The sequence below is a fragment of the Kocuria sp. CPCC 205297 genome (assembly GCF_040981035.1).
Taxonomy (GTDB): Bacteria; Actinomycetota; Actinomycetes; order Actinomycetales; family Micrococcaceae; genus Kocuria; species Kocuria marina.
In genome coordinates, this window is the sequence record NZ_JAVKPY010000007.1 from 56,108 (window position 1) to 112,934 (window position 56,827).

The window sequence follows — 56,827 nt, forward strand, 5'->3', positions numbered from 1 at the left end:
TGCTCGGTGCCACGGGGGACGTGTCCCCCGCGCCGCTCCCGGAGCCGCTCGAGCCCGAACCGCTTCCGGATCCGGCAGCGCCCGCACTTCCGGTTCCGGAGGCGCGGGGACCGGAACCCCCGGGAGCGATCTCCACCGCATTGCGGACGAACGTGCCCGGGGCGGTCACCGGAACGTCGTGGGACGCGGCGATCGCCGCCTGGTCCGGCACCACGGCGAACAGGGAGGCCTGAGCCGGCCGCGCGGCGTCGTCGTCGGGAGCGGGAACGCCCGAGCGCTGGGGGCCTTGCGCGTCGTGAGCCATGGCGGGCTGCCAGGGGGCGGTTTCGGTGCCATTGCTGAGCGCAACGCTCACGGCCACGAGCATGGAGAAGGACGTGAAGGCAGTCAGCGCCATGGACGGCTTCCTGGCCGCCGCGGCACGTGAGCGTGAACGAGTCATGAGGCGATCGTGTCTCCCGGGATGGACTTCGGCACCGTTAGCCCGCGGCCCGATAGTCAGTACAGCCAGTGTAGGTGAACCGGTGGTGTCCATGTAGTTGCATGAAGACTAAGATCCCCGCGTGTTCAGTACTTCCCGGACCAGCCGTGCTCGACCAGCCCGCGGACGTAGGCGGCCTGCCCCACGTGCTGGGCGGCGTCGTCGATCGCGGACACGATCCGCACACCCCGTGTGACGGGCGGATCCCAGGAATCGTCGATGACCTCGTCCAGCTCTGCCTCCGAGAGTGAACGGACGTACTCGGCCGTGGTATTCGTGACGGCTTCGAGGTAGCCCAGCAGCAACTCGGGATCGTCCACGCGCACGCTCGCCACGGCCTGCGGATCGTCCCCGAATCCGAAGTCCTCACACGGGCGGTCCAGCCCGAACCTCTCGCACCACCCGCCGGAACGCCACACCTGCTCCGCTCCGCGCAGCTCCGCGACCTGGGCGTCCTGCTGCCGCGCCGCATGCCACACGATCCAGGACATGGAGTTCAGTTCACCGCGGGGCATCTCGTTGAGGGTGTCCGCGGAGGCCCCCTCCACGGCGGCCCGCGCCGCCTCCAGGGGCCGCTGCGCGGCGTCCGTGATCAGTTCCAGTGCGCTCATGCCCGCGCCTCACTTCCTTGTGCCGACGATCCACGTCGCCCGCCCGGTCCGGTCCGGTCCGACGACGCCGCTCCCTGTCACTCTACGGGTGCCCCGTCGGATCCGGGAGGGGTTCGCCGAGCAACAGGACGGTCCAGACAAGGGTCAGGAGCGGTTGCATCAGCTGCAGTTGACTCGCCCTGGCGATGCCCATCAGCGCCATGCCGCGATACCAGACCACGAATCCCAGGAACTGGGAAGCCGCCGCGATGTACAGCACCCCCGCGACACCGCGCGCGGAGAGGTGGACGGGTTCCATGGGCACAGCAACGATCGTCACGACCAGGTTCGCGGGAGCGACCAGAAGCACACCCCATGCGATCAGCTGCCAGCCGGGGATGCGGGAGGACAATCTCCCGCCCTCCGCGTAGCCCGCGGCACACACCACGAGGGCAGCCACGCGATAGAGATCCCCGATGCCGGGTGCCCCATTGCTCTGCAACAGGGCGAATCCCACGACCCCCGCCCCTCACGTGGCGGCCGCACACCAGAACGCCCACGAGGGCCGATTCCCGGTGCGCAGCGTGGAGATGACGGCGGTAGCCATGGGTAGGGCACCGATGACCACCGCGGAGTGCGAAGCGGACGTGGTCTGCAGCGCCAGAATGGTCAGCAAGGGGAAGCGCAGGGCGCAGCCGAGTGCCACCACGGTGATCCCCGCCCATTCGTGACGGGCGGGCACGGGCGGGCGGGCACGGGCGTGCGGGCCCACAGGAGGGCGGTCCCGACCAGTGCCGCTGCGATGGTGCCTCCTAGTCCGGTGGCCGTCCAGGGTTCGAACCGGCCCAGGGCGAAGACCGTGCCCGGGAAGCTCAGGGAGAAGGCAACGACGCCCAGGGACGCGAGGAGGGGGCCACTGCCCCATACGCCGTCGACCCGTCCCGGGCCCCGAATTGATACTGCTGTGGGAACAGTAGCGCTATGACAAGCTTTCATGATCGAAGTAGCAGTTCCGAGGACATCGCCCGGGAACTGACGCGGGACATCACATCACGTGCCACGGGAACGCGGCTACCGTCCCACCGGGCTCTCGTGACCCGCTTCGGCGCGAGCGCCTCCCCCGTGTCCCGGGCACGCGCGCTACTCGCACAGCGCGGCCTGGTGGTCTCCCGCCCCGGGGCGGGGCTGGGGCGGGAGGACGTGTTGGTCGCGGGTCGGCGGACAAGCCGCCCTGTCCACCGCGATGCGGGCAGTGGCCGGTCCCTGGCACGATTGCAGACGGCGCTCACGCAGCGCAGGCGGCTGGCAGTCCGCACGGTCGTCGAGACCCTGGGAGCAGACGTCCTCCCCGATCACCCCCCGCGGGGGTTATCACCTGTGGCTGCGCCTTCCCCGGGGCACCGACGAGAGCGAGTTCCTCTCGGCACCCCTCGCGCGCGGCACCGCGCTGGCCCCCGGCACCTACTTCCACGCCGACCAGCCCGACGTCCCGCGCGTTCGCCTGAGCTACGCAGCAGCGCCCACGACAGCGGACCTGGTCACGGGCATCCATCGACTCGAAGGACTCGTGTGAGGAGGACCGCTACAGCACCGCGGTCCGGTCAGTGGGTGCGGGGCATGCGACGGTCCGCGCGGAGCACGCGCACCAGGACCACGGCCACGGCCAGCACCATGAGACCGCCCACGAGCGAGCTCCACTGCATGCCGGAGGAGAAGGCGGCCGTGGCGGCGTCGACGATCGAAGCCTGCAACGGCGACTGAGCGGCCACGTCCAGGGCGCCACCCAGCGTCTCGTGCGCGGCCTGCGCGCTCGCGGGATCCAGGGCCGCGGGCAGGTCCAAGTGGGCCTGGTAGAACGCGGTGGTCACACCACCCAGCACGGCGGTGCCGAGCACGGCGCCCACCTCGTACCCGGTTTCGGACACGGCCGACGCCGCTCCGGCCTTGCGTTCCGGCACGGACGAGACCACGAGGTCGGTGGACAGTGTGGTCGCGATACCCACACCCGCGCTCATCACGGTGAACCCGCCCAGGACCGGCAGCGCCGAGGCCTGTTGATCGGTGAAGAACACCAGGAGGAAGCCCAGGGCAACGAGCAACAGACCCAGCACCACGGCGTTGCGCAATCCGATCGTGTAGGCCAGCTTCGCGGCGGTGAGCCCGGCGACGATCGCCAGCAGCAGCCCGGGGACCATGAACAGACCGGAGGTCATGGGGTCCATGCCACTGACCAGCTGCAGGTGCTGGGTGAGGAAGAACAGGAACCCGAACATCGCCACGTTGGACACCACGTTCACGGACAACCCGCCCGAGAACCGGGGGCTGCGGAAGAAGCGCAGGTCCAGCATGGGGTAGTCCTTGACCACCTGGCGGCGCGCGAACAACAACCCGGACAGCGCACCCACCGCGATGAACAGCACACCGTGCAGAACGGAGCCACCCGTGGCCATGGTCTTGATGCCGTACACGATCGGGGCCATGGTCAGGATCGCGAGCACGATGGACGCGGGGTCCACCGGTCCCGGGTGGGGGTCACGGGACTCGGGCAGCAGCAACGGGGCCGCGATCAGGAACGCGATCAGCACCGGGACAGCCAGCAAGAATACCGAGCCCCACCAGAAGTGGTTGAGCAGGAAGCCCCCGGCGATGGGACCCAGGGCGGCGCCGGCGCTGAACCCGGCCGTCCAGATCGCGATGGCAAGGCTGCGCTGGCGATCGTCCTGGAACACGGTGCGCAACAGGGACAGCGTGGTGGGCAAGAGCATGGAACCGAACACGGCGATCCCCACGCGGGCGGCCAACAGCCATTCGGCGCTCGGGGCGAAGGCCGCGCCCAAGGAGACCAGGCCGAAGCCCGAGGAACCGATGATGAGCATCTTCCGCCGCCCGATCCGGTCCCCCAGGCTCCCCATGGGGATCAGCAGGGCAGCCAGGACCAGGGGGTAGATGTCCACGATCCACAGCAGCTGCGCTGCGGTGGGACGCAGCCCTGCGGAGATCGCGGGCAGGGCGAAGCTCAGGGCGGTGTTGTTCACGGAGACCAGGAGCACCGGGAACATGAGGGCGCCCAGGGCGGCCCAGCCACGGGCATCGGCCTTGCGGTGTTGATCGACCATCACGGACACGTGGAACCTCCTGGGAGAAGAGCTGCGGATTCGGGTGTGCGAGCCGTACACGGTTGTACCGAGCTCCTTCACAGGAGCCTCTCGCCAAGTCTGTACCGTCTAGACGGTACAGTTAACATGGTTAGACTGGCAATAATTCCCACCCCGTGAGGTTCATTACACCCATGCCCCGCAAACCCGTGGCCCGCGAGAAACTACTCACCGCGTTCGAACACCTCGTGCTGTCGGAGGGCGAACGCGCCGCAACCCTGGACGCCGTCGCCGCCCGGGCGGGGGTGTCCAAGGGCGGGTTGCTCTACCACTTCCCCCACCGGCAAGCGCTCGTGGACGCCGCCCTGGCCCGGTGCGAGGAGATGGCCCGCGAGGACCTGACCCGCCTCACGCAATCCCCCCGGGGTGCCGCACGGGAGTTCCTGGCCACGTCCCTCTACGAGGACAGCCCCCTGGACCGCAGCCTCATGGTGGCCTTCCGCATGGTGCAGTCCGGCGAGCCCGGCGCCCGCGAGACGTGCGAGCGCGTGACCCGGGAGTGGTACCGCGTGGTCCTCGAGGACGTGGGGGACCCGATGATCGCCACGGCCGTGCAGTGCATGGGGGACGGGCTCTACCAACGGGCGTCCATGGGTCTGCTGCCGGAGGACCCGGAGGAGAAGCAGCAGATCCTGCAGCACCTGCTGGACACCGCGGACCGGTTGACGCGGAACGCCTGAGCCGACCCCAGGGGGTGCGGTCAAGATGGCCAAAACGTGTCGCGCCCCGGCGAGCGCCCCACAGGTGGCTCGCACGTGACGAAGCCCCGGCCGAGCACCTCGCAGTACTCGGCCGGGGCTTCGTGGCGGGGCCGTTCAGGGCGCCGCCGTGCCGGAGCGATCACGTCAGTCCACCCGCGCCAACCCTTCCACCGGGTTGAGCTTCGTGGCCCGGCGCACCGGCAGCGCGGAGGCGATCACCGCCACCACCACGGCACCGGCCAGGATGAGCAGGAAACCACCCCACGGCACCACGGGCCGGACGGTCATCCCCTCCACGACCAGGGACATCACCCCCAGCATCCCGAAGAGCCAGCCCACCACCAGCCCCACCACGGTGGCCACGAGTGAGATCACCAGGGCTTCCCGCCGGATGAGCGCCCCGAGTTGCCGCTTGGACAACCCCAGCGCCCGCAGCAGGGAGTTCTCCCGGGAGCGTTCCAACACCGACAGGGACGTGGTGGACGCGATCCCCAGGACGGAGACCACCACGGCCACCGCGAGCAGGGCCAGCACCACCGCGAGCAGGATGTCCAGGAGGTTCACGTAGCCGGCCTTCTCGAGCAAAGCACCACCCAGCTGATCCGTGCCCACGTGCAGGATCTTCGCGACGGACTCCTCCAACTTGGTGGCTTCCTGCACGTCGAGGCGCTGAGCGGCGTCGACCGTCGCGCTCACCCCGTACGGCAGGTCCCCGGACGTCTGGACACCCAGGACGTCCGGGAGGGCCCGCAGCTCGGTGAGTTGCTGCTCGCTGAGGGGTCCGGCCGTCATGGGAACGGCGATGTCCACAGGACGCTCCCGGTCCAGCTGGTCCAACAGGTTGACCCGGGCCACGTGCTGGCCCGTGAGCACCGTGGCCACGAGCAGCACCCCGATCAGCAGGGCCGTGGCGGTCGTGCTCGTGCGCCCCGGGTACCGGGCCGCGTTGGTCGCGGCCAGCCGTGAGGCGATCCCACCGGGCAGCACGCTGCCCGCACCGCGCACGAGCGCCGGGACGTACGCCCGCGACGTCATGACCACGCCCAGGAAGGACGCGAGTCCGCCCGCGATACCCAGTCCCGGGTTGTGGGTCAGCGCACCGAACACGAGGGTCCCAGCACCGACCACGAGGATCACGGCGCCGGAGATCACGCGCAGCATCGGAATGCCGTCGGCGGAGCGGGAGCCGCGCAGACCGTCGAGTGCCGCCGCGCCGCGAGCGCGGCGCGCCGGGCCCAGGGAGGCCACGAGGGTCAGGAGCACGCCGGTGACCAGTCCCGCGATCACGTCCCGCGGGGCCAGCGTCGGCGAGACCGAGCCCAGGGACACCACGGCCTGTAGCAACACCACGAGGCCCACCACGCCCGCGACCCCCAAAGCGGAGGCGACGATGCCGATCACCAGGCCCTCGAGCATGACCGCGCGGCGCAATTGCGTCCCGGTGGCCCCCACGCAGCGCAACAGCGCGAGCTCGCGGGCCCGTTGCGTGGTCAGCACGGACAGGGTGTTGGTCACCACGAGCAGCGCGACCAGGACGGAGAGTCCCGCGAACAGCCCCAGGAACACCGCGAGCACGTTGGTCCCCTGCGCGATGTTCTTGACGTTCTGGGTGGCCACGTCCTCCGGGGTCTGCACCGTCAGAGCGGGTGTCCCGCCGGCGCCCGTCTTGAGGATCCGGTTCACCTCGGGCGCCAGCGAGTCCAGGCGGCCCTGATCGGGCGTCCCGTTCATCCGCAGCAGCACGGCCGAGCCCTGGAACGTGGACGGGATGGAGGTCCCGCCCACGCGCTCGAGGCCCTGCGCCGTCGCGTACACGTGGGGCAGCCCGGGGGGCGTGTCCCGCGCGGTGATCCCGCTGACGGTGTACTGCGCCGATCCGCCCGAGGGGTTGTCCGGCTGCGCCAGGCGCAGCGTGTCCCCGACCCCCACGCCGAGTTTCTCGGCGGTGGCACCCGAGACGAGGACCTGGGTGGGCGACGTCGGGAACGCGCCCTGCTCCGGGGCCACCGGCGCGAGGGACGTGTCCCCGGGCAGGTCCCCGAGCCACGTGGTCCCGGCGCCGTCCGGTCCGGCCTTGGTGCCCGCGGGCACCGTGGCCTTAATGTGCGGGGCCCACGCGTGCTCCACCCCGGGCAGGTTCTCGATCTCTCGTAACTGCTGCGGGGACGCCTCGGCCCGCGCCTGTTCCTCGTTGGGGCTGAGCACGACGGCGTCCGCGTTGCGGAACGGTGCCGCCGCGGTCGCGGCCATGCTCGCCGAGAGCGTGCTCGCGAGCCCGAGGGCCGCGGTCACGAACGCCGCGGACACCGCCACGCACACGACCACGAGCGCGTAACGAGTCCACTGCAGCCGCAGTCGTGAGGTCACCACCCGCAGCATCAGTGCTCACCCGCCGGGGCGTCGTCGGCCACGATCCGGCCGTCCCGCACACGCACCACGCGGTCCGCGGCCTCGGCCACGGTGGCGTCGTGGGTGACGACGACGACGGTCTGGTGCAGTTGGTCCACGCAGCGACGCAGCAGGGCGAGCACCTCGGCGGACGTGGCGGAGTCCAGGGCCCCGGTGGGTTCGTCCGCGATCACGACGTCCGGCTGGGACAGCAACGCCCGCGCGATCGCCACGCGCTGTTGCTGACCGCCGGACATCTCGTCCGGGCGGTGCCCGAGACGATCGGTGATCCCGAGGGTCTCGCACAGTGCCCGCAGCATCTCGGGGTCCGCATCCTTGCCGGCGAGGGACAGCGGCAGTTCGATGTTCTGCCGCGCGGTGAGGGTCGGGACCAGGTTGAACGCCTGGAACACGAATCCCACGTGGTCGCGCCGGAAGCGGGTCAACTGGTCGTCGGACAGCCCCGTGATGTCCTGGCCGCCCACCACGATCGAGGTCTCGGGGTTGCTGTCGGGGACGTCCAGCCCGGCCAGGCAGTGCACGAGCGTGGACTTGCCGGATCCGGACGGGCCCATGACCGCGACGAACGTGCCCACCGGGATCTGCAGGCTCACGTCCCGCAGCGCGGACACCCGCGCACCACCGGAACCGTACGTGCGGGACACATGAGCCGCGTTCACGGCCAACGGCGCGGTGCGGACCCCCACGGAGGACTCGCCGCGCACACCACCGACCGTGGCCACGCCACCCCACGGGGCGTCGGACGAGGAAACGCCGCCCGCGTGCTGCGCACCGGACGAGGGGATGCCCATGGAGGAGCTCATGGCCATGAGACCGGGCGCGGCCCGCCGGGGCGGTTCCACCCACGGCGGGGCGTTGAAACGTTCGAGGGACGAGTGTGAAGAGGTCATGCTCCCACTGTGCTCGGATCCGGTTCCGGACACATCGGGCCGGGGTAGGAACCCGGTGCCGCCCCGTCTCAGACCCGGGTGTGACCCCGATCCGCCGGGACCCGCGGGTCATCCCACGGTGTGAGGCTCAACCGGGCAGGACCACGCCCGTCTCGTACGCGATGACGACCGCCTGCACCCGGTCCCGCGCGCCGAGCTTGGCCAGGATGTGGGACACGTGCGTCTTGACGGTGGGTTCGGACAGGAACAGCTCCGCCATGATCTCCCCGTTGGACAGGCCGTTGCCGATCAGCTCGAACACCTCCCTCTCGCGCGCGGTGAGGGTGCGCAACCGGGGGTCCCGCCACGGGTCCCGGGGGCAGGTGTGGGGCACCTCCGGAACGGGCCCGGCCGCACCGGCCGCACCGACCGCCGCGTTCCGAGCGGGGTCGATCCGGGGGACATCGCTCCGGAGGGCGTCGACCCGGGAGGCATCCGCCCGAGGGGCACCGGCTTGGGCGACACCGGCCCGGGCGACACCCGTCACGGCGGGGTCGTCACGCACCGCATCGGCTCCCGCGGCACCGGCCACGAGATGCGACAGCAACCTGCGCGTGGTGGACGGCGCGATCACGGCGTCCCCGCGCGCAACCGTGCGGATCGCCTCCAGGAGCTCCTCGGGTCGGGCGTCCTTGAGCAGGAAGCCACTGGCCCCGGCGTGGATGCCCTCAAGGGCGTATTCATCGAGGTCGAACGTGGTCAGCACGATGACCCGCACTCGCGGGTCCAGGTGCAGGACGGACCGGGTCGCATCGATCCCGTTCGTGCCGGGCATCCGCACGTCCATGAGGACCACGTCCGGGGCCAGGGCCGAACCCGCGTGGGTGCGCACGAAGTCGACGGCCGCGGCGCCGTCGTCCGCTTCCCCCACGACCGCGAGGTCCGGCTGGGAGTCCACGAGCATGCGGAACCCGCCGCGCACGAGGGGTTGGTCGTCCGCGATCAGGACACGGACGGCGTCGGAAGCGGTTGCTGTCATCGTTCCTCCGTGGGAAGGGTCGCTCGGACCATGAACACGTCCTGCCGGTCGGGGTGCGGGCCGGCCGTGAGGCGACCGCCGTAGAGGCTCACGCGTTCGCGCAACCCCTGCAGGCCCTGCCCCGCACCGGGCGCCCGGCACGCGCCCTTCACGCCGTTGTTGGTGATCTCGACCCACGAGAACTCGGGCCGGTGCTCGATCACGATCCGCACGGACGAGGCCTGCCACGCGTGTTTGAGTACGTTGGTCAGGGCCTCCTGCACCACGCGGTAGAGCGTCAGTTCGGCCCCCGTGCTCAACCGGGCCTCCCCGCTCACGTGGTACTCCACGGGCAGCCCCGCCCCGCGCACCGATTCCACGAGGTGACCGATCTGTCCGAGTTGCGGGATCGGCGCGGTGCCCGTCCCGTCCTCGGTGCGCAGCACGCCCAGCAGTTTGCGCATCTCCGTCAGGGACCCGCGGGCGGTGTCCGCGATGGTGCCCAGGGTCTTCGTGGCGACCTTCGGGTCCGACGCCGCCGCGTAGCGCGCGCCGTCCGCCTGCGCGATCACCACGGACAGCGAGTGCGCCACGACGTCGTGCATCTCGCGCGCGATCCGCGCCCGCTCGTCCTGCGCGGCCAGGCGGACCTCCTGCTCGCGTTCGATCTGCAGCCGTCGCGCCCGGTCCTCGAGCTGTTCCCGACGACGACGCCGCTCGCGCGCCAGGTCTCCCATCAGGAACGAGACCATGACGAACGCCGCGGCGATGAGCGCGAACATGGTGCCCGCCGCGATCCACTGGGGGGTCGTGTACTCCCCCAGCACGCCCAGGAACCAGTCCCGGCTGGTGAACCCGAAGACCGCGCTGCCCACGAGGGCCGCGACGAGCACGCTGCGGCGCGCTCCCGTGGGGGAGCGCATGGCCACGGTGTACATCACGCACGGGACGGCCCAGATGCACAGCGCGATCGTCGCCACGTTGAACGCGAGCAGGGACACGACGGCCAGCGCACCCAGCGCATATGCCGTGGCCACGGGCGCGGCGCGGCGGAAGTACAGCGGCACGGCGCACGCCAGCGTGGACCACCACGAGAAGGGGTCGTTCAGCGCGATCAGGAACAAGAACACCGTGAGCATGAGCCCCATGGTCATGAGCACGGCGTTGCTCGTGTGGGGGTGGTCCTCCGCCCAGCGGGCCAACCGGATGTGTGCAGCCATTACCGCAGCACACTATCCGCGGGGCCTGCGGTGTGCATCATGCGAGGGGATGAGCGGGCCACCGTGGGGCTCCCCTCAGGAGAACCACTCGGTGGGCGGGCCCGCGGTGAGCAGCACCGAGAACAGCGCCACCACGAACACCAGCAGGGCCAGGGCGGAGAGCACGGGCCACCGCAGGATGACCGCGAGCAGCCGCTCCGCGGGAGTGCGGGCGGGCTCAGGCAGCCCGCTCGGGACCCCGCCGGGGGTGGTGGAGGTGGCGCGGGCGTCGTCGTCCCCCGCAACCCGCCCGTCCGACGTGGTGCTGGCCCCGGTGCGCGCGTGACCCGCGGGGGCCACGCGCCACTCGTCCGCGAGCAGGCCCTTGCGCTCCACGTGCCGTTCGAACGGCACCGTGGCGAACGGAACCACGGAGAGCACGAGGCCCAGCACGCCCGTGGCGGCCGGCCAGCGCCGGTCCGTCCAGACCACCACGGTGGAGACGCAGTAGCTCAGGAACACGAACCCGTGGATCCCCCCGGCCAGGCGGACGGGGAGGTCACCGGCACCGAATCCGTACTTGGCGATCATGCCCAGGATCAGCAGCGCCCACGTGACGGCCTCGGCGGTCGCAGCGATCCGGTACAGCTTCCGCGGGCTCATGCGGCAGAGTCCTGATCGGCCTTGGATGTGGCGTCGCGGACCTCGCCCACAAGCTCCTCCAGCACGTCCTCGAGCGCCACGATGTACACGGACTCGTCCGTGGTGCGCGAGTCCCGGGCCACCTGGCCCAGCAGCGCGAAGTGCGCGCCGTTGGCCTGCATGGTGCGGGTGACCTTGCGCAGCTTGTCCTCCGGGGCCACGCGCGCGAAGCGGCGGATGATGGCCGCGGGGATCGGTTGCTCCCGAGCGGTCTCCGGCAACCCCAGCACGTCCTTCGTGTGGACGTAGCCCATGAGCCGCTCGTTCACGTCCCGCACGGGGAAGCGCGAGAAGCCCGTCTCCGCACACAACTGCTCGACCCCGGCCACGGTGATGTCGGACGGGACGGTGCGCATGCCCGCGAGGGGCAGGGCGACGTCGCCGGCCGTCTTGTTCTCGAAGTTCAGCGCGCCCGTGAGCAATCGGATCTCGTCGGTGTCGAGCAGGCCCTCACGGCCGGACTCGGCCACGAAACCGCGGACGTCATCGGACGTAAAGGCCGAGGCGACCTCGTCCTTGGGCTCCACCTTGAACAGCCAGCGCACCAGGTGGTTGGCCGTCTCGTTCATGACCCAGATGGTGGGGCGGAAGACCACCACGAAGCCGTGCAGCACGGGGCCGAGCACCTGGGCCACGCGGCTGGGGACCGCGATGGCGATGTTCTTGGGCACCATCTCGCCCAGGACCATGTGCAGGAAGGTCACGATCAGCAGCGCGATCGCCAGGGCGATCGGGTGCAGCAGAGCGGACGGCACGCCCGCGGCCTCGAAGGGCACCTCAATAAGGTGTGCGATCGCGGGTTCACCCACGGCACCGATCAGCAGGGAGCACGCGGTGATCCCCAGCTGGGTGGCGGCCAGGGACACGGACACGTTCTCAATGCCCTTGAGGGCGTACTTCGCGGACTTGGATCCGTCCGAGGCGCGGGGTTCGAGCTGGTCGCGGCGGGCCGATACCATCGCGAACTCGCTGGCCACGAAGAAGGCGTTGCCCGCCAGAAGCAGGACCAGGACGATGATGGCGGTACTCGTGGTCATCGCTGCTGCTCCTCACGCGGGTCCTCCACGGACACGTCCTCGTCCCGGTGGAAACCGGCGGCGCCCACACGGTCGCCGTGCGAGACCCGGAATTCCTCCGCGGTCTCGGGGTCGCGGTTCTCACCGCCCAGCGGGTCCGGTCGCCCGGGTGGGCGCCAGGACGTGGACGACGTCGAACCGCCCCGTTCGTCCGGATTGCCGCCCTCGCGGTGCACCATGATGCGGTCCACGCGGTGCTGGTCCATGCGCACCACGGCCAGGTGGATCTGCGCTTTGGTGGGCAGGTCGTCGTCGTCGCGGTGGATGTGGTCGATCGCTTCCAGGGTGAGCTTGTCGCCCACGCTGGGCAGCCGGTCCAGTTCCTCGGCGATGAGACCGCCCAGGGTGTCGGACTCCTCGCCCTCGGGCATGTCCACGCGCAGCACGTCGCCCAATTCGTCCGGGCGCAGCAGTCCGGAGACCACCAAGCCACCGTCGCGGGCGCGGCGGAAGCGCTGCACCCGGGTGTCCTGCTCGTCGTCGATCTCCCCCACGATCTCCTCGATGAGATCTTCCAGGGTCACGATGCCCGCGGTGCCGCCGTACTCGTCCACGACCACGGCCAGTTGCAGACCCTTGTTGCGCAGTTGACGCATGAGCGGATCCAGGGTCATGGATTCGGAGACCACGTCCGCGGGGACGCACACGTCCGCGACGCGTAGCACCGCGCGTTCCTCGAACGGAACCGCGAGCGCGTGGGTGTAGTGCACCACGCCCACGATGTCGTCCACCGATTCCCCTGTGACGGGGAACCGGGAGTGACCGGACTCGGACGCGGTGAGCAGCATGTGCTCCACGGTGTCGTCCGCGTCCAGGAAGGTGACCCGGGGGCGGGGACGCATCACGTCCGCGGCCGTGCGGTCACCGAACTCGATGGACCGGGCCACGAGTTCCGCGGTGCCCGCGTCCAGCGTGCCCTCACGCCCGGAGCGGCTCACCACGGACGCGAGTTCCTCCGCGGTGCGCGCGTTGGCCACTTCCTCCGTGGGCGTGAAACCGAGCATGCGCAGCACCGCGTTCGCGGAGCTGTTGAGCATGGTCACGAGCCAGCCGAAGACCACCATGAAGATCTTCTGCGGCAGCACGACCACGTGGGTGACCCGCAGGGGGTCCGCGATGGCCCAGTTCTTGGGGACGAGTTCACCGAACACCATCTGCGTGAAGGTCGCGACGATGAACGCGGCGGTGGTCGCGATACCCACCGCAGCGGCGTCGGGCACGCCGGTCCACCCGAGACCCTCGCTGAACAGGGTGCCCAGACTGGGACCGGTGAGGAAGCCTGCCAGGAGGCTCGTGACGGTGATGCCCAATTGGGCACCGGAAAGGTTGGTGGAGGTCTTCTTGAGGCTCTGCTCGATGGTCTTGGCGCGCTTGTCGCCTTCGGCCTCCGCGCGTTGGACCGCTTGGCGGTCCACGGTGAGGAACGAGAACTCGACCGCCACGAACAGGGCGTTGGCGAGGACCAGCAGGAGGAAGACGAGGAGGAGCAGCCAGGCAGTCAGCACCAGCTCACCTCAATGCACACCGCAGCGGCGCGGGAAGGGAACGGGGAACCGAACGAGCGGATGTCAGGGGAGCAGCGGCGCTGCCCGGGACTGTCCGACTCCTTGTCATCGGCCGAGGGGAGCGCACCGAAGTACGCTGCGGGCCGGTTGTGTTGAGATGTCACGGGAAAAGGATACCGAATCCGCTCCCGGGGAGGAGAGGGACACCGCCCGACCGGTGGAGCTCTGCCCCCGCGGTGTTCCGCGTTCACACCTGAGCGGCGGGCTCAGCCTCAGCGGGTGCGCCCCAGGATGTGCTCGGCGCAGCTGCGCAGGTCCTCGTTGCGGAACCGGTACCCGCTGGCCAGGAGCTTGCCGACGTCCACCCGGTGGCTCGCCGCCACGAGTTCCTCGGTGGCCTGCGCCCCCAGAACGGCCTTGGGACCGGCCAGGGGTGTGGGGACCACCGCGGGGCGGTGCAACACACCGGCCACGGTCTTGGCGAACTCCTTTTGCCGCACGGGTTCGGGGGCGGCCACGTTGAACGGGCCCTCGGCGTCGTCGCTCAGCGCAAGGTGGGCCACGGCGCCGGCCATGTCGTCCAGGCCGATCCAGCTCTGCCACTGCTTCCCGCCGCCCATGGGCCCGGACAGACCGGCCTCCATGAGGGGCAGTTGCGGTTTCAGCAGGCCACCCGTGGGTGAGAGCACCAGACCGGTGCGGACGTTGACCACGCGCATGCCGTACACGGCGGCCCCGTGCGCGGCACGTTCCCACTCCCGGCACACCTCCGCGAGGAAACCGTCCCCGGACGCGGAGTCCTCCGTGAGGATCTCGTCCCCCCGCCCGGTGCCGTAGTAACCGATCGCGGAGGCGACCACCAGCGCGCGCGGGCGCTTCTCGGCCGACACCTGGCCCAGCGCTCGCACGAGCAGGTTGGTGCTGTCCACGCGCGAGCGCATGATCTCGTGCTTCTTCGCGGGCGTGAAACGCGTAGCGATACTTTCGCCGCCCAGGTGGACGACGACGTCGACCCCCTCCAGATCGTGCGGGTTCAGCACCCCTTCGTCCGGGTCCCAGCCGATGACACCCTCACCGGTGGCGCCGCCGCGCTTGAGGCGGAGCACCGTGTGCCCGCCCGTTTCGAGTAGCGCGCACACCTGGGTGCCCACGAGCCCGGAGGAACCGGCCACCGCGATGGTGAGCCGGGGCCCGTCGTGCTGGTCGTGGAAGTCCAGGTCGGCACGCAGTTGGCGTTCCCGGTAGGCGAAGATCCGCTCGAGCTGCGGCGTCATCACGCGCTCACCCAGGTCGTTGAGCTTGCCCGCCCACTCCGGCAGTGGGCGCACCGTGACCTGGTCCCGGACCAGGGTCCCGCCGTTCTCCGTCTCCTCGAAGACGTGCCGGTGCTCCCACTCCCCCAACGGCCCGCTGACCATGCGATCCGTGAAGTACCGCGGCGGATCCCACTCACCGTGTTCGGCTGTCCAGGGCAGGTGCACCATGCCGAACGTCCCGGGCACGGAGATCCCCAGCTTGGCTTCCGAGCCCGGTTCGATCCCGTCCGACGGCGCTTGGCGCACCTGGTCGGGGCCCCCACCGAACGGCGGGGTCAGGCGGGGCAGGGCTCCGGGGCGCTCGTGCCACGCGAAGACCCGCTCCCGGGGTTGGGACAACCGTGTCTCATGGATGTACTGGTGTGTCATGGCAGTGCTGTCCGTTCGTCGAGGGGCCCGAGATGCGGGAGATCAGCCGTTCTGGGGAACCTGGTCCACGAGCTCGTCGTCCTCCGGTTCGTCCGCGGGGGTGACGCGACGGACCTGCTCGGAGGTCACCGTCCGTTCCCGCTGATAGGGCTCGAGCGTGACGGGGCGGCCGGTCTCGAGCGATTCGAGGACGGCCTCGTTCACTCGCACGTCCAGCATGCCCTCTTCGCCGTCCGGTTCCGGGGCCTCGCCCCGGCGCAGGCAGTCCACGAAGTACTGGGTCTGGCCACCGAACTGTTCCACGGGGTCGTGGGCGAAGCTCTCGGAGGAGCCCTCCTGGGTGAGCGTGTACTCGATGCCCACGCCCGGACCGAAACCGAAGCACGGCTGCGCGCTGATCTCGCCCTTGGTCCCTGCCACGGTGAACTGCTCGGCGGACTCGGAGGCGTAGCTGATGGTGAACTGCGCCACCCGTTCACCCGGGAAGGTGAGGGTCACGGCCACGGTGTCGTCGAAGTTGAACTCGCGGCCCGAGGTGCGGACTCCCTTGGCGTAGACCTCCACGGGTTCATCGTGGAAGAGGTTGCGGACCATGTTCTGCGGGTAGGTGCCCATGTCGGGGATGGGCCCACCCCAGAAGCCCGAGTGACCGCGGTGGTTCTCCTCCGTGATGTCCTGGGAGAAGGTCGCGGTGAAGAACCGCGGGTCACCGATGACCTGCTGGTCACGGACCTTCTCGATCATCTCCACGGTCGCGGGTTCCTGGTGCAGGCGGTAGGCGACCATGAGGGTGGCCCCGCTCTGCTTCGCGGCATCGGTGATGGCCTGGCAGTCCTCCACGGAGGTGGCCATGGGCTTCTCGAGCAGGGTGTGGATCCCGGCCTTCAGCGCGGGTTCCGCGAACTCGCGGTGGCGGAAGACGGGAGTGGCCACGTACACGGCGTCGATGTCACCGGACTCCAGCAGCGCCGGGTACTCCTCGTAGGAGTAGGTGGCCACGCCGAATTCCTGACCCAGCGCCTCCGCCTTCTCCGGGCTCGAGGTCACCAGGGCCGCGAGCTCCGCGTCCTCGATCCGGGAGAGCCCGGGGATGAATGCCTGCTGGGAGATCTGTCCCACGCCCACGACGGCGAAGCGGACGGGGTGGTTGTTCTGAGTGGCATCAGCCATGATTCTGACCTCCGGACTGCTCGAGTATGACGGTCCACGCCCACAAGTCAGGGGCTTATGACGTGCTACTGCCCACTGTAGGCACGGGCCGCGAGCCCTGTCAGCGCTCGTTCACCCACCGCGCACAGCTTCCCGGGTCTCAGAGTTCGCGCGCGTTGCGCAGCACCGGGATGGCCTTGCGCGTCCGCTCCACGAGCTCCGGGTCCAAGCCCACGACCGTGTAGTCCGGGGCGTCTCCCAGCCGCGCCACCACGGAACCGTCCGGCGCGGCCACCAGGCTGTGCCCCACACCGCGCGGCGCCTTGTCCGGGTTCTCCTCCCCCACCGACTCGGGGTTCGCCTGTCCCACGGCCACCACGTACGACGTCGTGTCCAGGGCTCGCGCGCGTGCCAGAAGTTCCCACTGCGCGACCTTGCCCGGCCCGTCCCCCCAGGACGCGCCGAGAACGGTGACCACGGCGCCGTCGTGCGCCAAACGCGTGAACAGACGCGGGAAGCGGATGTCGTAGCACGTGGCGACCCCCACCGTGAGGCCGCCCGCGGAGAAGGTGACCGGTTCGTCGCCGGGGTCCACGGTGTCCGACTCCAGGAAGCCGAAGGCGTCGTACAAGTGGATCTTGGCGTAGCCGCGCACGGTGCCGTCCGGGAGGGCGATCACCGCGGTGTTGCGCACGCGATCACCGTCGCCGGGGGTGAACATGCCGGCGACGATCGCGACCGAGTGCTCACGCGCGAGCTCGGAGACCGCCGTGGCCCATGGGCCATCGAGAGGTTCGGCGACGTCCTTGAGGCTGCGACCGAACGCAAACATCGTGGCCTCGGGCAGCACGAGGAGATCCGCGCGGTCCTCCCCCGCGCGGCGCGCGAGCTGGCGGACGCGCTCGAGGTTGTGTTGCGAGTCGTGGGTGCTAAGCAACTGGCCGAGTGCGATACGCATATCAGTCACGGTAGCCGGGCGGCGCAGGGGTCCGGAAGCGCTGCCGGGGCGCAGGGGCCGTCTCCGCGCGGATGTCGACGGCGCGTCTCACGCGGAACCACCCGGCCACCCGCGGGTGCGGGGCGGCCCCGGGAGCTATGCGTTCTTGGCGATCTTGACCGCGCTCATGATCATGGGGATCTGCAGCGGGAGGCGGCCGAGGGAGATCGCCTGCTTCGCGGCGGACGCGTGGCGCCAGTCCCACGCCATCTTGAAGTTGCCGGGCCACACACCCACGAACAGGGCGGCCGCGGCCACCCCGCCGGCCTTGCGTGTGGCGGGGATGAGCAGCAGCGCGGCGGTCCCGAGTTCCGCGAATCCTGAGCCGATGGACCACTGCCGGGCGGTGCCGGGCAGCTGTTCGGGGATCAGGTGGTCGAACGGTTCCGGTTTCACGAGGTGCAGGGTCCCCATCCCCGTGAGTGCCAATCCGGTGAACAGCGCGGCGCGGTGGGCCCTGCGGCGGGCGGTCATCAGTTTTTTGGTCATGCTCCACGGTACCCGGGAGTAGCCGGGGCCCTCGTCGGTGTGCCTTGGACCCGTTGTGCCACGCGAGCAACAGCAGGTTGGGGTAGTCCACCGTGTGGTCCGACTGGTGGGTGATGAACACGGCCTTGATCGTGTCGATCCCGTGCTCCAACCCGGGAGGGGACTCCCCGGAGCGGCGGTAGGACGGGCCCCACCCCTCACCGCAGTCGATGAGGTACTGCGAACCGTGCACGGTGAGCAGCGTGGAGATGCCCACCCGGTCGGAGCCGCCCCGCGCGCAGCGTCTCGGTCAGCATGGCCGCGGGATCCTCGACCATCCCGTGCGAACGGTAGGCCACGTGGTTGTCGGGGCGCACGAGCACCATGCCGCCGTCCGCGACCACGGCGGAGGACTCACAGGACTGCCCGAGCTCCACGCCGTGCGCGTTGAACTCGTAGTTCTTCAGCTCCAGGGCGTCGCGCAGCGCCTGACGACGCCGCTCCCCCTCCTCCGAGGCCTCCTTGCGTGTGGCGATCTGCCGGTTCATGGACTCGGCGTCATCGCGCGGGTCCACACCGAGCGCATCCAGCACGGCGCCGAGCTGACCGAGCGACGTGTTGGCGCGCTTCACGATCTGCTCACCCACGGGAACGCGCTCGTCCTGGTAGGAGCCCAGCAGTTCGGGACCCGCGAAGCCCTTGAACACGTACGCGAGCTTCCACGCCAGGTTGTAGGCGTCCCCGATGGACGTGTTGGACCCCAGCCCGTTGCTCGGCGGGTGCCGGTGGGTCGCGTCACCCATGGCGAAGACCCTGCCCTCCATGTTGCGCGTGGCCCGCATCTCGTTGACGGTCCACAGCGAGAAGGACTCGACCTCGATGTCCAAGTTCGGGTCCCCGATCAGGTTGCGCACGATCTCCCGCGTGGACTCCTTGGCCAGCTCCGGGGGCGGCTGTTCGATGTCGTAGCCCCACGTGATGAGCCACTTGTTCCACGGACGCACCATGCGCACGAGACCCAGACCGATCCCACCGATCGCGGCGCCGGGCTGGAGCGCCCAGTACAGGACGGACTCGCGGTTCTCGCAGTAGGGCGAGAGGTCCATGTCGCACACGATGTTCATGGACCCGGACTTGCCCATGAGGCCCTCCATGGGCAGCCCCAGCTGCTCGACCACGCGGGAACGACCGCCATCGGCACCCACCAGGTACTTGGCGTGGACCGTGTAGGACGCCCCGGTGAGCCGGTCGTGCACGAGGGCGTGCACGGCGCCGTCGTCCTGCTGCAGCGTGACGAACTCGGTCTTCCAGCGATACTTGGCGCCGCGCGCCTGGGCGTTGCGCACCAGGATCGGCTCCAGGTGGGTCTGCGGGAGGTCGCAGTTCAGGGACGGCGACGCCGCCACATAGTCCGCGTGCCGGTCCGGGCGGTTGCCCCACGAGCGGACTCGGCCGAGTTCCTCGCCCGCGATGGTCGTGCAGATGACCGCCTCACCGATCTGCTCGTGCGGAGCTGCCTCCGCGAGGATCTGGTCCTCAATGCCCAGGTCACGCATGATCTCGACCGTGCGCTGATTGGTGATGTGGGCTCGGGGGGTGTCCGCCGTGGTCGAGTACTTGCTGACCACCAGGACGTCCACCCCCAGCGAGGCCAGGAACAGGGCGGAGGACGATCCGGCGGCGCCGTGACGGCACGGCGCTCGCGGTGGAGGGGAAAGGGGTGGGCTCAGACGTCCTCGGGGGCGAGCACCACGTCGAAGCGGGTGCTGGCCCAGCTCTCGTCCAGGCGGCGGCCGTCCGGGGTGGGCTCGTTCGCGTCATGGGTCTCGAACGTCTTGATCAGGGAGTCCTTGACGCCGAACACCGAGTCGCCGGCCTCGAGTTGCGGATCCCCCTCCACGAAGATGTGGGTCACGAGCGTGCGCCGCCCCGGGGCCGAGACCATGAAGTGCAGGTGCGCGGCGCGGTACGGCGAGCGCCCGGTGCTCTGCAGCATCTTGCCCACGGGCCCGTCGTGCGGGATGGGGTACGGGGTGGGTGTGAGGCCCCAGAAGCGGAACGTCCCATCGTTGTCGGATTCGAGCCATGCGCGGCCGTAGACCCGGCCGTCGGTGTGCTGGACGTCGTACAGACCCTCGTCGTCCGCCTCCCACACCTCGATGCGCGCACCCGCCACGGGGTTGCCGTCCGTGTCCTTGACGGTTCCCTCGACCCAGCACGGCTGGCCCGGGGCACCCCCGGCGATGTCTTCGCCCTGGTCGATACGCGGGGCGTCCTGGGTGAAGAACGGGCCGAACACGGTGGCTTCCGTGGCGTCCTCGTAGGCCTGGTTGTTCACGGCGATGGTCTGCATGGAGATGCCCAGCACGTCCGAGAGCAGCACGACTTCCTGACGGGTGTCCGTGGTGATGTTCCCCGCGTCCGTGAGGAACTTGATCGCGGCGTTCCACTCGTCCTCGGTCAGCCGGGTCTCGCGCACGACGGCGTGGGCGTGGGTCACGACGCTGCGCAGCACCTCCGCGAGGCGCTGGTCGGGGGACTCGTCGAAGGACGCCAGGACCTGTTCGGTGAGTTGCGCTTCGCGCTGGCACTGCTCCTCACTCTCGGTGCTGTCGGACGCGTCACCGGTCGCGGCCGTGACCACCGAGGGGTTCTCCCCCTGCAGGGCCGCGCGCAACAGCACGGTGAGGTTCTCGGTCGTGGGCGTGACCGGGTTGGACTCCGGGATGGCCTGGAGCGAGCGCTCCACGGCCTCGGTAACGTCCTCCTCGGTGAAGCCGACGTCGGACAGCGCCCGGGGTGCGTCCAGGTCCTTCCGCAGTGCGGCCAGTGCGTCGTTGGCGGCCCGGGCCTCCCCACCGGCCACGGTGCCCTCGTACCCGAGCGCGGCGGCGAGACGGCCGGCGAGTTCCGGGACGGCCGGGGCGTTGAACGCCAGGACGTACGGCAGCACGGTCGCGTGGGTCTCGGCGTGGGGCAGGTTGAACGTCCCCCCGAGCACGTGCGCGATCTTGTGGTGGATCCCCGAGCCCGCGGACGCGAACGACAGCGCGGAGAGGTAGCAGCCGTAGAGCGCCTGCTCACGGGCGCGCATGTCCTCGGGGTCCTTGACGATCCCCCGCAGGGCGATCGCGAGTGCCCGCGCACCCTCGAGCGCATGCGCTTGGTTGATGGGATCGGCCTTGGGCGCCCACAGCGAGTCCACGCAGTGCGCGAGTCCGTTGAGCCCGGACGCGACCGACAAGCCCACGGGCAGGGAACGCGAGAGTTCGGCGTCGTAGATCACAGCCTCGGGCAGCACCTTGGGGTCCAGGCCGGTGGACTTGGTGCGGTCCTCCGTCATACCCCACATGCTCGTGGCCTCGGAGCCCGCGTAGGTCGTGGGCACGGCCAGGAGGGGCAGCCCGGAGGTCAGTGCGATGGCCTTGCCCAGCCCCGTGGTGGAGCCGCCGCCCACGGTGACGAGCGCGTCCACGTCCGCCTCGCGTGCGGCGTCCCGCGCGCGCTCGGCGAGTTCCACGGGGACGTGCTGGACGACGTCGTTCCACGTCAGGGCGGGCTGCGCACGCTCGGCTACCTGCCGGACCAGCTCGGCTTCGTGCTCCCCCGCGATGATCATGGGGCGCGTGGCGCCGAGGCGGTCGAGTTCGGCCACGAGGTGTTCGGCGGCCTTGCCCGAGCCGAACAGGACACGTTGTCCCAGGGTCGTGTGCTCGAAGACCATCGGCCGGGGCGCTGAGTCGGAACGCTGGATGGACATGGGAAACCTGCCTTGACTGGACGATCCTGATGTCCTTGCAGTGTGGTGCACACCATATTCATAGATCCAATACAATTTTTTCTCGGCAGACATAAGGACACATTATGGATACGCGCCAGCTCACGTACTTCCTCGCGGTCGTGGACCACCAGGGCTTCACTGCCGCGTCCGCGGCCCTGCGGATCACGCAACCGGCTCTGAGCAACACCGTGAAGCAACTCGAGAAGGAATGCGGCGTGCCGCTGCTGCACCGCGGCGCACGCGGCACCCGGCCCACCGAGGCCGGCAAACAACTCGCCACGGACGCCCGGCGCATCCTGCACGACCTCGCGTCCACCACAGCGCGCATGCGGTCGATCGCCCAGGGTCGGCGAGGTCAGGTCACGCTGTCCGTGGCACCCGCGTTCGAGTGGTGGCACCTGCCGCACGCGCTGAACATCTTGGAGAGCGCGGCCCCGGACATCGACATCGACCTGCGGGACCCCTCCCCGGACATCACACTGCGCACGTTGCACGAGGGCGTGATCGATCTGGGGGTCGTCCTGACCTCGGACGTCTCCGCCCTGCGGCGGATCCACGGCGCGGACCTCTCCCTGGAACCCCTGCTGACCATGCCGCTCGTGGTGCTGTTACCGCGCAGCATGGACACCCTGCCGCCTTATGTCTCCTTGGCGGACCTGGCGTCCGAGACGTGGCTCGTGCCCGCCCGCTACCCGGGACTGTCCGGGTTGCCGGAGTTACTGGCCAACGTGTGGCGCGAACGCCCCACGACCCGCCCGGCGGCCGTCACGGAGGTGTCCACGCTGCAAACATGTGTCCCGCTCGTGGCGGCCGGGCGCGGGGTGGCGCTCGTGCCCGAGCAGGTGCGGGAGATCATGGGCGCCAAATGCGTGATCCGGAAGGTGCGGGAGAGCGTGGCGCAACAAACCGCCGTCGTCGGCTGGCGCACGCAGCAACCGCTGTCCCCCGCCGCCCTGCGCGTCAAGGACGTCCTGTTGGACCCCGCCACGTGGGCGCGACCCGGGGACGCCGTGGGTCCGGATCCCGCGCTCGAGCAGGAACAGAGCTGATGACCACCTCCTGCCATAACCGGCGCTTATCGGTCATCCCGCGTTCCTCGTGAAGCGACGCACGTACCGGGCTTAGGCTGGGAGACAGCACGCGGCGTCGTCGTCGGAGGACGTCGTCGCAGGAAGTGGGGGAGACGGTCATGGACCCGTTCGTATCACCCGATTGGCTCGCCGAGCACCGCGAGGACGTGGTGCTCGCGGACGCCCGCATGTACCTGGACGGACGCAGCGCGGAGGCCGCCTACCTGCAGGGACACCTGCCCGGCGCGGTATTCGTGGACGTGGCCACCGCGCTCGCGGCCCCGGCCTCCCCGGAGAAGGGTCGGCACCCGCTGCCCACCCCCGAGGATTTCGCCGCGGCGATGTCCCGGGCGGGCATCGGCGACGACACCACGGTGGTCGCGTACGACGACGCCGGCAACGTCATGGCCGCGCGCCTCATCTGGATGCTGCGCACCACGGGCCACCGCGCCGCGCTGCTCGACGGCGGCCTGTCTGCCGCAGGCTCCGGCGAGCTGGAACGACGCCGCACGGTCCTCCCCGAGGCACGTTTCACCCCGGTGCCGTGGCCGCGCGACGCGCTCGCGAGCATCGACGAGGCGGTCCACGGCCCGCTGGTCGTGGACGCGCGCGACCGCACACGGTTCGCGGGCAACACCCCCGATCCCGTGGATCCGCGCTCCGGCCACATCCCGGGCGCCGTGAACGTCCCGTGCCGTGAGCACCTGACCGAGCGACAGACCCTGCAACCGGTGGAGCAGTTGCGGGAGCGATTCGAGCGCGCGGGGGTCACGGACGCGCACCACATGATCTCCTATTGCGGCTCCGGTGTGACGGCGTGCCACAACCTCCTCGTGGCCGAGCACGCGGGACTCGGCACGGGACGGCTGTTCCCCGGGAGCTGGTCCCAGTACTCCCACACGGACCGCCCCGTGGAGACGTCCCCTCAGGGCTGAACCATCCATCACGGTACTTACGGTTTCCCCACCTCGGTGCCAAGATGGGAAGCACCACAGTGGTTAGCGCCACGGACAGTACAGGAGGCACGTCATGACTCAGCAACCCGAGAACCCGGATCCCATCGCGTCCGCCGGTCAGATCGACGATCCCGACCAGCCCACCACCGTGCAGGGCCACGACGACTCCCGCGCCGGCCGCGACACCCAACCGGATGAGAGCTCCGCGGAAGGGGACCCCGACCAACCCGGCGCGGTCCCTCGCACCACCGTCGTCCCGGCGGGCGCCACCGATCCGGGCACCGTCGACGGCGCGGCGAACGCGACCGATCGCGGCGTCGTCGAGGAGCGCACCGTCCGTGACGACCGCGACATCGTGCGTGATGACCACGGCAAGCCGCCCAAGGCGTTGAAGGAGACCGGCTTCCCCAACGTGGGCGAGGGCACCGTGGACGAGCAGAGCGCACGCGACGTCGATTCGGAGGCGCTGGCCGGAACGCGGAAGTTCCAGCCCAGGCCCGGGGATCCCAACCCGAACATCTCCGCGAACCCCGCCAACCGCCCGGACGTGGACGGCGAGGTCGACGACGAGGGCAACGCCCAGTACGAGCGCGCCGAGGAGATGCCGGACATCGAACCCGTGCGGCACTCGCACATGGTCGAGGACCGTGTCCAGGAGCAGGAACGCGACTACGACCTCGAGACCACCGAGGACGGCGAGCGCTACCTCACACCCAAGGACCTGCCGAACAACTGACGGCGGTCCCCCAAGCGCGCCCGGTCGGACACCCGTTCGACCGGGCGCGACGGCGCGCTGCTGCGGTTCCTGAACGGTGTCGAGTGGGTGGGCAACAAGTCGCCGCACCCGTTCTGACTCTTCGTGATTCTCGCCGGTCTCGTGGCGGTGCTGTCCGCGGGACTCGCGACGGCCGGTGTCACCGCGCAGAAACCCGCGGCCGGGGACGCGGAGACCGTCCTGACCCGAATGACCAAGAAGTACCACGCGGAGGAACGCTCCGAGGCGGAGGCCGCACGAGCGGCCGAGGCCGGCGACGGCGAGCACGCCGAGACCTTCACGGCCCAGACCTGACGGTCCCGTCCCGGCGGGAGACCACCGCCCTGTGGGCCGCCGTGGGAAGCTCGCCGTGGGCCTGGCCATCTACTTCACCCTTGTTGTTCATCCCCGGCCCACAGTTCCCCGGGGAGGACGGCAGCCCCCTGACCTCGGTGCTGATCAGCGGTGTCGCGGTGCCCATCGGGCTGCTGTTCTTCGTGTGCGGTATCGCTTACGGGATCGTGGCCGGGACCATCGACAAGGCCTCGAACGTGCCGCCCATGATGGCGTCCGCGGTCACCCAGGTGGCCCCGCTGATCGTGCTCTTCTTCGCGGCCGCCCAGTTCATCGCGTGGTTCGGCTGGTCCAACATAGGCACGGTGCTGGCCATCAAGACCGCCGGGGTGCTCGGCTCCCCCACACGCTGACGCCGCAATGTTCACGGACACTTCGCTCGTTGTCCCCCAAAAGGGACAGTGTTGTCCCCTTAAGAGTTCGACGTCGCCGTGAACCGCGTTCTCCCAGGTCATCGTGGGATTACGCGGGGATGGAACTGCGTTCTATGAAAATGAAAAATCACGGGTTGATTACAACGCGGATGTGGCATTGCAGCGACCCGGACAAGTTGTCAGCCTGTTTGCTATGGCGAAGACGACATCACCTCGAACATGGATGACCACCCTTGCCCTGGTCGGGGCGTTCGCAGTGACCGGATGCGGGTCCAACAACGATTCCGGCCCGGGCAACGGCGCCGCCGGGGCCACCCAGGGGAGCACGCCGCAGGGTGGGGAGCAGACGAGCACCGACGCGAGCGGCACACAGTCCCAGACCGGTGACTCGCCGTCCGGTGAGGCGCAGTCCGGGGCGAGTGCCACTCCGGATGCCGACCACAGCGCGGACGTCTACGAGCTCACGGAGACCTACACGGATCCGGCGAAACTGTTCACGGTGAAGTACCCCAAGTCCTGGAAGGTCCAGAAGGACAACGGGTACCTGGAGTTGACCAGCCCGGACGAAAAGGTCCAGGGCAAGGTGGCCTCCACCAAGGTCCGACCCCCCAAGGGCGATTGGTTCACCCGCCCCGCCCACCCCCTGATCGGGGAGGAAACCGGGTTGAGCAAGCAGGTGGGCACCCAGGTGTTCACGTACTCCACCTACGTCCCGGCCCCGCCGCACAGCGAGCGCAGCGATTCGATCCTGTGGGGGCTCACGGAGTCCGGCAGCCAGGGCATCGTGTCCCTCCCGGGCGGGGACAAGCGGGACGAACTGTGGGCGGAGTTCTACTACGCCCCCGTGAACAAGGGGAACCGACCGCTGTCCCAGAGCCAAGGGGTCAAGCTGGTCAATCAGATCAACGAGACGGACGAGGCCGGCACGGTGGATGCGATCCTCAAGTCCATCCGGGCCGTCGACTAGAGACGACCCGCCGGCCGTTCGTCGGGGCGGGGCAAAGAGCGCGGGGAGAGTGGCCGGTGCGGTCATTCCGGTGGGCTGCCGGGATGACCGCACTGATGTTTTTCGGCGGGTGATCCGAGTGGGCACGCCGATCCGATCACTTGAGAACACCCCTGCGTCATGGGCAAACGCTGAGGTGTCCTACATCACAGGTGCATCACACTTTATTGTTCACTATTGCAAACAACATGGCTCGGATCCACGCTGGAGCCATGACACACAACACAGCCCGCAGCTGGGCCATCACCCTCGGTATCACGTCCGCCCTCACCCTGACGGGGTGCACCGCGTCGAATGGCGCGGCCACCCCCACGAGCTCCGACACCACCACGCACAGCACCGCACCGCCGCAATCGGGCGGGACGGCGACGTCGACTGCGGGGTCCGCCGCGCCGTCGGCGACACAGCCCGGGGACTCCGGAACGACCGCACCATCCACGCCCTCGGCGTCGGATGCGAGTTCCGAACCGGTTGGGGCGCCCGGCGCCACCACTGAACCGACCGAGCCCGCACCGGGCGACCAGACAGGTGACACGATCGCCCTGTCCGAGACCTACACCGCGCCGGACGGGGCCTTCAGCATGAAGTATCCCGCCTCGTGGACCGCGAAGACGGATCAGGGGTACTTGGAGCTCACGAGCCCCACGGGTCAGGCGATGGGTCGGATCGCCACCACGGACGTACGACCGCTGCGCGAGGACTGGTTCACGTCCCCCCGCTACACGGTGCCCGGTGAGACCACACAGTTGTCCGAGGACATCGGGGCGCAGGTGAGCGCGTACTCCGCGTACCTCCGCAGCGCCAAGGGTCCGGACGAGGACTCCGTGCTCTTCGGCCTCTCACAGGTCAACTCCTCCGGCCTGGTGAGCCTGGCGGGAGGCGAGACGGGTCGCGAGTTGTGGGTCGAGTTCTCCACCGGCCCGGTCAACACGACCGGGAGGTTCGTCACCGATGAGGAACTGGTCGACATCCTGAACACCACGGTCACCACTCACCCGGACGTCCCCGCCATCCAGGCGATGCTGCACAGCATTTCCATGGACTGACACGCGACGCACTGAGCCACAAGATTCCAGGCAGTGCCGCGTGCATTCAGGGGTCTGCGGAAGCCAGTATCGAAATTCTGGGCACCCTGGAGCCAGTATCCGGCGAGCGAGTGGTTTTGGAGTGCCTAGGAAATCGTGCCTGGCTTTAGCTGCCCCAGAAATCGCCGGTGGCTTCGGAGTGCCTCGAAGTGCGCGGATGGCCTGCCGGGCCCGAGAGCTGCGGCGCGACGCTGGCCCTCGGCGGCTACTTCCGGAACGCCTCCAGCAGGGCCTTGCTGCCGGCGGCGAGCAGAGCGACGTCGGCGCCCACGTTCACGAAGTCCGCGCCCGAAGCGAGGTAGTCCCGCGCCTGGTCCTGGGCGAACGCGTTGACGCCCACGAACTTGCCGGCGGCCTTCACCTCCGAGATCACGTGCTTCACGGCGGCCACGACGTCCGGGTGGGTCTGCTGACCAAGCAGCCCCATGGACGCAGCGAGGTCCGACGGGCCGATGAACACACCGTCCACGCCGTCCACGGCGGCGATCGCGGCGGCGTTCTCCACGGCAGCGGCGGACTCCGCCTGAACGATCAGCGTGATGGTCTCGCGTGCCCGGGTCAGGTACCCGGGGATTCGGTTCCACCGGCCGGAGCGGGCCAGGGCGGAGCCGACGCCGCGCACACCCCCGGGCGGATAGGCCACCGCCCGAGCGGCGGCCTGCGCCTCTTCGACCGAGTCGACCATGGGCACCACGAGCGACTGGGCGCCGAGGTCCAGGTACTGCTTGATGAGCACCTCGCTGTTCTCGGGGACCCGCACGACCCCGAGCGTGGGGTAGGCGGCGATCGCGCGCAGCACGGACTGGATGGTCTCGAGCGACAGCGGCGAGTGCTCGCCGTCGATCAGCAGGTAGTCGAAACCGGCCCCGGCCAGGATCTCCGCGGCGGCGGGATCCCCGGAGGAGTGGAACATCCCGATCACCGGCTGATCGTCAGAGGCCAGCGGGAAGAGGTCCTTGAGGCTCGGCAGCACACCGGGCAGGTTGGGAGCGTCCTCCGCGCGGAACGCGTGGATCAGATCGTTCACTCGAACCGACATGTGATGGCCCCCAGATCTCCGTAATCGGCGTGCACGGTGTCCCCGGGGTGGACCCACATGGGCTTGGTGAAGGAACCGGCCAGCACGATGCTTCCGGCGGGCAGGGTGTCGTCGTGCGCGGCGAGCTTGTTGGCCAGCCACGCCACACCGTTCGCGGGGTGGTTGAGCACGGCCGCGGCCACGCCGGTGTCCTCGAGACTCTCGTTGCGGTACAGCAGCGCGGAGACCCAGCGCAGGTCCACGGAGTCCGGAGCCACGGGGTTACCGCCGTAGACCATCCCACCCAGTGCCGCGTTGTCCGAGATGGTGTCCACGATCGTGCGACCCTCCATCTCGAGGCGCGAACTGAGGATCTCCAGCGCCGGGACCACGTACTCGGTCGCGCGCAGGACGTCGAAGATGGTCGCGTTCGGCCCGGTCAGCTCGTCCCGGAGCACGAACGCGAGTTCCACCTCGATGCGCACGTTCGAGTACTGGTCGTGGCGGATCACGGAGCCGTTCTCGTACACCTGGTCCGCGAAGATCGCCCCGTAGTCCGGTTCGGTGATGCCCGTGGCCTCCTGCATGACCTTGGACGTCAGCCCGATCTTGCGCCCCACCAGCCGACGCCCGGCGGCCTCGCTGCGGCGGCGCCACTCGTTCTGCACCGCGTAGGAGTCCTCCACGGTCATCTCCGGGTACTGCTGCGTGAGCCGCGGAATCATGGTGCGCTCGCGCTCGGCCGCGGCCAGATCGTCCGCGATCTGAGTGATGCGTTCCTTCTCCAGCATGGTGTCTCCCTCGCGTTGGTCGTGGAAGCCGAACGGTCAGAGCTGGTGACCCAGCTTGTACTCGCCCTGCTTCCACTCGGGCATGGACTCCTCGCCCTCGGAGGGGCGGGTGTAGGAGAAGCCGTCCGCGCCGATGGTCGCCGCGAGCTCGGACTCCTCGGTGCGGGCCACGACCTCCTGCGGGTTGCCGTCCAGGTCCAGCACGAGGGAGGCGTCCGTGTACCAGGACGGAACCACAGGGGTGCCCCACCAGTCGCGACGCTGGTTGTCGTGGACATCCCACGTGACCACGGGGTTGTCCGGGTCACCCGTGTAGTAGTCCTGCGTGTAGATCTCCACGCGGTGACCGTCCGGGTCGCGCAAGTACAGGTAGAAGGCGTTGGACACGCCGTGGCGGCCGGGGCCGCGCTCGATCATGTCCGAGCGGCGCAGCGCACCGAGCTTGTCGCAGATCGCCAAGATGTTGTGCTTCTCGTGGGTGGAGAAGGCCACGTGGTGCATCCGGGGACCGTCGCCGCCGGTCATGGCGGTGTCGTGCACGGTGGGCTTGCGGCGCATCCACGCGGCGTACACCGTGCCCTGCTCGTCCTGGATGTCCTCGGTCACGCGGAAGCCCAGGTCCTGCATGAACTTGGTAGCGCGGGGAACGTCCGGGGTGACCTGGTTGAAGTGGTCCAGGCGCACCAGGGCACCCGGGGTGTAGAGGTCGTAGCGCCAGGCCAGGCGCTCCACGTGCTCCACGTCGTGGAAGAACTCGTACGGGAAGCCCAGGGGGTCCTCCACGCGCACCGACTCGCCGATGCCCCTGGTGAAGCCCTCCGCGCGGCGTTCCACGCGGCATCCGAGCTCCTCGTAGAAAGCCACGGCCTTGCCCAGGTCCTCGGGGGTGCGCACACGGTAGGAGAACGCGGCCACGGCGGCCACGGGGCCCTGGCGCAGCACCAGGTTGTGGTGGATGAACTCCTCGATCGAACGCAGGTAGATGGTGTTCTTGTCCTCCTCCGTGACCGTGAGCCCCAGCACGTCCACGTAGAACTCGCGAGACTTCACGAGGTCCGTGACCACGAGCTCCATGTACGCGCAGCGCAGGATGTCCGGCGCGGGCACGGACGGGGTCGTGATGGGGTTGTCGGTGGTGATCGGAGCTTCCTGCGAAACGTAGAAGCCCGAGGACGTCATTGTCCGATCAGCGGGATTCGTCATGGTGTGTCCTTCTCGTGGGTGGCACCGGGTAGGTAGAGGAGGGGGACGCTCAGGCGTCCATTTCTTCGGTGGCGTCTTCCTGCTTGCCGAACACGGGGTTGTGCACCTCGCCCAGGTTGATGTGCACGGCCTGCTGGTCCGTGTAGAAATCAATCGAGCGGTAGCCGCCCTCGTGGCCCAGCCCGGACGCCTTCACGCCGCCGAACGGCGTGCGCAGGTCACGCACGTTGTTGGAGTTGAGCCACACCATGCCCGCCTCCACGTTCTGCGCGAAGTTGTGGGCCCGCTTGAGGTCGCTCGTCCAGATGTAGGCGGCCAGGCCGTACCTGGTGTTGTTGGCCAGCTCCAGGGCTTCTTCCTCGGTGTCGAACGGCGTGATCGCCACGACCGGACCGAAGATTTCCTCCTGAAAGATCCGGGCGTCCGGCTTGACGTCCACGAACACCGTGGGGGCCACGTAGTTACCGGTCTCGAAGCCCTCGGGGCGACCGCCACCGGCCACCAGACGGGCCTCCTGCTTGCCGATCTCCACGTAGGACATGACCTTCTCGTAGTGCTCGGGGTGCACGAGCGCGCCCACCTCGGTGGACGGGTCCGAGGGCAGACCCACCTTCACGCGCTTGGCCTGGGCCGCGTAGCGTTCCACGAACTCGTCGTAGATCCCGCGCTGGACCAGGATGCGCGAACCCGCGGTGCAGCGTTCGCCGTTGAGGGAGAACACACCGAAGATCGTGGCGTTGATCGCGCCCTCCAGATCGGCGTCGTCGAACACCACGGCCGGGGACTTGCCGCCCAGCTCCATGGACAGACCCTTGAGGAAGGGCGCGGCGTTGCCGAAGATGATCTGCCCGGTGCGGGACTCGCCCGTGAACGAGATCAGCGGGACGTCCGGGTGCTTGACCAGCGAGTCGCCGGCGTAGCCTTCCTCGCCGAAGCCGTTGACCAGGTTGAACACACCGGCCGGGACACCGGCCTCCTCGAAGATGCCGGGCCACAGGGACGCGGACAGGGGCGTGAACTCGGCTGGCTTGAGCACCACGGTGTTGCCCGTGGCCAGGGCCGGACCCAGCTTCCAGGACTCGAGCATGAACGGGGTGTTCCACGGGGTGATCAACCCGGCCACACCGATCGGCTTGCGGTTGACGTAGTTCACCTGGCGGCCGGGGACCTTGTAGGCGTCGTCGATCTGGGCGACGATCAGGTCCGCGAAGAAGCGGAAGTTCTCCGCGGCGCGGCGCGCCTGACCCAGGGCCTGGGTGATGGGCAGACCGGAATCGTAGGACTCCATGGCGGCGAGCTGGCCACCGCGGGACTCCACGATGTCCGCGATCTTGTGTAGCACCCGCGAGCGCTCACGGGGCAGCATCTTGGGCCAGGGCCCCTCGTCGAACGCCTTCTTAGCTGCGGCCACGGCAGCCTCGATGTCCGCCTTCTTACCGGAGGCGGCCTTGATATAGGGCTTGTTGGTCACGGGGTTGAGCACCTCGAACGTGTCCCCGTCCACGGAATCCACCCATTCGCCGTTGATGTAGTGGCGGATGGAATCGGGAAGGTTCTCGGGCGTGGTCTCCTGCAGAGCTGCCATGGGATGACTCCTCCAGTCGGTGACTTCTGACGGGTTGCTTCTGATTGCGTGTTCTTGATGGACCGGTCCTGACCGGTCGCGCCCGGCCGGCGGCCCGATCGGTACGGGTGGGTCGGTGGTTCACGAGCTCCGGCGCTACGGCTCCTCCTGGGTGTCGGCGCGGCTGCTGAGGTAGCTGCGAAGGGTCGCGGAACGGTGCTGGCGCACGGCGCGCTCCACGGCGTCGGCCGGGGCGCGGGTCTCGATGAGGTGCAGGATGTGGTAGTGCTCGTTGACCGAGGCGCGCGCACGTTCGGGGATGAACGAGAACGTGGAGGTGCGCAGGTGGTTGAGCCGTTCCCACTCGACCATCACGAGGTCGTTGAGACGTTCGTTGGGGCACCGGCACGCGAGCACCCGGTGGAACTCGTGGTTGGTCTCGGTGAACGCCTGCGGGTCGAAGTTCTTCAGGGACGCCTCCAGGGAGACGTTGAGCTGGCGGGCGTGCGCGAGGTCCGCCGCGGTCATGTGTTCCGCGGACAGCGCGGTGGCCGCACCCTCCAACAGGCCGAGGGTCTCCATGCTGTAGCGGTACTGCTCACCGTTGACCATGGACACACGCGCACCCACGTTGCGCTCGAAGGTCACGAGGCCCTCCGCCTCGAGCCGCCGGATGGCCTCGCGCACGGGCACCACGGACATCTCCAGGGTCTCCGCGATGCTCGCGAGCACCAGTCGGTAGCCGGGCGAGAACGCCTGGGTCATGATCTGGCTCTTGATCCAGTCGTAGGCACGCTGGGCCTTGCTGGGGGCCCCGGTGGTCGTGGTCACGGATTCCTCGGTTCGCTAGGGGTGTCGGTCAGTCGTCGGAGGCGGGGTGTTCCGCCAACCACTGCTGGAATTCTTCCTGCCACTGCCCCGTGGGCGGGAAGAGTCCCTTGACGGGGTTGCCCTCGGCGACGCGCTCGGCCACCCAGGCGTCCTCGCGCTCCTTGGCCAGGGCGGCGTCCACGACGTCCTCGGCGAGCTCGCGCGGGATCACGATGACACCGTCGTCGTCGCCCACGATCACGTCACCGGGCAGCACGGTCGCGTTGCCGCACGCCACGGCGACGTCCTGGTCCCACGGGACGTGCCGGCGGCCCAGCACAGCGGGGTGCGCGGTCTGCGCGAAGACGGGCAACCCGATCTCGGCGACGGCCGCGTAGTCGCGCACACCGCCGTCGCTGACCACTCCCGCCGCGCCGTTGAACTGGGCGCGCAGCGCGAGGATGTCACCGAGCGTGCCGGAACCTGCCGCCCCGCGGGCCTCGATCACGATCACCTCACCCGGGCCGACGGCGTCGAAGACCTGCTTCTGCACGTTGTACCCGCCGCCGTGGGACGTGAAGAGATCCTCGCGGTTGGGCACGAAGCGCAGGGTCCTGGCCGTGCCGACCATCGTGGTGCCGGGCGTCTGCGGGTACACGCCTTCGATCACCACGTTGTTGAGTCCGCGCTTGCGCAGCTCCGCGGACAGCCCGGCCGTGGGCGCCTTCTCGAGCTTGGCGCGCAACGCCTCGGGCAGTGCCGCGGCGTCGGAGTCCGGCAGACCCGCGGCCTCGCGGGAACCCCACGCCTCCTCGCGCTGCTTGTCGTCCACGGCGGGCATGGCGCCCAGCCCCTCGTCGAAGCTCTCGTCACCCTCGGTCACGTGGCTGATCAGGCGGCCCGACGACGGCGCTCCCGCCACCTCCGGCGCGTCCACCTCGATCTCCACGACGTCCCCGGGCTGCGCGACCGATGAACCGGCGGGGGTGCCCGTGAGGATCACGTCCCCCTCCTCGAGGGTCAGGTGCTGGGAGAGGTCCGCCACGAACTGGGCGAGCGGGAAGATCATGTTCTCCGGGGCCGTGGTGTCCTCCTGGACCAGCTCACCGTTGCGCCACGTGCGCACGCGCAACTGCTCCGGGGAGATCTCGCGGGCGTCGATCAGGGAGGGGCCCAGCGACGTGTAGCCGTCACGGCCCTTGTTGCGCAGGTTCGAACCCTTGTCCGCGGCGCGCAGGTCGTAGAGACCCCAGTCGTTGGCGGCGGTCACGGAGGCCACGTGGGACCACGCGTCCTCGAGGGAGACGTTCTTCGCGGGCGTCCCGATCACCAGGGCGATCTCGCCCTCGAACGCGAGCAGCTCGGTGCCGGCAGGGCGTTCCACCGCGGTGCCCGAACCGCCCAGCGAGCTCGAGGGCTTGAGGAAGTAGGACGGGACGGCGGGCTTGCGACCGCGCTGCGCCGCACGGGACTCGTAGGCCACGTGCACCGCGATGATCTTTCCCGGATGCACGGGAACCGGCTGTTCAGGGGCTCCGAATGAAGCCTGCTGAGCCTCCTGAGGGTTCTCGATCACGGCCACCGCCTCCTCGTCAGAATGTTATTTGAAATCGTATATTATCTATATATTCTGAGCAAGTGGCGTGGATCACATCATCTCCCCCTGGGACACCCGGGCGGCGCACCCACCCCAGAGAACCAGACTCGCCGGACGAAGGAGTCACATATGGCGACCCGCGATCCCATCGCCCACGAAACAACGGCCAGAAGTGCCACGCGGCGTCGTGAGCAGCGCAAGGTCGTGGCCGGAACCATCATCGGTACCAGTATCGAGTGGTACGACTTCTTCCTCTTAGCCTCCGCCGCGGGGCTCGTGTTCGACCACTTATTCTTCGAGCCCATAGACCCCCAGGCGGCCACTTTTATGGCCTTCACCACAGTGGGCCTGAGCTTCCTCTTCCGCCCCCTCGGGGCGTTCCTCGCACGGCCCCTCGTTTCCGTATTCCCGTGCACCCGGGAGGACCATGGGGCTGGAATTGTTACCCAGAACACAGATCGTATATGATCCATGACACACTCTTTCGACGCCACCGAACCACCCCGGGGCGGGCAGCGTGGCCCGCACCCGTCGTACGGATCTCACCGGTGGAACCGCACAGCACGGACGCCGCCCCGCGGCACGTCCGCGACTCGGACCCGGATCCCGGACCCTGCGGGAACACCCTGCGAGATCACCGCATAAGCCAGGAGAAGGCATGTTATTTCACCAGAACGGATACGTCTCCGAGGATCCCCGGATCGAGGAGCCCCGCGGCTGCGGCGTGGACCGCCCCGAGGACCTGACCGACACCATGGACGTGCTGATCGTGGGCACGGGACCGGCGGGTGTGATCGCGGCGGCACAGCTGTCCCAGTACCCGGACGTTAACACGCGCATGATCGAGCGCCGTCCGGACCGGTTGGAGATCGGCCAGGCGGACGGTATTCAGGCCCGCAGCGTGGAGACCTTCCAGGCCTTCGGTTTCGCGGAGGAGATCACGCAGGAGGCGTACCACCTGCGCGAGATGTGCTTCTGGAACCCGGATCCCATCAACCCGCAGAACATCGTGCGCACCGGCCGCCCCGCGGATGACCCCCACGGCGTGTCCGAGTTCCCGCACCTGATCGTGAACCAGGCCCGCGTGCTGGACTACTTCCTGCGCTCGGCCGAACGCGGCCCGGCCCGGATCACGCCCAACTACGGCATCGAGTTCGTGAACCTGGAGATCGACCAGGGCCAGGAGTACCCCGTGGCCGTGACCGTGCGCTACGCCGCCGGTGAGCGCGAGGGCGAGGAGCGCACGGTGCGCGCCAAGTACGTCTTCGGGTGCGACGGCGCGTCCTCCCGCGTGCGCAAGGCGATCGGTCGCACACTCAGCGGCCAGGGCGCCCACCACGCGTGGGGCGTCATGGACGTGCTCGCCAACACCGATTTCCCGGATATCCGCACCAAGTGCGCGATCAACTCCGTGAACGGCTCCATCCTGCTGATCCCGCGCGAGGGCGGGCTGCTGTTCCGCATGTACGTGGATCTGGGCGAGGTCCCCGAAAACGACAACCACGAGATCCGCAAGACCCCGGTGGAGGAGATCATCCGCCGCGCGAACAAGATCCTCAACCCCTACAGCGTGGACGTGAAGTCCGTGGCCTGGTCCTCCGTGTACGAGGTGGGCCACCGCCTCACGGACCACTTCGACGACGTCGACACCGAGGACCGCGGCACCCGCGTGCCCCGCGTGTTCATCGCCGGGGACGCGTGTCACACCCACTCCGCCAAGGCCGGCCAGGGCATGAACGTGTCCATGCAGGACGGCTGGAACCTGGGCTGGAAGCTCGGGGCGGTGCTCTCCGGGCGCGCGGACGAGTCGCTGCTGGACACCTACTCCGAGGAACGTCAGGTGATTGCCAAGAACCTGATCGACTTCGACCGTGAGTGGTCCACCCTCATGGCCACCCCCCAGGACAAGCTGCCGGATCCCACGTACCTCGAGGACTTCTACGTGAAGACCGCGGAGTTCCCGGCCGGGTTCATGACCGAGTACCAGCCGTCCCTGATCACGGCGGGTACCGACCACCAGGACTTCGCCGAGGGCTACCCGGTGGGTAAGCGCTTCAAGTCCGCCCGCGTCCAGCGCGTGTGCGATTCCATGGTCGTGCACCAGGGTCACGAGGCCACCGCGGACGGGCGCTGGCGCATCCACGTCTTCGCGGACAGCTCCGTGGCCGGGGCGGATTCCCCCACCACCGCGTTCGCCGAGTGGTGGCAGAACGATCCTTCATCCCCGCTCGTGGCGCTGCGCCGTGATGACGACGGCGATGCCACCCTCTTCGACGTGGACGTCACCTACCAGCAGCCCTACACGGACGTGGACATCACCAAGGTGCCGCGCGCGTTCAAGCCGCAGGTGGGCCCGTTCGAGCTGAACTACTGGGAGCGCGTCTACGCCGCGATCCCCGGCGAGGACGTCTTCGACGTGCGCAAGATCAGCCGCGACGGCGCCGTCGTGGTGGTCCGCCCGGATCACTACGTGGCCGCGGTCCTCCCGCTGGATGCCACCGCTGAGCTGGGCGAGTTCTTCGCCGGGTTCCTGCGCAGGGGGTGACCCGCAGGGCCCCTGCTGACCCCGGGTATGAAACGACCCGCCGCGCACTCCTTGGGGGAGTGCGCGGCGGGTTCTTCGTGCGGACCGGGGTCAGTGGGCAATGACCACGCTCGCCTCGGAGGTGTTGACCCGGAACGTGAGGGTCTCACGCAGGTACAGGTCCACGGTCTCAGCCGTGTGAGAGGAGTAGCCGATCGCGGTGTCCAGACCCAGGTGCAGCTCGTAGTCGCCACCGCGCGCGGAGAGCAGCAGGGCGTCGTCGAGCGCGGGGGCCCAGATGATGCTGCCGTCGCCCAGGATGCGGGAGATGTGGTCGTAGATCGGGTAGCCGTGGTCGGTGGTCTCCGTGACCTCCGTGTAGAGGTCCGCGGGCAGCAGCAGGTTGTACGGCCCGGCCACACCGGCCAGCCGCAGTTCCGTCTTGGCCTTCGCCACCGCGTTGGGAAACTCGCGGACGTCCTGCGGCATGGTGACGCGGCCGTTGTCGCTCGCGGGCGCGATGCCCTGGATCCCCGCGGCGTCCGAACCGTAGAACACCGTGCGGTCCTCGGCGGAGGCTAGGGCCACGGCGGCGTCCTTGACGGGCTGCCAGTCCGGGTCCGTGGCGCCGCGCTCGACGTCGTCCACGTCCGAGCGCTTCACGGTGAACGGCGCGCGCAGCTCCACCACGCGCACCACGTGGCGCTGCAGCGCCTGCACGCCGCTGGTGTCCGCCTCGATGCGACTCACGTGGCCGGTGCCCAGCGCAGAGAACTCCGCTCCGGCGGGCTCCGGCATGTCGACGACGCGGCGCGCGGCCACGCGAGCCCGGAAGGTCCTGCGGGCCTCGTCCTCCATGTCGGACCAGGCTGCGGAAGATATGGGGGCGAGATCGCGGTACAGGTTGTTCATCGTCAGCTCCTTGGATCAGGTTGTCGTGTGGTGGGTCCGGCTCGTGTCAGGGCCGCTTGAGGCTGCCGATGCCCAGGGAGCCGTCCGCTGGGGAGGCGGACGCGGCGTCGTCGTCCGGGGCGTCGGCACCGGAGGAGGTGTCCTGGGCGGGAACCGTGGTGGGGTCGTCCAGGAAGGACCTGGGCGGGGCGAAGAACAGGCCGCCCGTGACCGCCGTGGAGAAGTCGAGGATGCGGTCGTATGTGCCCGGCGGGTTGCCGATGAACATGTTCTCCAGCATGGTCTCGGTGACCGCGGGGTCCGCGGCGTAGCCGATGAAGTACGTGCCGAACTCGGCCGAGCCGACCTCGCCGAACGGCATGTTGTCCCGCATGATCTCGCGGGCGTTGCCGTCCACGTCGTCGAGGTCGTTCAGTGCCACGTGGGAGTTCGCCGGCTTCTGCTCGTCCGACATCTCAATGTCCTCGAGCTTCGAGCGCCCGATCACCCGCTCCTGCTCACCCGTGGACAGAGCCTCCCACTCGTCCATCTGGTGCAGGTACTTCTGGACGAGCACGTAGCTCCCCCCACGGTAGGAGGGGTCCTGATCCCCCACCACGGCGGCCGACTGGGCGTCCTCGTCCTCCGGGTTGGCGGTGCCGTCCACGAAGCCCAGCAGGTCCCGCTCCTCGAAGAACTTGAAGCCGTGGACCTCGTCCTGCACCCGCGTGTACGGGCGCAGCCTGCTCATCAGCTGCTTGGCGAGCTCGAAGCACACGTCCTGTGTGCCGGCGCGCAGGTGGATGAGGATGTCCCCCGGGGTGGCCGGTGCGGAGTGCACCTCCCCGTGGAACTCCCGGAACGGGTGCAGGTCCCTGGGCAGCGGAGCGTCGAAGAGCCGACCCCAGGCGTCGTGCCCGATGCCCACCACGCACAGCAGGTTGCTCGTGGGCACACGGAACGAGACCGCCTTGGTGAGGTCCGAAACGCCGGTCAAGACATCCGCCACCTGGGCCTCCGCGCCCTCGTTGACGGTGAGGACCAGGAACATGGCGGCTTTGGCCGGTGGGGCCACGATCTTCTGAGTGGGCATGGTGCCTCCATGGGGTGAGCGGGCTACCGTTGCGGGCCGATGACTGATCCCACAGTAACGCCCGAGCCCACCTCCTTCAGTGGGCCGCGCCCGTCTCGATGAGCAGCACGCCGCCCACGATCAGCACCAGCCCCAGGCTCATGACCCACGTGAGGGGTTCCTTGAAGACGAGATGGCTGATCACCGCCGTCAGCGCCACCCCGGCGGCGGCCCAGATGCCGTACGCCACCCCGAGCGCCATGCCCTGGGCCAGCACCGCCGCCAGCAGGGTGAAGGCGGTGAGGTAGCCCGCCACCACATCGATCCACCACCTCCCACCGCCCGCGCTCGCCATGCGCAGGCAGACCGTGGCGGTGACCTCCGAGAGGATGGCCAGCGCGAGGAGCAGAAGCGGGAACGCGGTCATCGGGTGGCATCCGTTGCGGTGGGAGTCGAGCGGATGCTCCCGGGCGTCCGGCCGTCGTCCGCCCCGCTCTGGTCCACCCCGCCCCGCCTGTCCAGCTGTGAGCCGACCTCCACGAGCAGCACGCCCAGCATGACGGCCACGAGACCCACGCCCATGAGCAGGGTGATGGGTTCGCCGAAGATCAGCATGGACATCACGGCGGTGGCGGCCACCCCGGCAGCGCCCCAGATGCCGTAGCCCACACCCAGACTCATGCCGTTGCGCAGCGAGACGAACAGGCAGACGAACGCGCCCACGTAGCCGAGCGTGGCCAGGGCGTAGAAGCCGGGCGACTCCACGGCGGCCTTCATGGACACCGAGCCGGTCACCTCGCAGCCGATCGCGAGGACCAGGAAGAGCCACTTCTTCACGAGTCCGCTCCCTCTGCCCCGAGGCCTTCCGCCGTGGGGCCGTCCCCTACCAGGCCCAGGGTCAGGTCCACGACGGCGCGCCGGTGGCCCTCGTCCAGGTCCAGCATCCCGAGGCAGCGGTCGATCCACGCACCGTCCGCCACCAGGCGGGCTGCCACGATGTTCGGGCGGTCGGAGTCCCCGAACCACTCGCTCATGCGCTCGCTCCACCGGGCGGCAAGCTCGGGACGCAGCCGTGAGTCTGCGAGGACGGCGAGGTCCGCCGGGTCCAGCTGGTTCAGCAGCGCGAACTCCACGTAGGCGCGCAGGCGGGTGATGGCGTCCGGGTCGGGTCCCGCGCGATGCATCAACTCCGTCTCCCAGTGGTCGAGCAGGTGGTCCACCACGGCCATAGAGAGCCTGTCCTTGGTGGGGAAGTGGTGCACCACCCCGGGCTTGGTGATGCCGACGGCGCGCGCCACGGCGTCCAGCGTGAGGGCATCCCCCGCGCGCAGCACGTCCAGGGCGCGGTCGAGGATCTCGGGTTTGGTCGTCATGCGGTGCAAGCTACCATACGTATGGTAAGCATCGCCGGGCTGGCACGTGCCGCGAAACACCGTGCGGCTCGGCGGGAGCACGTGCCCGAGAGCGTCCCAGTGACCGCGGTAGATCTCCTCGGTGCGTGCTCGGCTCGGCAACCGGCGGTCGGCCACCGGTGCGATGACCCCCTCTGAACGGCGGTCACAACCCCCTGAACTGCTCCACTACGTCCGTCGCGGTGGTCTCCCGGCACGCCGCGAAGCCCGTTCCGGCCCACAGGTTCAGCCCCGCGGGGTCCTGCGCGGAGGCCGCCCGCAGCGGGGCCGTCATGTGGTGGACCTGCGGGTAGCCGCTGATCTGCTCGGCCTCCAGCCGGTCGGTGAACGCGTTGCGCAGCGCCCGAGCCGCCCGCCCGGAGAACACCCGGGTCACCACCGTCTCCCCAAACCTCCCGCTCAGCAGTGCCTCGCGGTGCGCCGGTTTGGTGCCCGCCTCCTCGGTGGTCAGGAACAGCGTGCCCACCTGCACGGCGTCCGCGCCGCGCTCCATCAGGTCCTCCGCGGTCTCCCGGTCTGCCACACCGCCCGCGGCGATCAGCGGCAGCGCCGTCGTCTCCCGCACCGCACTCACGAGGTCCGCGGTGGAGATCTCCAGGGGGGTTTTCGCTTGGCCGTGGGTGGCCCGGTGGCCCCCGGCCTCGGTCCCCTGCACCACGATCGCGTCCGGGTCCAGGACCAGCGCCGCGCGGACCTCGGCCTCGTCGGTCGCGTTGAGCACCACGACCGTGCCCGCGGACCGCAACCGGGCGACGTCGTCCGGGGACGGCAGCCCGAACGTGAAGGAGACGAACGGTACGGGGTGGGTGGCGAGGTGGTCGAGTTTGGCGGCGTAGTGGTCGTCGGAGAACTCGCCGGGCTGCGGCGCGGCCACGCCCAGCTCAGCAGCCACCGGGGCCAGTGCGCGGGCGTAGGCCTCGAGCTCCCCAGGGTCGGACGGGCCCTGCTCAGGGACGAAGAGGTTCACACCGTAGCGGTCCGTCTTCACGGCGACCTCCCGGATCTCCTGTGCCATGGCCTCCACAGTCTTGTACCCGGCGGCGAGCATCCCCAGCCCGCCGGCCCGGGCCACAGCGACCGCGAGCGCCGCGGTGGACGGCCCGCCCGCCATGGGCGCCTGGAGCAAGGGCACGGGCAGTTCGCTCAGGGGGTTGGTCACGGCGTCTCCTTAGACTGGCGGGCATGTCCGCTTCCCATGATGCTCGCCCGGGTGCCATCGCGTCCTCTTCGAGTCCCCCGGCTGCTCCGATTGTTCCAACCGCCTCGGCTTCCCCCGCCGACGACGACGCCCGCCCCGTCATCAAGGTCACCGGCGTGGTGCTGCGCCGGGCCCGAGACGGCCACGTGCTGACGGTGCGCAAGCGCGGGACGTCCATGTTCATGTTCCCCGGGGGCAAGCCCGAGGCCGGGGAGTCACCCGTGGAGGCGGGCGTCCGCGAGGTGCGCGAAGAGCTGGGGCTCGACCTGTACCCCGCGGACCTGATGACGGTGGGCGAGTGGCACACGGACGCCGCGAACGAGCCGGGCCACGCCCTGCACAGTCACGTCTTCCTCAGCACCGTCCCGCTGGAGGGCACGCCGACACCCGCAGCCGAGATCGAGGAGCTGCGCTGGCAGCCGCTCGACGGCGTGGAGGACGTCGAGGACCTCGCGCCCCTCTCCCGGTGGCATGCGATTCCGGCAGTGCGGGGGATGGGAATCTAACCCCGGGAGTCGTCGACCGCGGTCTTCTCAGCAGGCGGTATCTGCCCCGTGTTCTCCAGCATTCGTAAGCGAGCCCTGCGGCTCAAGAACTGGATGATCACGCTGAACGTAGCGAACGCGGCGGTGTAGGTCACGTAGTACCACCCGAACTCGTGGTCCGGAACCATGAGAATGATGAACGCGGTAAACCCCAAGAAGAAAAAGAAGTACACCAGCCATGCCACGGCCGCCCGCCACCCCGTGTGCGGGTAGTAAGGATCTGCTCTCAGAATCTCCTGCCGCCGGGGCCGGGACTCGCCGGAGGCCCCGCCGGGGCGCCTTTCGCGGAGACCGCTCCGCCATCCCGTTGTAGATGCCACTGCCGCTCACCTGTTCCGATCGTTCCACAGGAAATCTCCCGAGCAATCACCGTCTCAGACCCGTCTCCGCCGGGACAATGGCCGTTCGGCCAGAGTTTCCGAGGGCAGGGGCACTGTCCCGAATACAACGGGGCAGTGGCGCTCCGCACGGCAGGCGGGGAACGGCGTCGTCGTCCCCCGCCCGGCGCATCAGACCGCAACTACGCGCTACTGCGCCGCGGCGGGCACCTGCGGCTCCTCCGGGCGGGCCGCCTTGCGGACCTGGAGGGTCCCGTGCAAGCCCAGCAGGATGAACCCGGTGGCTATCACGAGGGCCCACTGGGTGGCGTGGGAGAATCCCGCGACGGTCAGTGCGGAGGGCCACGCCGTAGCCGACGAGCGGCAGCGCGACGAGCCATGCGGAGGTGCTCGGCCCCATGAGCAGGGCCAGCACCACCACGCCAACCACCTCGAGACCGAGCCCGATCAGCACTATCCCCGGCGCGCCGAACCGGGCGGCCAGGTGGCGGGCGGAGGCATCGGAGATGAACGCGCCGACCGCCATGGCGGCGGCCAGGTGGCCCCACGAGAACGTGCGCAGCTGGAAGAGGTCCAGGTCCAGCAGGGCGGACCGGCGGACACGAACCCACGGGACGTCCCAGGGAACAGGGCGTTCACCGTGGACAGGGTGGACGGCATGATGAACGCCGCATCCAGCGCCTGGACGGCACGAGCTGCGATCAGTGTCCCCGCCGTGCCGGACAGTGCCGCAAGCAGGCTGCCCCGGCGAAGACCACGAGCCCCGCGGCGAGCGCGCCGAGCGCAATCCAGTCCCTGCGGCTCGGGGCGGGGTCGTTCTCGACGTCACCCGGTTGCGGTTGCGCCGCAGGTGTCCGCGCCGTGGTCAGGCCTCCAAAGATGGTTCGTGCCGGTGCGCCGTCCCGTGGGCTCCTGCCCGGCGGCACCTGTGATGGCGCGAACTCTATCCGCCCGGTCCATGCGGGTGCATCTTCCCGTGGCGGCGTGAGCTCAGGTACGGCGCATGACGGTGGCCGCGTCCACGGTGACGTCCCCCGTGCCCGGGACCGCGGCGTCGTCGTCCGTGAGGCCCGGAAGGGTGACGTCCCAGAAGGGCGTGGGGGCCGTGATCCCCAGGTCCTCGCGGGGGACGGCGTGGGTGTCCTGGGAGCGGTCGTCCACGGGGGCGCGCAGCAGCGTGGCCGTGGCCCAGCCGTGGGTGAGGAGGTAGTGGTCGCTGTCTGGCTCCTCCGGGCCGGTCTCCGCGCTGTAGGTGACCGCGATGTGCTTCTCGTCCCCGCGGCCGATCTGCGCCTGCACCGCCCCGAAGCTCGCCAGGTGGGCGGGCTTGAGACCGCGCAATCGCCCGGGGACCACGTCGGGAACGTTGAGGTTGAGGATCCACTCGTCGAAAGGCCGGTCCTCCCAGTGCTCCAGCGCGAATCGGGTGACCAGCAGGGCCGTGTCCCAGTGCTGCGGCGCGCCGGACGTGATGGACACCGCGATGCCGGGGATCCCGTGGGACGCGGCCGTCAGCACCGCACCCACCGTCCCCGAGTGCAACGTGGCCCTGCCCGTGTTGGCCCCCAAGTTCACCCCGGAGAGCACCATGTCCGGGCGCTTGCCGAACGCGCCGTAGGAGGCCAGGAAGGCAATCAGAGCGGGGGCGGCCTTCACACCCACGCACTCCACACCGTCGGGCATGTTCGGCGGCGCGGCCTCCACCAGAGCGATGCGGCCATCGACCTCCTCGCCGGACAGCGAGGCGCTGGCACCCGAGTACTCCTCGGCGGGTGCGGCCACCTTCACCGTGTGCCCCCGATCCAGCGCAGCGCGCACCAGAACCGCGAGCCCCGGGGACGAGATGCCGTCGTCATTGGTGACCAGGATGTGCATGTGCACCATGGTGACACGCGCCCGTCACGCGGACCAGAGCCCGGTACTCGGGCCAGGCCACCCAGGAGGACCAACCCGGTCACGCTTCACACGGGCCGAACTGCCCGCGATCACGTCCGGTCAGGGTGCACTGGGCGTCAGACCGAACTGCTCGGCGCGTCGAGCCGGAGCCGGGTCGTGGCACCGAATCGGAGAACCACAGGTCAAGCACCCGGAACGTCAGGACAGCGTGCGCACCGTGATCTCGCGGGCGAACTTCTCGATGGTCGTGCGGTTACCGGTCCCCAGGCCGCGGCGCGCCACGTTCAGCGCTCCCGCTGATGCACCGAGGGCCACGGCCTCCACGAGATCGAGACCGCGCGCCAGACCCACCGAGATCCCCGCGGTCATCGAGTCCCCCGCCCCTCGGTGGTCCAGCGGTGTGATGGACGGCGCGGAGACCTCCCGCACGGAATCCTTCTCCACGAGCAGCGCGGGGTCCTTGGCGCGTGAGATCACCACGGCGCCCGCACCGCGTTCGAGCAGCATGTGCCCGGCGCTCACCAGGGCCTCCGCGGTGTCCTCCGCGACGAGCTCGAGATCGAGCACCTCTTCGTGGCTGATCTTGAGCACGTCCACGTTAGCCGCCACGGCCGCCAGTGCGGGCTTGCCGCTGAGGTCCGCGACCACGGTGGTCCCGGCATCCCGCGTGTCCCGGATAAGGCGGCCGAAGAACGACGCCGGCACCACGTCCCCGGGTTCGGCCCCGGTGACCGTGAGGACGTCCGAGGCGAGCGCGTCCACGAACGCCGTGCCGTAGAGATCGTCCAGTTCATGGCGGGAGAGCTCCGGGGGCGGCATGTGGGCCACGGTCTCCCGGTCCTCACCGCGCAGGTCATAGACGTATCCGCCGTTGCCGTACCCGTAGCGCACAGCATTGACCTGCATGCCCAGCCCGTCCAGCATGGTGCGGATCAGCGAGCCCAGTTCTCCGCCGAACGGCCCGCTCACGGACACGTCCGCCCCCAGCGACCCGGCCATCCGGGCCACCCACAGCCCCTGCCCGCCGGGGTGCATGTGCACGTCCGACTCGTGGGAACTACGGTTGCGATGCGCAGCGGGTTCCGTGATTTCCGTGATCAGCAGCGGAGTGGGAACCAGGATGGAGATACGCGGCTTGGGGCCGGGGCGGGTCTCGGTCACGAACGAAAGCTACATGACACGGGCGCTGGTGAACAGCACACCAAGGTGTCACCATGGTGGGATGAACGTCACCGCACCGGTTCGTATCGTGGAAGGTCAGGCCGCCAGTGAGCACACGCTGCGCGCCCTGAGCGCGTACTTCAGCGAGTTGAACAACCGGATCGACGGCGGTTTCGATCCCGAACTCACCGAGGTCACCGGCCCGGAGGACGTCACTCCGCCGCACGGGGATTTCTTCCTCATGACGGATTTGGTCACGGGCTCGGTCATCGCGTGCGGCGCGGTGCGCAAACTCGACGACGACCGCGTGGAACTGCGCCGGATCTGGGTCACCCCGGAACACCGCGGACAGGGCCACGCGCGCACCCTGGTGCGGGCACTCGAGAACAAGGTGCGCGCTTTCGGCGCCACCACGGCCGTGGTCTCCCTCAACGAGGAGATGACCGAGGGGATCGCGATGTTCCGCAAGCGCGGCTACGAGCCCGTGGATTCCTTCCACGACGCCACCACGGCCTCGGTCTTCCTGGCCCGCCAGTTGTAGCCCCACCGATCGCAGGCCAGCAGTCATAAACCCGCAGGGTATGAACCCGCCGAGCTGTGAACCTCAGTCGCGGGCCTCGCGCGTCTTCTTCTGATTGGCCTTGTCGATCGCCTCGACCAATTCGTCCTTGGTCATGTCCGAGCGTCCCGTGATGTCCAGTTCCTGGGCGAGTTCGTACAGGTGCTCCTTGCTGGCGTTAGCGTCCACCCCGCCGGCGGTGTCCTCCGAGTTCAGGCCGCCCTTCTCGGCGCTGTCGTCCGAGGGCCCGTTGTGCTCCTTGGGCTCCCAGTGGTCCCCGACCTTCTCGTGGGTGTGCTTGACGGCCGACCACGCGGTGCGCGCCGCCCGGGCGTCGTCGTGGTATTCCTCCTGCGCCGAGTCGTAGGTCTGCGCGAACGTGTCCTGTGCCTTCTCGTCCGAGCGTTGCAGCGTGGACGGGATCTCGTCCTGACGCGCGTGGCCGTTCTTCTTCGCCTTGGGCACGGGGGCCTCCTCAGAGCGTTCGGGTGTCACTGGTGGCTCGATCCTACGCGCCGCCGACGCCGCTGCGACAGGCCCGCCCGCTGCTTGAGTCAGTGCCACTCAGCTTTCGTGCGTCAATGACTAGCACTTCCGCCGACAGCCTGCTACATTAGACGTTGTTGAGTCACAGAGACTCAAGAAACGTGATGGCTCCACGCGGGTAATCGACCGGTTCGCGGGGCACAGCACGTGGGTGCCGCAGAGTGAAGGAGTAATCGTCATGGCTACATTCGACCCGTTCTCCGAGGTCCAGAACTTCGCCAACCAGGTCCTCTCCGGCCGCAACGGCCTGGAGCAGATGCCCATGGACCTCTACCGTCAGGGCGCCAACTATTACCTCGCCGCGGACCTGCCGGGCATCGATCCCACGAGCGTGGACGTGGACGTGGACGGTCAGCTGCTGACCATCCGTGCGCAGCGTCGTCTGCCCTCCGCGGAGAAGGACACCAAGTGGATCGTGCGCGAGCGCCGCAGCCACTCGTTCGTCCGCCAGCTCAACCTGGGCCAGGGCATCGACACGGAGAACATCACCGCCGCGTACGACAACGGCGTGCTGACCGTGACCATCCCCGTGTCCCCCAAGTCCCAGCCGCGCAAGATCCAGGTGGCCACCGGCCAGGAACACCACGACAACGTGGTCCTGGAGCACGACAAGGGCTCGGACGAGGACCGCTCGCAGAACGTGCAGAAGGACTCCGAGGGGTCGCAGGACTGAACAGGGCCGATCAGGACCGGCCCTTCACCGGCGCTGACCGGCGAATCCACCCGGTCGGAACAAGCCTGCTCAATCGGGGGCTCACCGCCCCATGACATGGCTGTGCCCCGCAGGTCACCCTGCGGGGCACACTCATGTTCACCGCGGGGTCAGCGGTTCATCCACCGCACCACGTGGTCGAGGTCCTCGGACGCGCGGGAGGACCAGACCATGAGCGCGTACACGTGCGGTCCGCCCTCGCAGACCACCGCGGTGGTGTCGACGTTTGCTCGCACCAGCTCGGCCACGAACTCCATGGTGTCCGGGTAGAGCATGTCCCGGTCACCCTGCAGCACGAACGTGCGGGGCAGTCCGCGCACGTCGCCGAAGGCGGGGCTCACCATGGGGTCGGTGACGTCCCGTGTGCCGGCCCACCAACGAGCGGCGGCCCGAGCGCCGTCGGTACCGAGCATGTGGTCCGCGTCCCGGTACGCCTCGATCTGGGGGTTCGTCACCGTGGTGTCCACCCACGGGGCCATGAGGATCAGACCCGCCACGCCGAGATCGTCCGCGTCCCGCAGTCGCATGGCCTGGGCCAACGCCAGACCACCGCCGGCGGAGTCACCCGATAGGAAGACCCGTGGGCCGAACGAACGGGCCAGGTCCCACACGCCGTCGGCGAGTTCGAGCGCCTCGTCCACCGTGTGATCGGGGGCGAGCCCGTAGCCCGGCACCACCACGGTGACCCCGGTGCGCTGCATCAGGGCGTCGATCCAGCGCCAGTGCACCGTGGTCATGGGGTTCACGTACGCGCCGCCGTGCCAGTGCACGACCACCGGGGCGTCCGCCCGGGTGATGGCTGCCTTGGGCCGCGCGACGATGACCGGGTACCCGGCCACCATGACCTTCTCGAAGCTCGCGCGCTTGTGCATCGCCTTGTGCGGTGCCGCTTCCTCGCCGCGCACGGCCAGGGACTCGAGCAGCTTCTCCTCGGAATCCAGCACATCCGGGAGCACCCGCAACGCCTGGTTCGTGGCGCGCAGCACCGGGTCCGCGGCGCGCACGATCACGTCCGCGGCCGGCTTGGCGGCCCGATCCTCGGCGATGCACGTGCTCGTGGAAGCCGCCGCGTGCCGACCGCGACGCCGCTGGGTCCCCGCGGTCCCGGGCGTTGCGGTGTCTTCGCGGGAGCCCCCATTCTCGGCAGCGCCCGCGAGCTCACCGCGGCGCTGGGCGTCATCAGCCACGGCACCGAGAGGGGCCCCGGTGGCATGGTGCTGCGCGGCCGAGCGACGCTCGGATCCCCGGTGGTAGGTGGCACGGTGATCGGCCGCGGTGCGGTGGTTCCCGACATGACCGTGGGTCCGCTCGCCGACCCCGGCACGGTGACCGTGCGACGCCGTCCGACCGGAAACACCGGCCGCACCGGCCGCACCCGCGGTGGCCACGGCGGCGGTCGCGGCGTGCTGCCCGTGACCGGACTTTCCCCGGCGCTTCCCGGACACCGCGCGATGGCGACCGGTGACGGGGGCGGACCCGGCGGCGTCGCCCGCGGAGACCGTGCCGGGCTGCCCGGCACCCTGCGCGGCGAGGGACTCACCTTCGACGTCCACGTGCGGGAGGATCTTGTCCAGCCAGCGCGGGAGCCACCAGGCCTTCTCGCCCAGCAAACGCATGACCGAGGGGATCAGGAGCATGCGCACCACGAACGCGTCCAGGAGAACGCCCATCGCGAGTGCGAAGCCGATGGGCCGGGTCATGGCCATGTCCGCGAAGATGAAGCCCGCGAACACGGAGATCATGATGATCGCCGCGGCGGTGACCACGGAGCGGCCCGCCTTGAAGCCGTAAACCACGGCCTGGCGCGCGGGGTGCCCGTGGGCGTAGGCCTCGCGCATCCCGGAGACCAGGAACAACTGGTAGTCCATGGCCAGGCCGAACAGGATGCCGATCATCAGCGTGGGCAGGAAGCTGAGGATGGGCCCGGGATCGTGCACGCCGAACACGGCGCCACCCCAACCCCACTGGTACACGGCCACCACGGCACCGAAGGCCGCGAGCACGGAGAGCAGGAAGCCCAGCGTGGCGATCACCGGGACCAGGATGGAGCGGAAGACCATGAGCAGCAACAACAGCGAGATGATCAGCACGACGCCCAGGTAGAGGGGCAGTTTCTCGCCCAGCAAATGGGAGACGTCGATGTTCGCCGCGGTGGTGCCGGCTACGCCCACGTGGACGTCCTCATTGGCCTGGAGGTCGCCGTTGAGGTCCCGGATGTTGTTGACGAGTTCCTCGGTCTCGGCGTCCGCGGGTCCCGAGGAGGGGATCACCTGGATCACGCCGGTGGTGTTGTCGTCCGTGGTCACACCGGGGAGCACGTTGGCCACGTCGTCCTGCTGCGCCAAGCGGTCCGCCACCGTGTTCATCGTGTCGGTGGCCTCGGCATCGTTGAGACCCCCGGGGAGGTCCACGACCACGGCGAGGGGTCCGTTCTCACCCGCACCGAAGTCGTCCGCGATGCGCTGGTAGGCCTGGTACTGGGTGCTGTCCTGGGGTTCGGTGGACGCGTCCGGCAGGCCCAGGCGCATGGTCTGGGCCGGCAGCGCGAGCACGATGAGCACGGCCGCGCACGCCAGGGTGGTGATCCAGGGATGGCGCAGGTGCAGGGGGACGTCGTGCTCGTCGATGTTCTCCTCGCGGGGCGCGGCGTCCCGCACCTTCCTGGGCAGCACACGCCGCCCGGCGAGGGAGAGCAGAGCAGGGGTGAGTGTGAGGGTCAACAGCAGGGCGACCGCCACGGCCACACCGGCCACGGTGCCCATGAGTCCCAGGAACGGGATCGCCGTGACGTTCAGAGCCACTAGGGCCACGATCACGGTCAGCGCCGCGAAGAACACGGCGGTTCCGGAGGTGCCCACGGCCATCCCGATGGATTCCCGCACGGGCATACCTCGTCGCAACTGCTGCCGGTGCCGGTTGAGCACGAACAGGGAGTAGTCGATGCCCACGGCCAGGCCCAGCATGACGCCGAGCATGGGCGTCACGGACATCATGTCGATCACGCCGGAGAACGCGAGGGTGGCACTCGTGGCGATGGCCACGCCCAACAGCGCGGTCAGCACGGGCAGCGCCGCGGGGACCACGGCGCGCAACATGATCAGCAGCACCAAGGCCGCGATGATCACGCCCACGATCTCCGCCGGACCCACCAGGGAAGAGATGTCCTGCGCGAGCTCCTGGGAGAACTCGGCGTCCACGCCGTCCACGGGGTGGTCCTTGATGGCGTCCATCACTGCGCTCTTGGTGTCCGATTCCACGGAGGTCTGGTCCACCGAGAAGCTCACCACGCTGATCGCGGAGTTGCCGTCCCGGGAGACCACGCGGTAGTCACCCATGCGTTCCATGGCCCGTTCACCCTCTTCGAGCTGGGCCTTCTGCTGGGCGATCTGCTGCGGGTCGATCCCGCGTTGCTGCAGGATGCGCTGTTCGCTCACGCCCGGCGGCAGGTTCTGGCGCAGCTGTGCGAGTGCTTGCTCGCCCTGTTCGAGCTGCTGGCGGCCGTCCCGCAACTGCTGCCGACCGTCGTCCAGCTGTTGCTGCGTCTGGAACGGGTTGCTCGTGGAGGCCACCTGGTCCACGTCCTCGGTGGCCTTCAGAGCCTCGGCGATGCCGTCCTTCTGGGCCTGCGTGAACTCGGAGCCGTCCTCCGTGAAGAACACGACGCGCCCGGTACCCTGGTTCGCCTCCGGGAGTTCGTCCTTGAGCCGATCCGCGAGGTTCTGGGTCTCGGTGCCCGGGATCGTGATGGCGTTGCTCAGGTTCACACCCGACATGGCGACCCCGCCCACGGCCAACGCAAGCACCGCGAGCCATACCAAGATCACCGCCCACGCGTGGGAGGCTGCGCTCTTGCCCAGCCTGTACAGAAGTCGTGCCACGGGATTCTCCTACTGAATCGGAAGTTCTCTGGTGGGTGCGTCGCGCGGAGCGGCGGCTGATCGGTCCATGGGTGCTGTGCGGTTGTCGACGACGCCGCGGCGCCGGTCTGCGGTCTCGGCCCCCGGCGTCGGGGGCTCGTCGGTGGTGCTGGTCAGGGTTTCGGGTCGGTGCGCGGCATCAGGAATCGAAGCCCCGCCCCAGGACGCCGAGTGCGGTGGCCAACAGTTCGTCCCAGATCCGGCGACCCCGCTCGTCCAGCCCGCCCCCGGTGCGCGCAACCCATTCGTCGAGGCACTCAGCGAACGAGTTGATGAGCGTGGTGGCCACCAAGTGCGTCTCGAAGGACGAGTGCTGCGGCAGTCGTTCGCGCAGCACCTCGTTCAAGCGGTCCACGGCGGTGCGGGTCACCCTGAATCCCCACAGCGAGGCCGCGGGGGTGTCCTGCAGGTCCACGGAGAACACCGGTTGGAGTTCCTCGATCAGGGTGTGGGTGCGCAGCGATCCGATCAACTGCCGGTAGACGTCCCCCAGGGAAACGTCCGACGACGCCGCTGTCGTACCCTTCGGGGTCGTCGGCTCCGGGAGATCCCGCAGCACCCCGTCGATCAGCCCTGCCACGAGTTCCGAGAGGTACTCGAACACCGCGTCCTGGGCCGAGGGGAAGTGGTTGAAGATGGTCCGGCGGGAGACCCCCGCCCGCGCGGCCAACTCGTTGACGGTCACGCGGTCGGTGCCCAGCTCGGTGGCCAGTTCACCCGCGGCCGCGATGATGGCCCGCCGATTGCGCAGCCGAATGGCTTCGCGCTTGTCCTTGGGCTCCCCCGATCGAGGCTCACCCGAACGGTCGTCGGCGCATCCGGACAGCAACGTGGTCAACACGTGATCCATCGTACGGCAGTAATTGCACTGTGTGCATCTTCTGGTGAGGAGGCTCTCATCACCTCCCCGCCAAGTCTGCGTACGTCAGTCCTCGAGGGATCGATGGTGGGGGCGTCGGTCCCTGGAACGTCGGTTGTCGGAGCGTCCTGCGAGGTATCCCGCCCGCACGTGATCCGGGAGCATGCCACCACCGGTGAGCCAGGCCAGATGGGTGGCCCCGTCGGGGATCTTCATCGGGTTCTCCCCCGCTCCCTCGTGGGCGACGCGCCGCAGGGCGTCCAGGGCCGCGGCGGCCGAGGGCTCCACCACCATGCCCTCCGCGCCATGCAGGCTCCTGACCTGGGACAACATCGCCTCATCCGTGCACGTGACGTAACCGGCGAGCAACCCTTCCACGGCTCGACCCACGAATCCCGAGGCCCGCCCCACCGCGAGCCCGTCCGCCACCGTGCGGGTGTCCAATCCCAGCTCGGCCACCGAGATCCCGTCATGACGACCCGTGTACACACCCAGGAGCATGCACGGCGCCCGGGTGGGTTCCACGAACACACAGTGCACTGCATCCCCGAATTCCCGTTTCAATCCGTAGGCCACGCCGCCCGGGGCTCCCCCGATGCCACATGGGAGGTACACGTACAGGGGATGCTCAGCGTCCGCAGCGACACCCAGGTCATGTAACTGCCGGGCCACCCGCGCCCCCGCCACGGCGTACCCCGCGAACAGGCTCAGCGAGTGTTCGTCGTCCACGAAGTGCACCGACTCGTCCGCCTCGGCGGCCACACGCCCCGCTGCGACGGCTTCCGTGTAGTCGGTGCTGTGTTCCACGACCTCCACTCCCCGCGAGCGCAGCAGATCCTTCTTCCACTGTTGCGCGTGTACGGACATGTGCACCGTGGCCCGCAGCTCGAGCGCCGCGGCGATGATCCCGATGGACAGCCCCAGGTTTCCCGTGGAACCCACGACCACGCGGTGCTCCCGCATGAGCCGGCGGAAGGGCTCGGCCCCGAACACGGTGTAGTCCGGTCCGGGCCGCGGTGGTTCCGGCAGCAGGCCGTGGCGCACCGCGAGCGTCTCGGCGTACTGCAGGACCTCGTGCACCCCGCCACGGGCCTTGATGGAACCGCTCACGGGGAGGATGTCGTCACGTTTGAGCAGGACCCGCCCCGTCCGGATACCGCTAACGCGCTGCCACTCGCCGGCCTCGTCCAATGGCGACTCGATGAGCCCCCGCGCGGGCGCGGTCTCGGGGAAGGTCGCCGCGATCCAGGGCCGGAACCGCTCGAGGCGCGCCGCGGCGTCGTCGACCAAGGCCGGGTCCACCCCGGAAGCCGCCAGCCCCCGGGCGCTGTCCACCGCGGGATTCCACCATGTCAGGGGTTCCTCCCGGGCCAGCCGGGACAGCACGGGATCCGACGCACCCCTTGACCCATGCTGCATCGGCGGCTCCGTGGTGGGTTCGATCTCCGGCGTATCCATGGCCCCATCATGGCGCGGCATGCTCTCACAGGCCACCGACCGGGCTCAGCCCCCGAACTCCCGGTACTGCGCGGCCAACCGGACGGGAGCATTGGGGGCGCCGAAGCCCTCGTAGCCGCCGCGGCGTTCCACGACCTCCACGAACACCTCGCCCAGCGTGGCCGTGTAGAAGTGCAGGAACTCCCCGTGCTCGTCCCGGTCGTAGAGCAGCCCGTGGGATTCGAGCTCGGCCACGAACTCGGGATCCAGATCGAAGCGGGCCACGAGGTCCTCGTAGTAGTTGCGCGGCACGGGCAGGAAGGCGAGCCCGCGGCGTCGTGCCCGGCGTGCCACCGCGACGACGTCCGAGCACGCGAGCGCCACGTGCTCCGGGTAGGCCGCGCCCGTGAAGGCGCCCTGCTCCGCGGCCATGGGCGCCACGTTGAGGGGGATCCGCACGGTGTTGCCCTCCGAGCGCATGACCTGCGAGCGCACGAGTCCGGACGGCCCCGCGACCTCTTGCGAGGACGTGGGATGCAGGTTCAGCAGGGACGTCAGGAACAGCACCGCCTCGTCGTAGTGCTGCCACGGCTGGGCCAGGTTCACGTGGTCCACGCCCGTGATCAGGGCGCCCGACGCCGCGTCGTCCTGGTCCGCGCCGAACTCCCCGAGCCACGGGGGCACCCCATGGTTGCCGTGCGGGCCGAAGAATAACTCCGTCCCGTCCGGCGCGAGCACGCCGTGCAGCACGGTCTCGTCCGGCTGCTGGGCGCGATCCACGGCCCGGGCGAGCAGGCGTTCCGCGCGGTACGCGGCGAGGTCGGGATCCGTGACCTGGAAGCCGAGGGCCGCGAGCCGCGTGGGCTGCACGGTGGCCCCCGGGTCCTCCGAGACCACGATCCGCACCGGCCCCTGCGTCCACGCCTGGACCGAGTCCTTGGAGCGGTGGTGCCCGGCCAGGGAGAACCCCAGCTGATGCAGCAACCGGGTCACGCGCCCGAGCTCCCGGGTGCGCAGCTCCACGAAGTCCCAGTCGTCGGGGGTCTGCGGAGCGGGCAGATCAGTGAGCACGAGAGGCTCGCGCTCGGGTTCCCCGCCCGCGTCGCGCACGGCGTCCGCGGTCTGGTCCTCGAGCCAGCGCAGGGACCGCAACCCGTCCACGGCCGTGCGGTAGACGTCCGCCTGCCGGAACGAGTCGTTGAAGATCTCGAGGGACACGGGCCCGGCGTACCCGCACTCGTGCAGGCGGCCCAGCAGGTCCACCAGGTCGAAGTCCCCCTCACCCGGGAAGACCCGGTGGTGGCGCGACCACGAGAGCACGTCCTGTTGGAGCAGGGGCGCGTCCGCGAGCTGCACGAAGAAGATCTTGTCCGGGTCGCACTTTTCCACCCCGGCCACGGTGTCCCCGCGGGAGAAGATGTGGAAGCTGTCCAGGCACGTCCCAACCCGGGGGTGGTCCGCGAGTCCCACGATCCGGTGTGCGTGGCGCCAGTCGTTGACGTGCGCGCCCCACGCGAGAGCCTCGTAGGCCAGGTCGATCCCGTATTCGTCGGCGACGTCGCCCGCGGTCCGCAGCTGCTCGGCGATCGCCTGGTCGTCGTCCAGAACACCGGTAGCCACGTTCGAGCACACGAGCAGCACCGTGGTGCCCAGCCGGTTCATGAGTTCGCACTTGGTGCGCAGTCGGCGCAGGGAATCCGGGAACGCCTCCGGGGCCACCTCCACGCCGTCGCGGAACGGCTGGTACATGTCCAGGGAGAGCCCCAGCTCCGCTGCGAGCTCTCGGAGTCGTTCGGGCGACGACGGCGAGACCACCAGGTCCGGCTCGAAGACCTCGATCCCGTCGAACCCGGCGGAGGCCGCCGCCCGCATCTTCTCCTCGAGGGTTCCGGACAGGCACACCGTGGCGATACTGGTCCTCACAGGGCACCCTCCTGTTTCTCGTGGCTACGCTCACCCTCGGGAGCGGACGCGGGGACGGTAACGGCGTCGTCGCCCTGGCCGGTGAGCTCCAGGAAGTGCCGGCGCATGCGGGCACTGTCCGGGGCGACCCCCGTGATCAATGCAAATGCATCTACCGCTTGCCCCACGGCCATGTGTCCACCGTCCAGCACCGAGCACCCGAGAGCCCGCGCCGCCCGTACCAGGGGCGTCTCGAGCGGAAGGTAGATCACGTCCGCGACCCAGTGCTCCGGTCGCAACAGACCCACGTCGAAAGGCGTCCCGGGGTGATGGTGCATCCCCACCGGGGTCGCGTTGACCACGCCGTCGGCCGCCGCGATGTGCTCCGTGGCCTGTTCGGCCGTGACGGCTTCCACCACCGCGTCCGGGTAGCGGGCGGCGAGTTCGCTCGCTCGCTCGGCGGCGCGGGCCACGTCCACGTCCACGAGACACAGCCGCTGCGCACCCAGGGACAGCAGGGCCTCGGCCACCGCGGACCCCGCCCCGCCGGAACCGAATTGCACCACGGACCCCACGGTCACGCCGGGCAGACCGTGCCCGAATCCGGTGGTGAACCCCGAGCAGTCCGTGTTGTACCCGATGAACTTTCCTTCCCGGATGAGCACCGTGTTCACGGCCTGGATGGCCTCGGCGCGCGGATCGATCTCGTCCAGGTGCTCGAGTACGAGCTGCTTGCACGGGTGCGTGATGTTGAAGGCGTTGAACCCCAGATCACGCCCGGCCCGCAAGAGGTCCCCCACACTCGTGCCGGGGCGTCCGATCACCCCCAGGTCCACGGGGCGGTAGAGGTAGCGCAGACCGTGCCGGTCCGCTTCGGCCTCGTGCATAGGCGGGGTGAGGCTCTGGGTGATGCCGTCGCCGATCAAACCCACCAGGTAGGACTCGTTGCGAGTGGACATGGGACTCCTTCCGGGGAGTGTGTGCCGTGGTCAAGAGGTGCGAATTCAGGGCCCGGGGAGCCCGGATCCGAACATCAGCTGCGCTGCGGAAGCACCACCGCGAGTCGGTCCGCGGCCTCCCGCAACAGGGGGACGTTCTGGATGAGCTCAGTGGGATCGCACCGGTGTACGGGCGCGGCGAGCGCGAGCGCCGCCTGGAGGGGAGCACCTGGGGACATGACGGGCACGGCCAGGGCGGCCATACCGTCGTCGTGCTCCTGGTCCTGCAGGGCCCACCCCTGCTCCCGGACCTGCGTGAGGATCGCGCGCAAGCGCTCGCGGTCGGTGAGCGAGCGCTCCGTGCGCGCGCTGAGGTCGAGGGACGCCACGAGGTCATCGCGGACGCCCGGTGCGGTGAAAGCCAGCAGCACCCGGCCGAGCGCGGAGGTGTGCAGCTCCCCCCGGTCCCCCGGGTCCGTGGTGATGCGGTGGTGCGGGCCGTCCACGGTGTGCACGGTGAGGAAACGGTCCCCGTCCAGCACGGCCAGCAGAC

General features: G+C 69.4%; 55 protein-coding genes and 1 pseudogene (2 of these 56 cut by a window edge). 15 read left to right on the forward strand and 41 right to left on the reverse strand.

Annotation, left to right across the window (positions count from 1 at the left end):
• The 4 genes from RF650_RS07995 to RF650_RS08010 all read right to left on the reverse strand — a co-directional run.
• Window positions 1-442, reverse strand: partial view of a peptidoglycan DD-metalloendopeptidase family protein gene (locus RF650_RS07995; RefSeq protein WP_368814597.1) — the beginning only. Its footprint begins 1,604 nt before the window's first position; 442 of the gene's 2,046 nt are visible here — the first part of the coding sequence; it begins with the start codon at window positions 440-442; its stop codon lies off the left edge, out of view.
• 125 nt (window positions 443-567) lie between these two features.
• Window positions 568-1,092 (reverse strand): DinB family protein, encoded by a 525-nt coding sequence (locus RF650_RS08000; RefSeq protein WP_318545477.1) that lies wholly within the window; start codon window positions 1,090-1,092, stop codon window positions 568-570.
• Between the two features lie 82 nt (window positions 1,093-1,174).
• The gene (locus RF650_RS08005) at window positions 1,175-1,588 is read right to left on the reverse strand and encodes an EamA family transporter (RefSeq protein WP_368814598.1); all 414 of its coding nucleotides are present in this window, start codon (window positions 1,586-1,588) and stop codon (window positions 1,175-1,177) included.
• Window positions 1,589-1,600: 12 nt separating this feature from the next.
• Complete coding sequence (locus tag RF650_RS08010; protein WP_368814599.1) at window positions 1,601-1,813, reverse strand: EamA family transporter; 213 nt, start codon at window positions 1,811-1,813, stop codon at window positions 1,601-1,603.
• Window positions 1,814-2,052: 239 nt separating this feature from the next.
• Between RF650_RS08010 and RF650_RS08015 the strand changes: the two are divergent.
• Window positions 2,053-2,244, forward strand: a pseudogene (locus RF650_RS08015) (GntR family transcriptional regulator); the annotation flags it as partial.
• A 79-nt stretch (window positions 2,245-2,323) separates the two neighbouring features.
• Window positions 2,324-2,644 (forward strand): hypothetical protein, encoded by a 321-nt coding sequence (locus RF650_RS08020; RefSeq protein ID WP_368814685.1) that lies wholly within the window; start codon window positions 2,324-2,326, stop codon window positions 2,642-2,644.
• Between the two features lie 28 nt (window positions 2,645-2,672).
• Here the strand turns inward: RF650_RS08020 and RF650_RS08025 are convergent, their stop codons facing one another.
• A complete protein-coding gene (locus RF650_RS08025) occupies window positions 2,673-4,187 on the reverse strand; it encodes an MFS transporter (protein ID WP_368814681.1) in 1,515 nt (504 codons plus the stop codon).
• A 173-nt stretch (window positions 4,188-4,360) separates the two neighbouring features.
• Here RF650_RS08025 and RF650_RS08030 point away from each other — a divergent pair, with 173 nt between their 5' ends.
• Window positions 4,361-4,906, forward strand: coding sequence for a TetR/AcrR family transcriptional regulator (locus RF650_RS08030; protein WP_368814600.1), 546 nt, complete (start codon window positions 4,361-4,363; stop codon window positions 4,904-4,906).
• A 165-nt stretch (window positions 4,907-5,071) separates the two neighbouring features.
• On the opposite strand, the gene RF650_RS08035 is transcribed toward RF650_RS08030, so the two are convergent.
• The 14 genes from RF650_RS08035 to RF650_RS08100 form a co-directional block, all read right to left on the reverse strand.
• Window positions 5,072-7,306, reverse strand: a complete 2,235-nt coding sequence (locus tag RF650_RS08035; protein ID WP_368814601.1) for an FtsX-like permease family protein — start codon at window positions 7,304-7,306, stop codon at window positions 5,072-5,074.
• A complete protein-coding gene (locus RF650_RS08040; protein ID WP_368814602.1) occupies window positions 7,306-8,226 on the reverse strand; it encodes an ABC transporter ATP-binding protein in 921 nt (306 codons plus the stop codon). The genes RF650_RS08035 and RF650_RS08040 overlap by 1 nt, the downstream gene beginning before the upstream one ends.
• Before the next feature lie 127 nt (window positions 8,227-8,353).
• A complete protein-coding gene (locus tag RF650_RS08045) occupies window positions 8,354-9,244 on the reverse strand; it encodes a response regulator (protein ID WP_368814603.1) in 891 nt (296 codons plus the stop codon).
• Window positions 9,241-10,443, reverse strand: coding sequence for a sensor histidine kinase (locus RF650_RS08050; RefSeq protein WP_167318980.1), 1,203 nt, complete (start codon window positions 10,441-10,443; stop codon window positions 9,241-9,243). The genes RF650_RS08045 and RF650_RS08050 overlap by 4 nt, the downstream gene beginning before the upstream one ends.
• A 75-nt stretch (window positions 10,444-10,518) precedes the next feature.
• The gene (locus RF650_RS08055; RefSeq protein ID WP_368814604.1) at window positions 10,519-11,085 is read right to left on the reverse strand and encodes a DUF3817 domain-containing protein; all 567 of its coding nucleotides are present in this window, start codon (window positions 11,083-11,085) and stop codon (window positions 10,519-10,521) included.
• Window positions 11,082-12,161, reverse strand: a complete 1,080-nt coding sequence (locus RF650_RS08060; protein ID WP_131333734.1) for a hemolysin family protein — start codon at window positions 12,159-12,161, stop codon at window positions 11,082-11,084. Before RF650_RS08060 ends, RF650_RS08055 begins: the two co-directional genes overlap by 4 nt.
• Window positions 12,158-13,705 carry a hemolysin family protein gene (locus RF650_RS08065; RefSeq protein WP_368814605.1) on the reverse strand — a complete coding sequence of 516 codons (1,548 nt, stop codon included), beginning with the start codon at window positions 13,703-13,705 and terminating at the stop codon, window positions 12,158-12,160. Before RF650_RS08065 ends, RF650_RS08060 begins: the two co-directional genes overlap by 4 nt.
• Entirely contained in the window at window positions 13,699-13,869 is a 171-nt protein-coding gene (locus RF650_RS08070; RefSeq protein ID WP_368814606.1) for a hypothetical protein, read from the reverse strand. Before RF650_RS08070 ends, RF650_RS08065 begins: the two co-directional genes overlap by 7 nt.
• 108 nt (window positions 13,870-13,977) lie before the next feature.
• On the reverse strand, window positions 13,978-15,390 hold the full coding sequence (locus RF650_RS08075; RefSeq protein ID WP_064847114.1) for a TIGR01777 family oxidoreductase: 1,413 nt from the start codon (window positions 15,388-15,390) through the stop codon (window positions 13,978-13,980).
• A 42-nt stretch (window positions 15,391-15,432) separates the two neighbouring features.
• The gene (locus tag RF650_RS08080; protein WP_368814607.1) at window positions 15,433-16,560 is read right to left on the reverse strand and encodes a Gfo/Idh/MocA family protein; all 1,128 of its coding nucleotides are present in this window, start codon (window positions 16,558-16,560) and stop codon (window positions 15,433-15,435) included.
• A 139-nt stretch (window positions 16,561-16,699) separates the two neighbouring features.
• On the reverse strand, window positions 16,700-17,497 hold the full coding sequence (locus tag RF650_RS08085; protein ID WP_368814608.1) for a carbon-nitrogen hydrolase family protein: 798 nt from the start codon (window positions 17,495-17,497) through the stop codon (window positions 16,700-16,702).
• Between the two features lie 135 nt (window positions 17,498-17,632).
• Window positions 17,633-18,025: a hypothetical protein gene (locus tag RF650_RS08090; protein ID WP_085106837.1), complete on the reverse strand. Its 393-nt coding sequence runs from the start codon at window positions 18,023-18,025 to the stop codon at window positions 17,633-17,635.
• 197 nt (window positions 18,026-18,222) lie between these two features.
• Complete coding sequence (locus RF650_RS08095; protein ID WP_368814682.1) at window positions 18,223-19,779, reverse strand: FAD-dependent oxidoreductase; 1,557 nt, start codon at window positions 19,777-19,779, stop codon at window positions 18,223-18,225.
• On the reverse strand, window positions 19,731-21,764 hold the full coding sequence (locus RF650_RS08100; RefSeq protein WP_368814609.1) for a maleylacetate reductase and hydroxyquinol 1,2-dioxygenase domain-containing protein: 2,034 nt from the start codon (window positions 21,762-21,764) through the stop codon (window positions 19,731-19,733). The genes RF650_RS08095 and RF650_RS08100 overlap by 49 nt, the downstream gene beginning before the upstream one ends.
• Window positions 21,765-21,868: 104 nt before the next feature.
• Here RF650_RS08100 and RF650_RS08105 point away from each other — a divergent pair, with 104 nt between their 5' ends.
• The 7 genes from RF650_RS08105 to RF650_RS08135 all read left to right on the forward strand — a co-directional run bounded on the left by RF650_RS08105 (window position 21,869) and on the right by RF650_RS08135 (window position 27,345).
• Complete coding sequence (locus tag RF650_RS08105) at window positions 21,869-22,834, forward strand: LysR family transcriptional regulator (protein WP_368814610.1); 966 nt, start codon at window positions 21,869-21,871, stop codon at window positions 22,832-22,834.
• A gap of 140 nt (window positions 22,835-22,974) precedes the next feature.
• Complete coding sequence (locus tag RF650_RS08110) at window positions 22,975-23,790, forward strand: sulfurtransferase (RefSeq protein ID WP_239319740.1); 816 nt, start codon at window positions 22,975-22,977, stop codon at window positions 23,788-23,790.
• Window positions 23,791-23,884: 94 nt separating this feature from the next.
• Window positions 23,885-24,547, forward strand: a complete 663-nt coding sequence (locus RF650_RS08115; protein WP_368814611.1) for a hypothetical protein — start codon at window positions 23,885-23,887, stop codon at window positions 24,545-24,547.
• Window positions 24,548-24,670: 123 nt separating this feature from the next.
• Window positions 24,671-24,880, forward strand: a complete 210-nt coding sequence (locus RF650_RS08120; protein ID WP_368814612.1) for a hypothetical protein — start codon at window positions 24,671-24,673, stop codon at window positions 24,878-24,880.
• 80 nt (window positions 24,881-24,960) lie between these two features.
• Entirely contained in the window at window positions 24,961-25,272 is a 312-nt protein-coding gene (locus RF650_RS08125; RefSeq protein ID WP_368814613.1) for an AbgT family transporter, read from the forward strand.
• A gap of 214 nt (window positions 25,273-25,486) precedes the next feature.
• Window positions 25,487-26,260: a hypothetical protein gene (locus tag RF650_RS08130; RefSeq protein ID WP_368814614.1), complete on the forward strand. Its 774-nt coding sequence runs from the start codon at window positions 25,487-25,489 to the stop codon at window positions 26,258-26,260.
• A gap of 251 nt (window positions 26,261-26,511) precedes the next feature.
• On the forward strand, window positions 26,512-27,345 hold the full coding sequence (locus tag RF650_RS08135; RefSeq protein ID WP_368814615.1) for a hypothetical protein: 834 nt from the start codon (window positions 26,512-26,514) through the stop codon (window positions 27,343-27,345).
• A 244-nt stretch (window positions 27,346-27,589) separates the two neighbouring features.
• Here RF650_RS08135 and RF650_RS08140 read toward each other — a convergent pair whose 3' ends face one another.
• From RF650_RS08140 to RF650_RS08165, 6 genes are all read right to left on the reverse strand, one after another.
• Window positions 27,590-28,297, reverse strand: a complete 708-nt coding sequence (locus tag RF650_RS08140) for an aldolase/citrate lyase family protein (protein WP_239319856.1) — start codon at window positions 28,295-28,297, stop codon at window positions 27,590-27,592.
• Window positions 28,298-28,407: 110 nt separating this feature from the next.
• Window positions 28,408-29,193, reverse strand: coding sequence for a 2-oxo-hept-4-ene-1,7-dioate hydratase (hpaH, locus tag RF650_RS08145; RefSeq protein ID WP_368814616.1), 786 nt, complete (start codon window positions 29,191-29,193; stop codon window positions 28,408-28,410).
• Window positions 29,194-29,229: 36 nt separating this feature from the next.
• Complete coding sequence (hpaD, locus tag RF650_RS08150; protein ID WP_368814617.1) at window positions 29,230-30,396, reverse strand: 3,4-dihydroxyphenylacetate 2,3-dioxygenase; 1,167 nt, start codon at window positions 30,394-30,396, stop codon at window positions 29,230-29,232.
• 49 nt (window positions 30,397-30,445) lie between these two features.
• A complete protein-coding gene (gene hpaE / locus RF650_RS08155; RefSeq protein ID WP_098054630.1) occupies window positions 30,446-31,981 on the reverse strand; it encodes a 5-carboxymethyl-2-hydroxymuconate semialdehyde dehydrogenase in 1,536 nt (511 codons plus the stop codon).
• Between the two features lie 135 nt (window positions 31,982-32,116).
• Entirely contained in the window at window positions 32,117-32,791 is a 675-nt protein-coding gene (locus tag RF650_RS08160) for a GntR family transcriptional regulator (RefSeq protein WP_368814618.1), read from the reverse strand.
• 28 nt (window positions 32,792-32,819) lie between these two features.
• Window positions 32,820-34,346 carry a fumarylacetoacetate hydrolase family protein gene (locus tag RF650_RS08165; RefSeq protein ID WP_368814619.1) on the reverse strand — a complete coding sequence of 509 codons (1,527 nt, stop codon included), beginning with the start codon at window positions 34,344-34,346 and terminating at the stop codon, window positions 32,820-32,822.
• A gap of 150 nt (window positions 34,347-34,496) precedes the next feature.
• On the opposite strand from RF650_RS08165, the gene RF650_RS08170 reads away from it, so the two are divergent.
• Both RF650_RS08170 and RF650_RS08175 read left to right on the forward strand, forming a co-directional pair.
• Entirely contained in the window at window positions 34,497-34,835 is a 339-nt protein-coding gene (locus RF650_RS08170) for a hypothetical protein (RefSeq protein WP_368814620.1), read from the forward strand.
• Between the two features lie 190 nt (window positions 34,836-35,025).
• Window positions 35,026-36,912: an FAD-binding monooxygenase gene (locus RF650_RS08175; RefSeq protein WP_368814621.1), complete on the forward strand. Its 1,887-nt coding sequence runs from the start codon at window positions 35,026-35,028 to the stop codon at window positions 36,910-36,912.
• Between the two features lie 90 nt (window positions 36,913-37,002).
• On the opposite strand, the gene RF650_RS08180 is transcribed toward RF650_RS08175, so the two are convergent.
• The 6 genes from RF650_RS08180 to RF650_RS08205 form a co-directional block, all read right to left on the reverse strand.
• A complete protein-coding gene (locus tag RF650_RS08180; protein ID WP_131333751.1) occupies window positions 37,003-37,803 on the reverse strand; it encodes a family 1 encapsulin nanocompartment shell protein in 801 nt (266 codons plus the stop codon).
• Window positions 37,804-37,849: 46 nt separating this feature from the next.
• The gene (locus tag RF650_RS08185) at window positions 37,850-38,875 is read right to left on the reverse strand and encodes a Dyp-type peroxidase (protein WP_131333752.1); all 1,026 of its coding nucleotides are present in this window, start codon (window positions 38,873-38,875) and stop codon (window positions 37,850-37,852) included.
• Window positions 38,876-38,951: 76 nt separating this feature from the next.
• On the reverse strand, window positions 38,952-39,281 hold the full coding sequence (locus RF650_RS08190; protein ID WP_368814622.1) for a multidrug efflux SMR transporter: 330 nt from the start codon (window positions 39,279-39,281) through the stop codon (window positions 38,952-38,954).
• Window positions 39,278-39,691, reverse strand: coding sequence for a multidrug efflux SMR transporter (locus tag RF650_RS08195; RefSeq protein ID WP_368814623.1), 414 nt, complete (start codon window positions 39,689-39,691; stop codon window positions 39,278-39,280). The genes RF650_RS08190 and RF650_RS08195 overlap by 4 nt, the downstream gene beginning before the upstream one ends.
• Complete coding sequence (locus RF650_RS08200; RefSeq protein ID WP_131333755.1) at window positions 39,688-40,227, reverse strand: TetR/AcrR family transcriptional regulator; 540 nt, start codon at window positions 40,225-40,227, stop codon at window positions 39,688-39,690. Before RF650_RS08200 ends, RF650_RS08195 begins: the two co-directional genes overlap by 4 nt.
• Before the next feature lie 184 nt (window positions 40,228-40,411).
• The gene (locus RF650_RS08205) at window positions 40,412-41,425 is read right to left on the reverse strand and encodes a nitronate monooxygenase family protein (RefSeq protein ID WP_131333756.1); all 1,014 of its coding nucleotides are present in this window, start codon (window positions 41,423-41,425) and stop codon (window positions 40,412-40,414) included.
• A 23-nt stretch (window positions 41,426-41,448) separates the two neighbouring features.
• Between RF650_RS08205 and RF650_RS08210 the strand changes: the two genes are divergently transcribed.
• Entirely contained in the window at window positions 41,449-41,970 is a 522-nt protein-coding gene (locus RF650_RS08210; RefSeq protein ID WP_131333757.1) for an NUDIX domain-containing protein, read from the forward strand.
• On the opposite strand, the gene RF650_RS08215 is transcribed toward RF650_RS08210, so the two are convergent.
• From RF650_RS08215 to RF650_RS08225, 3 genes are all read right to left on the reverse strand, one after another.
• The gene (locus RF650_RS08215) at window positions 41,967-42,194 is read right to left on the reverse strand and encodes a hypothetical protein (RefSeq protein WP_311254160.1); all 228 of its coding nucleotides are present in this window, start codon (window positions 42,192-42,194) and stop codon (window positions 41,967-41,969) included. The genes RF650_RS08210 and RF650_RS08215 overlap by 4 nt on opposite strands.
• A gap of 1,143 nt (window positions 42,195-43,337) precedes the next feature.
• Window positions 43,338-44,222: a 5'/3'-nucleotidase SurE gene (surE, locus tag RF650_RS08220; RefSeq protein WP_368814624.1), complete on the reverse strand. Its 885-nt coding sequence runs from the start codon at window positions 44,220-44,222 to the stop codon at window positions 43,338-43,340.
• A gap of 219 nt (window positions 44,223-44,441) precedes the next feature.
• Window positions 44,442-45,404 carry a 1-phosphofructokinase family hexose kinase gene (locus RF650_RS08225; protein WP_098054638.1) on the reverse strand — a complete coding sequence of 321 codons (963 nt, stop codon included), beginning with the start codon at window positions 45,402-45,404 and terminating at the stop codon, window positions 44,442-44,444.
• 61 nt (window positions 45,405-45,465) lie between these two features.
• Between RF650_RS08225 and RF650_RS08230 the strand changes: the two genes are divergently transcribed.
• Window positions 45,466-45,945, forward strand: a complete 480-nt coding sequence (locus tag RF650_RS08230) for a GNAT family N-acetyltransferase (protein WP_064847130.1) — start codon at window positions 45,466-45,468, stop codon at window positions 45,943-45,945.
• 63 nt (window positions 45,946-46,008) lie between these two features.
• Here the strand turns inward: RF650_RS08230 and RF650_RS08235 are convergent, their stop codons facing one another.
• Window positions 46,009-46,428 (reverse strand): ChaB family protein, encoded by a 420-nt coding sequence (locus RF650_RS08235; protein WP_098054689.1) that lies wholly within the window; start codon window positions 46,426-46,428, stop codon window positions 46,009-46,011.
• A 259-nt stretch (window positions 46,429-46,687) separates the two neighbouring features.
• Between RF650_RS08235 and RF650_RS08240 the strand changes: the two genes are divergently transcribed.
• A complete protein-coding gene (locus RF650_RS08240) occupies window positions 46,688-47,182 on the forward strand; it encodes an Hsp20/alpha crystallin family protein (RefSeq protein ID WP_167319000.1) in 495 nt (164 codons plus the stop codon).
• A 149-nt stretch (window positions 47,183-47,331) separates the two neighbouring features.
• Here the strand turns inward: RF650_RS08240 and RF650_RS08245 are convergent, their stop codons facing one another.
• The 6 genes from RF650_RS08245 to RF650_RS08270 form a co-directional block, all read right to left on the reverse strand.
• Complete coding sequence (locus tag RF650_RS08245) at window positions 47,332-51,099, reverse strand: MMPL family transporter (protein WP_368814625.1); 3,768 nt, start codon at window positions 51,097-51,099, stop codon at window positions 47,332-47,334.
• A gap of 178 nt (window positions 51,100-51,277) precedes the next feature.
• Window positions 51,278-51,979 carry a TetR/AcrR family transcriptional regulator gene (locus tag RF650_RS08250; protein WP_242670519.1) on the reverse strand — a complete coding sequence of 234 codons (702 nt, stop codon included), beginning with the start codon at window positions 51,977-51,979 and terminating at the stop codon, window positions 51,278-51,280.
• Between the two features lie 84 nt (window positions 51,980-52,063).
• The gene (locus RF650_RS08255; RefSeq protein ID WP_368814626.1) at window positions 52,064-53,455 is read right to left on the reverse strand and encodes a D-serine ammonia-lyase; all 1,392 of its coding nucleotides are present in this window, start codon (window positions 53,453-53,455) and stop codon (window positions 52,064-52,066) included.
• A gap of 45 nt (window positions 53,456-53,500) precedes the next feature.
• Window positions 53,501-55,357 carry a bifunctional sugar phosphate isomerase/epimerase/4-hydroxyphenylpyruvate dioxygenase family protein gene (locus RF650_RS08260; RefSeq protein WP_368814627.1) on the reverse strand — a complete coding sequence of 619 codons (1,857 nt, stop codon included), beginning with the start codon at window positions 55,355-55,357 and terminating at the stop codon, window positions 53,501-53,503.
• Window positions 55,354-56,295 (reverse strand): shikimate dehydrogenase, encoded by a 942-nt coding sequence (locus RF650_RS08265; RefSeq protein WP_131333766.1) that lies wholly within the window; start codon window positions 56,293-56,295, stop codon window positions 55,354-55,356. Before RF650_RS08265 ends, RF650_RS08260 begins: the two co-directional genes overlap by 4 nt.
• A 74-nt stretch (window positions 56,296-56,369) precedes the next feature.
• Window positions 56,370-56,827: the 3' portion of an IclR family transcriptional regulator gene (locus RF650_RS08270; protein ID WP_242670520.1), read on the reverse strand. It continues 457 nt past the right edge of the window; 458 of the gene's 915 nt are visible here — the last part of the coding sequence; its start codon lies off the right edge, out of view; its stop codon occupies window positions 56,370-56,372.

What these genes read in the sequence shown, in the direction of transcription:
- RF650_RS08055 (WP_368814604.1), bottom strand. Translation starts at nt 11,085, where the DNA reads ATGAGCCCGCGGAAGCTGTACCGGATCGCTGCGACCGCCGAGGCCGTC.
- RF650_RS08185 (WP_131333752.1), bottom strand. Translation starts at nt 38,875, where the DNA reads ATGCCCACTCAGAAGATCGTGGCCCCACCGGCCAAAGCCGCCATGTTC.
- RF650_RS08200 (WP_131333755.1), bottom strand. Translation starts at nt 40,227, where the DNA reads ATGACGACCAAACCCGAGATCCTCGACCGCGCCCTGGACGTGCTGCGC.
- hpaD (WP_368814617.1), bottom strand. Translation starts at nt 30,396, where the DNA reads ATGACGAATCCCGCTGATCGGACAATGACGTCCTCGGGCTTCTACGTT.
- RF650_RS08110 (WP_239319740.1), top strand. Translation starts at nt 22,975, where the DNA reads ATGGACCCGTTCGTATCACCCGATTGGCTCGCCGAGCACCGCGAGGAC.
- RF650_RS08045 (WP_368814603.1), bottom strand. Translation starts at nt 9,244, where the DNA reads ATGACAGCAACCGCTTCCGACGCCGTCCGTGTCCTGATCGCGGACGAC.
- RF650_RS08075 (WP_064847114.1), bottom strand. Translation starts at nt 15,390, where the DNA reads ATGACACACCAGTACATCCATGAGACACGGTTGTCCCAACCCCGGGAG.
- RF650_RS08050 (WP_167318980.1), bottom strand. Translation starts at nt 10,443, where the DNA reads ATGGCTGCACACATCCGGTTGGCCCGCTGGGCGGAGGACCACCCCCAC.
- hpaE (WP_098054630.1), bottom strand. Translation starts at nt 31,981, where the DNA reads ATGGCAGCTCTGCAGGAGACCACGCCCGAGAACCTTCCCGATTCCATC.
- RF650_RS08170 (WP_368814620.1), top strand. Translation starts at nt 34,497, where the DNA reads ATGGCGACCCGCGATCCCATCGCCCACGAAACAACGGCCAGAAGTGCC.
- RF650_RS08190 (WP_368814622.1), bottom strand. Translation starts at nt 39,281, where the DNA reads ATGACCGCGTTCCCGCTTCTGCTCCTCGCGCTGGCCATCCTCTCGGAG.
- RF650_RS08000 (WP_318545477.1), bottom strand. Translation starts at nt 1,092, where the DNA reads ATGAGCGCACTGGAACTGATCACGGACGCCGCGCAGCGGCCCCTGGAG.
- RF650_RS08085 (WP_368814608.1), bottom strand. Translation starts at nt 17,497, where the DNA reads ATGCGTATCGCACTCGGCCAGTTGCTTAGCACCCACGACTCGCAACAC.
- RF650_RS08240 (WP_167319000.1), top strand. Translation starts at nt 46,688, where the DNA reads ATGGCTACATTCGACCCGTTCTCCGAGGTCCAGAACTTCGCCAACCAG.
- RF650_RS08115 (WP_368814611.1), top strand. Translation starts at nt 23,885, where the DNA reads ATGACTCAGCAACCCGAGAACCCGGATCCCATCGCGTCCGCCGGTCAG.
- RF650_RS08140 (WP_239319856.1), bottom strand. Translation starts at nt 28,297, where the DNA reads ATGTTCCACTCCTCCGGGGATCCCGCCGCCGCGGAGATCCTGGCCGGG.
- RF650_RS08130 (WP_368814614.1), top strand. Translation starts at nt 25,487, where the DNA reads ATGGCGAAGACGACATCACCTCGAACATGGATGACCACCCTTGCCCTG.
- RF650_RS08230 (WP_064847130.1), top strand. Translation starts at nt 45,466, where the DNA reads ATGAACGTCACCGCACCGGTTCGTATCGTGGAAGGTCAGGCCGCCAGT.
- RF650_RS08175 (WP_368814621.1), top strand. Translation starts at nt 35,026, where the DNA reads ATGTTATTTCACCAGAACGGATACGTCTCCGAGGATCCCCGGATCGAG.
- RF650_RS08030 (WP_368814600.1), top strand. Translation starts at nt 4,361, where the DNA reads ATGCCCCGCAAACCCGTGGCCCGCGAGAAACTACTCACCGCGTTCGAA.
- RF650_RS08040 (WP_368814602.1), bottom strand. Translation starts at nt 8,226, where the DNA reads ATGACCTCTTCACACTCGTCCCTCGAACGTTTCAACGCCCCGCCGTGG.
- surE (WP_368814624.1), bottom strand. Translation starts at nt 44,222, where the DNA reads ATGCACATCCTGGTCACCAATGACGACGGCATCTCGTCCCCGGGGCTC.
- RF650_RS08255 (WP_368814626.1), bottom strand. Translation starts at nt 53,455, where the DNA reads ATGGATACGCCGGAGATCGAACCCACCACGGAGCCGCCGATGCAGCAT.
- RF650_RS08060 (WP_131333734.1), bottom strand. Translation starts at nt 12,161, where the DNA reads ATGACCACGAGTACCGCCATCATCGTCCTGGTCCTGCTTCTGGCGGGC.
- RF650_RS08100 (WP_368814609.1), bottom strand. Translation starts at nt 21,764, where the DNA reads ATGTCCATCCAGCGTTCCGACTCAGCGCCCCGGCCGATGGTCTTCGAG.
- RF650_RS08105 (WP_368814610.1), top strand. Translation starts at nt 21,869, where the DNA reads ATGGATACGCGCCAGCTCACGTACTTCCTCGCGGTCGTGGACCACCAG.
- RF650_RS08180 (WP_131333751.1), bottom strand. Translation starts at nt 37,803, where the DNA reads ATGAACAACCTGTACCGCGATCTCGCCCCCATATCTTCCGCAGCCTGG.
- RF650_RS08035 (WP_368814601.1), bottom strand. Translation starts at nt 7,306, where the DNA reads ATGCTGCGGGTGGTGACCTCACGACTGCGGCTGCAGTGGACTCGTTAC.
- RF650_RS08135 (WP_368814615.1), top strand. Translation starts at nt 26,512, where the DNA reads ATGACACACAACACAGCCCGCAGCTGGGCCATCACCCTCGGTATCACG.
- RF650_RS08025 (WP_368814681.1), bottom strand. Translation starts at nt 4,187, where the DNA reads ATGGTCGATCAACACCGCAAGGCCGATGCCCGTGGCTGGGCCGCCCTG.
- RF650_RS08210 (WP_131333757.1), top strand. Translation starts at nt 41,449, where the DNA reads ATGTCCGCTTCCCATGATGCTCGCCCGGGTGCCATCGCGTCCTCTTCG.
- RF650_RS08090 (WP_085106837.1), bottom strand. Translation starts at nt 18,025, where the DNA reads ATGACCAAAAAACTGATGACCGCCCGCCGCAGGGCCCACCGCGCCGCG.
- RF650_RS08265 (WP_131333766.1), bottom strand. Translation starts at nt 56,295, where the DNA reads ATGTCCACTCGCAACGAGTCCTACCTGGTGGGTTTGATCGGCGACGGC.
- RF650_RS08080 (WP_368814607.1), bottom strand. Translation starts at nt 16,560, where the DNA reads ATGGCTGATGCCACTCAGAACAACCACCCCGTCCGCTTCGCCGTCGTG.
- hpaH (WP_368814616.1), bottom strand. Translation starts at nt 29,193, where the DNA reads ATGCTGGAGAAGGAACGCATCACTCAGATCGCGGACGATCTGGCCGCG.